The 49,721-nt window shown below is 71.0% G+C and carries 57 protein-coding genes (1 of these 57 cut by a window edge); 34 read left to right on the top strand and 23 right to left on the bottom strand.

Translation table 11 applies throughout. The features are described 5' to 3' along the window. Positions 1-362 precede the first annotated feature (362 nt). Entirely contained in the window at positions 363-1,610 is a 1,248-nt protein-coding gene (locus tag QQ657_RS43210; RefSeq protein WP_284748175.1) for a hypothetical protein, read from the bottom strand. A 683-nt stretch (positions 1,611-2,293) separates the two neighbouring features. Continuing rightward, positions 2,294-3,460: a pyridoxal phosphate-dependent aminotransferase gene (locus tag QQ657_RS43205; protein WP_284748174.1), complete on the bottom strand. Its 1,167-nt coding sequence runs from the start codon at positions 3,458-3,460 to the stop codon at positions 2,294-2,296. Between the two features lie 29 nt (positions 3,461-3,489). On the opposite strand from QQ657_RS43205, the gene QQ657_RS43200 reads away from it, so the two are divergent. Further along, complete coding sequence (locus QQ657_RS43200) at positions 3,490-4,788, top strand: DUF445 domain-containing protein (RefSeq protein WP_284748173.1); 1,299 nt, start codon at positions 3,490-3,492, stop codon at positions 4,786-4,788. Between the two features lie 215 nt (positions 4,789-5,003). On the opposite strand, the gene QQ657_RS43195 is transcribed toward QQ657_RS43200, so the two are convergent. After that, entirely contained in the window at positions 5,004-5,474 is a 471-nt protein-coding gene (locus QQ657_RS43195; protein ID WP_284748172.1) for a CGNR zinc finger domain-containing protein, read from the bottom strand. Between the two features lie 91 nt (positions 5,475-5,565). On the opposite strand from QQ657_RS43195, the gene QQ657_RS43190 reads away from it, so the two are divergent. The 3 genes from QQ657_RS43190 to QQ657_RS43180 are packed head-to-tail and all read left to right on the top strand — an operon-like array spanning position 5,566 to position 6,929. Then, positions 5,566-5,934 (top strand): VOC family protein, encoded by a 369-nt coding sequence (locus QQ657_RS43190; RefSeq protein ID WP_284748171.1) that lies wholly within the window; start codon positions 5,566-5,568, stop codon positions 5,932-5,934. A gap of 7 nt (positions 5,935-5,941) precedes the next feature. Further along, positions 5,942-6,316, top strand: coding sequence for a TFIIB-type zinc ribbon-containing protein (locus QQ657_RS43185; protein WP_434056836.1), 375 nt, complete (start codon positions 5,942-5,944; stop codon positions 6,314-6,316). Between the two features lies 1 nt (position 6,317). Further along, a complete protein-coding gene (locus QQ657_RS43180) occupies positions 6,318-6,929 on the top strand; it encodes an AAA family ATPase (RefSeq protein ID WP_284748170.1) in 612 nt (203 codons plus the stop codon). Here the strand turns inward: QQ657_RS43180 and QQ657_RS43175 are convergent. Beyond that, complete coding sequence (locus tag QQ657_RS43175) at positions 6,926-8,065, bottom strand: methyltransferase domain-containing protein (RefSeq protein WP_284748169.1); 1,140 nt, start codon at positions 8,063-8,065, stop codon at positions 6,926-6,928. The genes QQ657_RS43180 and QQ657_RS43175 overlap by 4 nt on opposite strands. A gap of 146 nt (positions 8,066-8,211) precedes the next feature. Between QQ657_RS43175 and QQ657_RS43170 the strand changes: the two genes are divergently transcribed. The 6 genes from QQ657_RS43170 to QQ657_RS43145 all read left to right on the top strand — a co-directional run bounded on the left by QQ657_RS43170 (position 8,212) and on the right by QQ657_RS43145 (position 12,685). Further along, positions 8,212-8,637, top strand: coding sequence for a helix-turn-helix domain-containing protein (locus QQ657_RS43170; RefSeq protein WP_284748168.1), 426 nt, complete (start codon positions 8,212-8,214; stop codon positions 8,635-8,637). Continuing rightward, positions 8,634-9,326, top strand: coding sequence for a hypothetical protein (locus tag QQ657_RS43165; RefSeq protein WP_284748167.1), 693 nt, complete (start codon positions 8,634-8,636; stop codon positions 9,324-9,326). The genes QQ657_RS43170 and QQ657_RS43165 overlap by 4 nt, the downstream gene beginning before the upstream one ends. Before the next feature lie 84 nt (positions 9,327-9,410). Continuing rightward, entirely contained in the window at positions 9,411-9,704 is a 294-nt protein-coding gene (locus QQ657_RS43160) for a DUF2516 family protein (RefSeq protein WP_284748166.1), read from the top strand. A gap of 13 nt (positions 9,705-9,717) precedes the next feature. Beyond that, entirely contained in the window at positions 9,718-10,260 is a 543-nt protein-coding gene (locus QQ657_RS43155) for a YbaK/EbsC family protein (RefSeq protein ID WP_284748165.1), read from the top strand. Next, positions 10,257-11,264, top strand: coding sequence for an ornithine cyclodeaminase family protein (locus tag QQ657_RS43150; protein ID WP_284748164.1), 1,008 nt, complete (start codon positions 10,257-10,259; stop codon positions 11,262-11,264). The genes QQ657_RS43155 and QQ657_RS43150 overlap by 4 nt, the downstream gene beginning before the upstream one ends. After that, positions 11,261-12,685: an aromatic amino acid lyase gene (locus QQ657_RS43145; protein ID WP_284748163.1), complete on the top strand. Its 1,425-nt coding sequence runs from the start codon at positions 11,261-11,263 to the stop codon at positions 12,683-12,685. The genes QQ657_RS43150 and QQ657_RS43145 overlap by 4 nt, the downstream gene beginning before the upstream one ends. Here the strand turns inward: QQ657_RS43145 and QQ657_RS43140 are convergent. From QQ657_RS43140 to QQ657_RS43130, 3 genes are all read right to left on the bottom strand, one after another. Next, a complete protein-coding gene (locus QQ657_RS43140; protein ID WP_284748162.1) occupies positions 12,675-12,908 on the bottom strand; it encodes a hypothetical protein in 234 nt (77 codons plus the stop codon). The two genes, QQ657_RS43145 and QQ657_RS43140, sit on opposite strands and share 11 nt — an antisense overlap. Before the next feature lie 334 nt (positions 12,909-13,242). After that, positions 13,243-13,956 carry an ABC transporter permease gene (locus QQ657_RS43135; protein WP_284748161.1) on the bottom strand — a complete coding sequence of 238 codons (714 nt, stop codon included), beginning with the start codon at positions 13,954-13,956 and terminating at the stop codon, positions 13,243-13,245. Next, positions 13,953-14,651, bottom strand: a complete 699-nt coding sequence (locus tag QQ657_RS43130) for an ABC transporter permease (RefSeq protein WP_284748160.1) — start codon at positions 14,649-14,651, stop codon at positions 13,953-13,955. Before QQ657_RS43130 ends, QQ657_RS43135 begins: the two co-directional genes overlap by 4 nt. 138 nt (positions 14,652-14,789) lie before the next feature. On the opposite strand from QQ657_RS43130, the gene QQ657_RS43125 reads away from it, so the two are divergent. Beyond that, positions 14,790-15,713 (top strand): ABC transporter substrate-binding protein, encoded by a 924-nt coding sequence (locus tag QQ657_RS43125; RefSeq protein ID WP_284748159.1) that lies wholly within the window; start codon positions 14,790-14,792, stop codon positions 15,711-15,713. A gap of 41 nt (positions 15,714-15,754) precedes the next feature. Here QQ657_RS43125 and QQ657_RS43120 read toward each other — a convergent pair whose 3' ends face one another. Together QQ657_RS43120 and QQ657_RS43115 are read right to left on the bottom strand one after the other, a co-directional pair. Further along, entirely contained in the window at positions 15,755-16,528 is a 774-nt protein-coding gene (locus QQ657_RS43120) for a class I SAM-dependent methyltransferase (RefSeq protein ID WP_284748158.1), read from the bottom strand. 30 nt (positions 16,529-16,558) lie between these two features. After that, on the bottom strand, positions 16,559-17,041 hold the full coding sequence (locus QQ657_RS43115) for a MarR family transcriptional regulator (RefSeq protein ID WP_284748157.1): 483 nt from the start codon (positions 17,039-17,041) through the stop codon (positions 16,559-16,561). Between the two features lie 85 nt (positions 17,042-17,126). Between QQ657_RS43115 and QQ657_RS43110 the strand changes: the two genes are divergently transcribed. Beyond that, the gene (locus tag QQ657_RS43110) at positions 17,127-17,561 is read left to right on the top strand and encodes an SRPBCC family protein (RefSeq protein WP_284748156.1); all 435 of its coding nucleotides are present in this window, start codon (positions 17,127-17,129) and stop codon (positions 17,559-17,561) included. Between the two features lie 97 nt (positions 17,562-17,658). Next, positions 17,659-18,669: an NADP-dependent oxidoreductase gene (locus QQ657_RS43105; RefSeq protein ID WP_284748155.1), complete on the top strand. Its 1,011-nt coding sequence runs from the start codon at positions 17,659-17,661 to the stop codon at positions 18,667-18,669. Here the strand turns inward: QQ657_RS43105 and QQ657_RS43100 are convergent. The 3 genes from QQ657_RS43100 to QQ657_RS43090 form a co-directional block, all read right to left on the bottom strand. Beyond that, a complete protein-coding gene (locus QQ657_RS43100) occupies positions 18,666-19,298 on the bottom strand; it encodes a haloacid dehalogenase type II (RefSeq protein WP_284748154.1) in 633 nt (210 codons plus the stop codon). The genes QQ657_RS43105 and QQ657_RS43100 overlap by 4 nt on opposite strands. Positions 19,299-19,526: 228 nt before the next feature. After that, positions 19,527-20,153: a pyridoxamine 5'-phosphate oxidase family protein gene (locus QQ657_RS43095; RefSeq protein WP_284748153.1), complete on the bottom strand. Its 627-nt coding sequence runs from the start codon at positions 20,151-20,153 to the stop codon at positions 19,527-19,529. Positions 20,154-20,162: 9 nt separating this feature from the next. Then, positions 20,163-20,774: a TetR/AcrR family transcriptional regulator gene (locus QQ657_RS43090; protein WP_284748152.1), complete on the bottom strand. Its 612-nt coding sequence runs from the start codon at positions 20,772-20,774 to the stop codon at positions 20,163-20,165. A gap of 91 nt (positions 20,775-20,865) precedes the next feature. On the opposite strand from QQ657_RS43090, the gene QQ657_RS43085 reads away from it, so the two are divergent. Beyond that, positions 20,866-21,915 carry an NAD(P)-dependent alcohol dehydrogenase gene (locus QQ657_RS43085; RefSeq protein ID WP_284748151.1) on the top strand — a complete coding sequence of 350 codons (1,050 nt, stop codon included), beginning with the start codon at positions 20,866-20,868 and terminating at the stop codon, positions 21,913-21,915. A 21-nt stretch (positions 21,916-21,936) separates the two neighbouring features. On the opposite strand, the gene purU is transcribed toward QQ657_RS43085, so the two are convergent. The 5 genes from purU to QQ657_RS43060 form a co-directional block, all read right to left on the bottom strand. Further along, positions 21,937-22,812 (bottom strand): formyltetrahydrofolate deformylase, encoded by an 876-nt coding sequence (purU, locus tag QQ657_RS43080; protein WP_284748150.1) that lies wholly within the window; start codon positions 22,810-22,812, stop codon positions 21,937-21,939. A 15-nt stretch (positions 22,813-22,827) separates the two neighbouring features. Next, positions 22,828-23,445 (bottom strand): maleylpyruvate isomerase family mycothiol-dependent enzyme, encoded by a 618-nt coding sequence (locus QQ657_RS43075; RefSeq protein WP_284748149.1) that lies wholly within the window; start codon positions 23,443-23,445, stop codon positions 22,828-22,830. Continuing rightward, on the bottom strand, positions 23,342-24,043 hold the full coding sequence (locus QQ657_RS43070; protein WP_284748148.1) for a DedA family protein: 702 nt from the start codon (positions 24,041-24,043) through the stop codon (positions 23,342-23,344). Before QQ657_RS43070 ends, QQ657_RS43075 begins: the two co-directional genes overlap by 104 nt. A 111-nt stretch (positions 24,044-24,154) precedes the next feature. Next, positions 24,155-24,952, bottom strand: a complete 798-nt coding sequence (locus tag QQ657_RS43065; RefSeq protein ID WP_284748147.1) for a class I SAM-dependent methyltransferase — start codon at positions 24,950-24,952, stop codon at positions 24,155-24,157. Beyond that, complete coding sequence (locus QQ657_RS43060; RefSeq protein WP_284748146.1) at positions 24,931-25,437, bottom strand: DUF2505 domain-containing protein; 507 nt, start codon at positions 25,435-25,437, stop codon at positions 24,931-24,933. The genes QQ657_RS43065 and QQ657_RS43060 overlap by 22 nt, the downstream gene beginning before the upstream one ends. A 24-nt stretch (positions 25,438-25,461) precedes the next feature. Between QQ657_RS43060 and QQ657_RS43055 the strand changes: the two genes are divergently transcribed. The 7 genes from QQ657_RS43055 (at position 25,462) to QQ657_RS43025 (ending at position 32,716) form a co-directional block, all read left to right on the top strand. After that, complete coding sequence (locus QQ657_RS43055; protein ID WP_284748145.1) at positions 25,462-26,517, top strand: UDP-N-acetylmuramate dehydrogenase; 1,056 nt, start codon at positions 25,462-25,464, stop codon at positions 26,515-26,517. 159 nt (positions 26,518-26,676) lie between these two features. Further along, positions 26,677-27,849, top strand: coding sequence for a L,D-transpeptidase (locus QQ657_RS43050; protein ID WP_284748144.1), 1,173 nt, complete (start codon positions 26,677-26,679; stop codon positions 27,847-27,849). Positions 27,850-27,852: 3 nt separating this feature from the next. Beyond that, positions 27,853-28,668, top strand: a complete 816-nt coding sequence (locus tag QQ657_RS43045) for an alpha/beta fold hydrolase (RefSeq protein ID WP_284748143.1) — start codon at positions 27,853-27,855, stop codon at positions 28,666-28,668. A 22-nt stretch (positions 28,669-28,690) separates the two neighbouring features. After that, on the top strand, positions 28,691-29,995 hold the full coding sequence (mshA, locus tag QQ657_RS43040; protein ID WP_284748142.1) for a D-inositol-3-phosphate glycosyltransferase: 1,305 nt from the start codon (positions 28,691-28,693) through the stop codon (positions 29,993-29,995). After that, the gene (locus tag QQ657_RS43035) at positions 29,992-30,504 is read left to right on the top strand and encodes a type III secretion system chaperone family protein (protein ID WP_284748141.1); all 513 of its coding nucleotides are present in this window, start codon (positions 29,992-29,994) and stop codon (positions 30,502-30,504) included. Before mshA ends, QQ657_RS43035 begins: the two co-directional genes overlap by 4 nt. Positions 30,505-30,573: 69 nt before the next feature. Then, positions 30,574-31,455: a DUF4349 domain-containing protein gene (locus tag QQ657_RS43030; protein ID WP_284748140.1), complete on the top strand. Its 882-nt coding sequence runs from the start codon at positions 30,574-30,576 to the stop codon at positions 31,453-31,455. A 511-nt stretch (positions 31,456-31,966) separates the two neighbouring features. Further along, positions 31,967-32,716, top strand: a complete 750-nt coding sequence (locus QQ657_RS43025) for a phosphoglyceromutase (protein WP_284748139.1) — start codon at positions 31,967-31,969, stop codon at positions 32,714-32,716. A gap of 62 nt (positions 32,717-32,778) precedes the next feature. Here QQ657_RS43025 and QQ657_RS43020 read toward each other — a convergent pair whose 3' ends face one another. Beyond that, on the bottom strand, positions 32,779-33,657 hold the full coding sequence (locus QQ657_RS43020; RefSeq protein ID WP_284748138.1) for a hypothetical protein: 879 nt from the start codon (positions 33,655-33,657) through the stop codon (positions 32,779-32,781). After that, positions 33,654-34,292 carry a helix-turn-helix domain-containing protein gene (locus QQ657_RS43015; protein WP_284748137.1) on the bottom strand — a complete coding sequence of 213 codons (639 nt, stop codon included), beginning with the start codon at positions 34,290-34,292 and terminating at the stop codon, positions 33,654-33,656. The genes QQ657_RS43020 and QQ657_RS43015 overlap by 4 nt, the downstream gene beginning before the upstream one ends. A gap of 66 nt (positions 34,293-34,358) precedes the next feature. On the opposite strand from QQ657_RS43015, the gene QQ657_RS43010 reads away from it, so the two are divergent. From QQ657_RS43010 to proC, 8 genes are all read left to right on the top strand, one after another. After that, on the top strand, positions 34,359-35,228 hold the full coding sequence (locus tag QQ657_RS43010) for an oxidoreductase (protein ID WP_284748136.1): 870 nt from the start codon (positions 34,359-34,361) through the stop codon (positions 35,226-35,228). 145 nt (positions 35,229-35,373) lie between these two features. After that, a complete protein-coding gene (locus QQ657_RS43005; RefSeq protein ID WP_284748135.1) occupies positions 35,374-36,615 on the top strand; it encodes a sensor histidine kinase in 1,242 nt (413 codons plus the stop codon). Further along, on the top strand, positions 36,612-37,301 hold the full coding sequence (locus QQ657_RS43000) for a response regulator transcription factor (RefSeq protein WP_003062718.1): 690 nt from the start codon (positions 36,612-36,614) through the stop codon (positions 37,299-37,301). The genes QQ657_RS43005 and QQ657_RS43000 overlap by 4 nt, the downstream gene beginning before the upstream one ends. Positions 37,302-37,472: 171 nt before the next feature. After that, the gene (locus tag QQ657_RS42995; RefSeq protein ID WP_284748134.1) at positions 37,473-38,456 is read left to right on the top strand and encodes a Ppx/GppA phosphatase family protein; all 984 of its coding nucleotides are present in this window, start codon (positions 37,473-37,475) and stop codon (positions 38,454-38,456) included. A 157-nt stretch (positions 38,457-38,613) separates the two neighbouring features. Beyond that, complete coding sequence (locus QQ657_RS42990) at positions 38,614-40,263, top strand: Rv0497 family membrane protein (protein ID WP_284748133.1); 1,650 nt, start codon at positions 38,614-38,616, stop codon at positions 40,261-40,263. Between the two features lie 81 nt (positions 40,264-40,344). Beyond that, positions 40,345-41,157 (top strand): sugar phosphate isomerase/epimerase family protein, encoded by an 813-nt coding sequence (locus tag QQ657_RS42985; RefSeq protein WP_284748132.1) that lies wholly within the window; start codon positions 40,345-40,347, stop codon positions 41,155-41,157. 134 nt (positions 41,158-41,291) lie between these two features. Then, positions 41,292-42,119, top strand: coding sequence for a thioesterase family protein (locus QQ657_RS42980; protein ID WP_284748131.1), 828 nt, complete (start codon positions 41,292-41,294; stop codon positions 42,117-42,119). Between the two features lie 245 nt (positions 42,120-42,364). Beyond that, entirely contained in the window at positions 42,365-43,174 is an 810-nt protein-coding gene (gene proC / locus QQ657_RS42975; RefSeq protein ID WP_284748130.1) for a pyrroline-5-carboxylate reductase, read from the top strand. Here the strand turns inward: proC and QQ657_RS42970 are convergent. After that, positions 43,162-43,494: a winged helix-turn-helix transcriptional regulator gene (locus QQ657_RS42970; RefSeq protein ID WP_284748129.1), complete on the bottom strand. Its 333-nt coding sequence runs from the start codon at positions 43,492-43,494 to the stop codon at positions 43,162-43,164. The genes proC and QQ657_RS42970 overlap by 13 nt on opposite strands. 41 nt (positions 43,495-43,535) lie before the next feature. Here QQ657_RS42970 and QQ657_RS42965 point away from each other — a divergent pair, with 41 nt between their 5' ends. The 5 genes from QQ657_RS42965 to QQ657_RS42945 all read left to right on the top strand — a co-directional run bounded on the left by QQ657_RS42965 (position 43,536) and on the right by QQ657_RS42945 (position 47,207). Continuing rightward, positions 43,536-44,096: a carboxymuconolactone decarboxylase family protein gene (locus QQ657_RS42965; RefSeq protein ID WP_284748128.1), complete on the top strand. Its 561-nt coding sequence runs from the start codon at positions 43,536-43,538 to the stop codon at positions 44,094-44,096. A gap of 182 nt (positions 44,097-44,278) precedes the next feature. Beyond that, positions 44,279-44,494, top strand: a complete 216-nt coding sequence (locus tag QQ657_RS42960; RefSeq protein WP_013222402.1) for a helix-turn-helix domain-containing protein — start codon at positions 44,279-44,281, stop codon at positions 44,492-44,494. 166 nt (positions 44,495-44,660) lie between these two features. Continuing rightward, positions 44,661-44,762: a 30S ribosomal protein bS22 gene (locus tag QQ657_RS42955; RefSeq protein WP_007030867.1), complete on the top strand. Its 102-nt coding sequence runs from the start codon at positions 44,661-44,663 to the stop codon at positions 44,760-44,762. A gap of 304 nt (positions 44,763-45,066) precedes the next feature. Beyond that, on the top strand, positions 45,067-46,113 hold the full coding sequence (locus tag QQ657_RS42950) for an NAD-dependent epimerase/dehydratase family protein (RefSeq protein ID WP_284748127.1): 1,047 nt from the start codon (positions 45,067-45,069) through the stop codon (positions 46,111-46,113). A gap of 77 nt (positions 46,114-46,190) precedes the next feature. Beyond that, positions 46,191-47,207, top strand: coding sequence for a lysophospholipid acyltransferase family protein (locus QQ657_RS42945; RefSeq protein ID WP_284748126.1), 1,017 nt, complete (start codon positions 46,191-46,193; stop codon positions 47,205-47,207). A gap of 3 nt (positions 47,208-47,210) precedes the next feature. Here QQ657_RS42945 and QQ657_RS42940 read toward each other — a convergent pair whose 3' ends face one another. The 3 genes from QQ657_RS42940 to QQ657_RS42930 all read right to left on the bottom strand — a co-directional run. After that, entirely contained in the window at positions 47,211-48,104 is an 894-nt protein-coding gene (locus QQ657_RS42940; RefSeq protein WP_284748125.1) for an HAD family hydrolase, read from the bottom strand. A gap of 101 nt (positions 48,105-48,205) precedes the next feature. Further along, positions 48,206-49,279: a DUF5667 domain-containing protein gene (locus tag QQ657_RS42935; protein ID WP_284748124.1), complete on the bottom strand. Its 1,074-nt coding sequence runs from the start codon at positions 49,277-49,279 to the stop codon at positions 48,206-48,208. Positions 49,280-49,492: 213 nt separating this feature from the next. Next, positions 49,493-49,721, bottom strand: the 3' portion of a protein-coding gene (locus tag QQ657_RS42930; protein WP_284748123.1) for a sigma-70 family RNA polymerase sigma factor. 464 nt of this gene lie beyond the right edge of the window; 229 of the gene's 693 nt are visible here — the last part of the coding sequence; the start codon falls outside the window, past its right edge — the gene reads right to left on this strand; the stop codon is at positions 49,493-49,495.

The following is a 49,721-nucleotide window of genomic DNA, read 5'->3' as shown; positions in this document are numbered from 1 at the left end:
CACTGTCGAAACGATTCGACGAATCCGGGAGGCCGTCCGTGCGCCAGTCCCCGCTCCGCCGTGCCCTCGTCCCGGTGGTCGCCGCCACCCTGCTGCTGGCGCCCACGCCGGGGGGGGGGGGGCCCCCCCCCCCCCCGGGACCGGGATCCGACCCGGCCGGGCGCGGTCGGCCGGTCGGAAAGACTGTGGTTTCGCATGGGTTTTCGCCCCTGGGGTACGTCGGACGCCGTCGAGCGTCACGAGACGTGAAAGAGTCACGGGTCGCGTACTGGAGCAGGGGAATCGTCACGCCGTTACAGCGTGCACGTGCGCCTAGTTGATCTTGTTTTGGACGCAGTTCTCCCCGGCTGCCCGGTTCGGGGTCAGTCGGGGGAGGTGGTGGGCAGGGCGGCTTCCCTGCCCGCGCCGTCGACCTCGTGGTCGAGGCTGGTGCCGATGAGCTTCAGCTGGGTGGTGGTGGCGTCGTCGGCGTGGACGGCGAACGGGTGGCGGACGCCACCGGGGCCGTCGTGACCGGGAGCCGCGGTCGGTGCCGGCGCGCTCGGGGCACTGGTGCCGCCGGGCAGGCCCGGAGTGCTGTCGCCGCCACCGCCGTTGCGAGCGTGGACACCGGAGTCGCGCGGCTGTTCCTGCTGGGCGGACAGCGTGTTCTGCACCTCGACCAGGTGCACGACCGCGAACCGGGAGGCCGGCGAGGTCGTCGCGTCCGCCGCGGCGGGGGCGGTCTCGGCGACGGCGGTGGTGGTGGTCACCGGGGTGAGGACGTCGCCGACGATGCCGGTCACGGTGGCCGTGACGCCGCCCGAGTTCGAGCTGCCGCCCAGGATCGGGTCGAGGATGTCGTCGAGGGGGAGCAGGACGGGCGCGTCCGGGTTGTCCGCGGACGGCTGGGTGAGCGGCGCGAGGACGGTGTGCGACAGCGTGTTCGTGAGGGTGCTGACGGTGTTCAGCGTTCCGTCGACGGTCGTGGTGACCGTGTTCAGCGTGCCGCCGACGACGTTGAGGACGCCGCCGACGAGCCCGCCGAGCAGGTCGCCGGAGGAGGTCGCCTTCGTCGTGGGCTGGGTCAGCGGTTTGGTCGCGGAGGTGACGGTGTCGACGAGCCCGCCGAGGAGGCCCTGCGAGGAGGTCGCCTTCGTGGCCGGTTCTTCGGTCTGAGTGTCCTTCGTGGACTGCTTCGCGGTGGTCTCGGTGTCCGAGGACGGAGTCTCGGTTTCGTCCGCCTGGCTCGTGCACGTGGGGGCTTCGCGGTGGCTCTTGTGGTGTCTGCCGTGTCCGAAGGAGGGCTTGGCGGAATGGTCCACAGTGGAGGCGGCGGGGGCCTCCGGGCAGCTCGCCGTTTCGGCGGCGGTCGCGGTGCTGCCGGAGAGTGCGCCGGTGAGCAGCCAGCCGGCGAGGGTCAGGCCGCCGGCGACGAGGATCTTGGCCGCGGGCCGCTGCAGCGCGGCCGCCCAGGGCCGCGGCGTGCGCGTGGGGGATTTCCCGGCGGGAAGCGTGCTGCCTGCGGAAAGGCCCTGGCTCGGACGTGCGCCGGTTCCCCGGTGCGTTTCACCCGCTGTGAGCGCAGGCCGCGCGGGAGCGCTGCGGCGCGCGTTCGCCGTGCTGCTCACCGCCACCACCACCGTCCGCGCCTGAAACCCTTGCGTTGTCCGCTCGAGTTCGTTCTTGCTGGGGTCTTTCTCCGGCCAGGTCGCAGTTCCCCCGGGGCTGCACTCTTTCTAGCACCGCTCGGGAGTCTTTCATCTCTCCCGCGTTCGATCCAGCCCGTAAGGCGGAACGGCCCTACCGGGCAAGGTATCTGCGGCCGACGAGTTGATCACTCTCAGTGCCGTTCGGGTGCTTCTCCGCGGCCATTCGGACGAGTACTGCAACTTGCACATTCGGACGTTGACCTGATGTTTCCGCCGCCCCGATCGCTTTCCGTGCCGGACCTGTGGCTTTCGGTGCGCGGGACCGCGTTTCGGCCGGGCGATCGGGAAGTCGCCCGGAGTGTGGGACGAGCGCTGGGCCGAACGGGTCCACAGTGGTCGGCCGGGTGCGGATCCGGTCGCTCCGGTCCGTGATCATCGACGGCCGGAGGCCCGCTGGTCCGGACCTCGCTCGCCAGGCGACGCCGCAGACGCGAAATCGCCTTCACGATCGCGGAGCGTGACTACCGACTACGGCAACCGGTCGACCCCGTCCGGCCGGTGCCGCGCCGCGGCCTGACGCGCCCGGCCGCGGCCGGGGTGGTGCGTCGGCTTTTCGCTCCCGAATTCACCGCCGGAAACTTTCCGCCTCGCCGGCGCGGTCGTCAGACCAGTTTGCGCAATCGGGTGACGCCCTCGTCGATGACGTCGTTGCGCTTGCAGAACGCGAAACGCAGGAGGTGTTTCCACTCGTCCGGGTGATCGGTGAACACCTTGACGGGCACCGCCGCGACACCGACCCGGCCGGGCAGCTCCCACGCGAGGTCGGCGGCGTCGGTGAAGCCCAGCGGCCGCACGTCGACGCAGACGAAGTACGTGCCTGCCGTCGGCCGCACGGTGAACCCGGCGTCGGCCAGCCCGGCCGAAAGCCGGTCACGCTTCTCCTGGAGGCTCGACCGCAGGCCCTCGACCCAGGGCAGCTCGTGGTCGAGCGCGTACGCGACGGCCGGCTGCAGCGGCCCGCCGGACACGAAGGTGATGAACTGCTTCGCCGCCTTCACCGCCGCGACCAGCTCCGGCGTCGAGCAGACCCAGCCGATCTTCCAGCCGGTGCAGTTGAACGTCTTCCCGGCGCTCGAGATGCTCACCGTCCGCGGGCGCATCCCGGGCAGCGTGACGAGCGGGATGTGCTCGTTGTCGTCGAACACGAGGTGCTCGTAGACCTCGTCGCAGATCGCGATCAGGTCGTGCTCGACGCACAGTGCGGCGAGTGCCTCCAGTTCGGCGCGGGTGAACACGGTGCCGGTCGGGTTGTGCGGCGAGTTGACCAGGATCGCCCTGGTCCGCGGCGTGACGGCGGCGCGCAGGCCCTCGACGTCGAGGCCGAAGCGCCCGTCTTCGCCCTCGACCAGCCCGACGACCTTGCGTTCGGCGCCCGCCATCGCGACGGCGGCGGCGTAGGAGTCGTAGTAGGGCTCGATGACGATGACCTCGTCGCCGGGCTCGGTCAGCGCCAACAACGCTGCCGCAATGGCTTCGGTCGCACCCGCGGTGACCAGGATCTCCGTGTCCGGGTCGTACTCGGTGCCGTAGCGCAGCCGGTGCCGCGCGATGGCCGCGCGCAGCTCGGGGCGGCCGGGTCCCGGCGGGTACTGGTTCGCACCGCCGAACAGGGCGTTCTTGGCCGCGTCGAGCATGCCGGCGGGTCCGTCGGTGTCCGGGAAGCCCTGGCCGAGGTTGACCGCGTCGTGCCGGACGGCCAGCGCCGTCATCTCGGCGAAGATGGTCGACGTGAAGGGCCGCAGACGGGGGACGAGAGCAGGTTCGCGCACGATCAGCGATCCTCGCGGACAATGGCGGTGTGGAGCAACTGACCCCCGCCAAGGTGACGCCCGCCGACCCGCCGGGCGGCGCCGCCGGTGAAGAGGAAAAGCGGCGCGCGCTGCGCAAGATGAAGCTGGTCGCGCTGTCTTTCCTGATCGGCGCCACCGTCGTGTTCCTGCTCACGAGCTGGGCGCAGTCGGCAGGCTGGCCGGGCTGGGTCGGCTACGTGCGGGCCGCGGCCGAGGCCGGCATGGTCGGCGCGCTGGCCGACTGGTTCGCCGTGACGGCGCTGTTCCGCCACCCGCTCGGGCTGAAGATCCCGCACACGGCGATCATCCCGAACAAGAAGGACGCGCTGGGCAACAGCCTCGGCGAATTCGTCGGGTCGAACTTCCTCTCCGAGGAGGTCATCCGCGACAAGCTGAAGCGCGTCGAGATCGCGCGGCGCCTGGGTTCGTGGCTGGCGCAGGAGGACAACGCCGAGCGCGTGACGTCCGAGCTGGCCACCATGGTCCGGGCGGCGGTCCGCGTCCTTCGCGACGAGGACGTCCAGGCGATCATGGAGCAGGCGGTCGCGCGGCGGATCATCGACAAGCCGTGGGGCCCGCCGCTGGGCAAGATCCTGCAGGGCGTGTTCGCCGACGGCGCGCACCACAAGCTCGTGGACCTGATGTGCGACCGCGCGTACGAGTGGACCCGGGACAACCACACGACGATGCTGCGCGTGGTGTCCGACCGCGCGCCGAGCTGGTCGCCGAAGTTCGTCGACGAGATGCTCGCGGACAAGGTGTACGGCGAGGTGCTGTCGTTCGCCTGGGCGGTGAAGACCGACGTCAACCACCCGATGCGGCTGGCGCTGGACAAGTTCCTCGGCGAGTTCGCCCAGGACCTGCAGACCGACCCGGACGTGATGGCCCGCGCCGAGCAGGTGAAGGGCCAGATCGTGCACCACGAGGAGGTCCAGCGCCTGATCGGCTCGGCGTGGAGCACGGCGAAGGAGATGCTGCTGACGGCGGCGGAGGACCCGTCGAGCGAGCTGCGCCGGCGCGTCCGCCTGGGGCTGATGTCGCTGGGGTCCCGGCTGGTCTCGGACGACCAGCTGCGCTCGAAGGCCGACGGCTGGGTCGAGGGCGCGGCGGCGTACCTCGTGAAGAACTACTCGGGCGAGATCACGACGATCATCACGGACACGGTCGAGCGCTGGGACGCCGAGGAGACGTCGCGCAAGATCGAGCTCCAGGTGGGCCGCGACCTGCAGTTCATCCGCATCAACGGCACTGTCGTCGGTGCGCTGGCCGGGCTCGTCATCTACGCGGTCGCGGAGCTGCTGTTCTGAGGAGCTTGGCGGTATACCACACCTGGGGGAGCTTCAAACGAGTTGTCCACAGGAAGCTGAGTTATCCCCGGGGTTATCCACAGGTTTTCACGGTGATGGCCTAATCGCTGTCCACAACGTGTGGGGGTGTGGACGGCCGGGGGCGTGGATATGTGGTGCTCGGCCGGCGGGTTGTCCACAGGCTTTCGAGGGTCCGCCGCTCGGATGAGAGCGGTTCAGCCCGCCGCGGTCTCCGCCGCCCGGGCCCGCCAGCCGCGCGCTTTCTCGCGGTTTCCGCACACCCGCATCGAGCACCACGTGCGCGAGCGGTTCCGGGACTCGTCGTAGAACGCCCACAAGCACGTGTCGGCCGGGCAGATCTTCAGCCGGATCCAGTCGCCGCGCACCACCAGCCGGGCGCAGGCCGCGAACACCGCTCCCACGACGTCGTCCGCCACGAGGGCCGGGCCGTCGTCGGTCAGGGAGATCCGGGTGCCGACGTCGAGGCTTCCGCCCGGCAGCCGCGGGTCGCCGATCGCCGCGCGCAACGCGTCACGCGCCGCACGGGCTTCGGGGGCGGGATTGGCCGTCAGCGCTCTCCCGGACGCCCACCTTCGCCACTGCCCGGGATCTTCGAGCAGGTCAGTGCCCTCTTCGATGTTGACCGTGTTGAGGAACTCCACGACGAGGGATGCGTCGGTGTGCACGAACCCAGTGTACGGCGGTCGGTGGTTGCTCCCGCGTGCACTAACCCACATACTTCTTTCGCTGGTTATCCGCGATCGAGAGGAGCGACGCATGAGTGCGGTACCGACGCTGGGTGTGGTGGCCCTGGACTGCCCCGACCCGGTGGCGCTGGCCAGGTTCTACCGGGCGGTGCTGGAGTGGGACGCACCTGACGTCTCCGACGACGGCCACTGGGTCACGCTGGCCAACCCCGCCGGCGGCGCGGGCATCGCCTTCCAGCGGGTGCCCGACTACCGGCCGCCGGCGTGGCCGTCCGCGGACAACCCCCAGCAGCTGCACCTGGACCTGAACGTCACGGACCTGGAAGCGGCGCACGAGCGCGTGCTCGGCCTGGGCGCGAAACTGCTGGACGACGGGCCGGAGACCTTCCGCGTCTACGCCGATCCGGTGGGCCACCCGTTCTGCCTCTGCGCCTGCTGACCGATTTGTGCGTAGGCTCGCATGTGTGATTTGTCCGAAGTGTCAGAACCAGATGCGGACCGTGGACAAGAACGGCGTCCACATCGACCAGTGCGAAGGCTGCCGCGGGATCTTCCTGGACCGCGGTGAGCTCGAAGCGATCTCCGGTGCGGAGAGTTCGTTCTACGGCAGCCAGCCACCGCCCTACCAGGGCGGCGGCCACGGCCGTCCCGACTCGCCGCGGCCCTACCGCGGCGGCTATGCGGATTCGCCGAAGGGCTACCGGGGAGGCGGGTACGCGGACTCGCCCAAGGGCTACCGCGGCGGCGGGTACTCGGATTCGCCGAGGCCGCACGGGCACGGCCACCGCAAGCGCGGCTTCCTCGAGAACCTCTTCGACTGAAGTGGGTCTCGACCTGCGGATCTGCCCGTCGTGCGGCGACCGGGCCGACCGCCCGGTCGTCGCCGGGGCGGAGCTGGAGTGCGCGCGGTGCGGACACCGGTGGCCGTTCCGGCGGCTGCCGCTGTTCGCGCTGACGGGCCCGAGCGGCGCGGGCAAGTCGACGCTCGGCCCCCTCCTGGAGGCCCGCTTCGGCGGCGAGGTCGTGGTGCTGGAGCAGGACGTCCTCTGGACGGGAGCCCTGCGCGACGACGTCTCGGCGTTCCGCGCGGTGTGGCTCCGGATGGCGGCGATGCTGCACCAGAACGGCCGCCCGGTCGTGCTGTGCGGCACGGTCGCGCCCCCGGAGTTCGAGCCGCTGCCGGAGCGCGCGTTCTTCAGCGACATCCACTACCTGGCGCTGGTCGGCACCCCGGAGTCGCTGCGCAAGCGTTTGCGGGCGCGCCCGGCCTGGCGCGAGTGGGACGAGCCGCGCATCGAGGAGATGCTGGAGTTCAACGACTGGCTCCAGAAGTCGGCGTCGGAACTGGGCGTCGACCTCTTCGACACGACGGAGGCCTCGGCCGAGACGACGGCCGACCACGTCGAGAAGTGGATCCGGGACCGGCTGCCTTAGCCGAGGGGCCAGGTGCGGCCGCCCGGTTCGTCGAGCCAGAACTCCTGGCGGTCTTCGGTGACTGTCACCCCGAACCGGTCGCGGTCCGGCTTGCCCAGCTCGCACCAGTCGACGTACGCCGATTCGACGAGCTCCCACAGCGCACGCGGGCCGCCCTGGGCCACCTCGTCCGCGCCGCCGCGCTTGCGGTGACGCACCCACGAGCCGTCCGGGTGGACCAGCGAGACGCTGTCGTCCGTGCCGTCGCGCACCGGCCGGGCGCCCGGCATCGCCAGCCCGGCGAAGAACTCGAACTGCTTGCGCGGCTGGATCACCGACGACATCGGCAGCCGCGTCTGCTCCCAGTCGTCCCGCGACGGCCTCGGCAGCGGGTCGGCCTGCGCCAGCCGGTGCGCGCGAAGCGGCATGAAGCGGCCGTCGCGCGCGAGGACGTGGCCCTGCCCGGTGCCGTCCTCGCCGGCGACCAGCCGGATCAGCCCGGCGCCGATCGGCCGGTTCAGCGTCGTCACGATCAGCCCGCCCGGCACGGTCTGCGCCAGCCACGCGAGCGGGATCGAGGAAACCGAGGCGGTGCACAGCACCCGGTCGAACAGCGTGCCGGCCGGGAAGCCGAGCGCGCCGTCGCCCACCTCGCACGCCGGCCGGTAGCCCGCCGCGGCCAGCCGTTCGCGCGCCAAGCCGGCGAGCAGCGGGTCGATGTCCACAGTGGACACCTGGCCGGCGCCGCAGCGGTGGCTCAGCAGCGCGGCGTTGTAGCCGGTGCCGGTGCCGATCTCCAGCACGCGGTGCCCGTCCCGCACCCGCAGCTCCTCGAGCATGATCGCCATGATCGAGGGCATGCTCGACGAGCTCGTCGGCGTGCCCGGCACCGGTCCGGTGCGCCGGGCGAGCTCCCAGCGGTCCGGGTCGTCGTCCAGCTGCGTGACCAGCACGTCGCGCGAGTAGACGGTCTCCAGCCAGCCGGGGTCCTCCCGGTCGACCGCCGCCCACAGTCCGCCCGCCGGCGTGAAGAACCGCGGCAGGAAGACGTGGCGAGGTACCGCGCGGAAGGCGGCGATCCATTCCGGGGCGTGCAGGACGTCCTCGTCGAGCAGCTGCTCGACGAGCCGCCGCCGCAGCCGGGCCGAGCGCGTCATACGCCCACGTTAGCGGTGAGCACCACCACACCAGCTATTGCAAGCAGGGTGCTTGCAATAGCTAGCACTCGCGCGTACCGTCGAAGGTGTCGCGAGGAGGTGACCGGATGGCAGAAACCGGTGGGACGCCAGGATCCGGCAGTCCCATGGAGAAGGTCGCGGACATCGCTTCCGACATTGGCGAGTACATCCGCCAGCAGCGCAACACCGCGAAGATTTCGTTGCGCCAGCTGTCGAAGCTCGCCGGAGTGTCCAACCCGTACCTGAGTCAGATCGAGCGCGGGGTCCGCAAGCCCAGCGCCGAGATCCTGCAGCAGATCGCCAAGGGACTGCGCATTTCCGCCGAAGCGCTGTATGTGCAGGCCGGGATCCTCGATCTGCCGACGGGTGGTCCGGTGGGCGACGCGATTCGCGCCGACGCCGAGCTGACCGAACGGCAGAAGCAGGTCCTGCTCGACGTTTACGAGTCCTTCCGCCGGGAGAACGCCGCGGCACGGCCGGCCGCCGAGTCGTCTCCCACCACAGACACCCCAGACACCACACCAGCCGCAGACACCAAGGAGTCACCATGACGACCCCCAAGACCACCGAAGACGTCAAGAAGGCCGTGACCAGCGCTCTCGACCAGGTCCGCACCCCGCTGCTGGCCGCGCTCGGCGCCGGCAACCTGGCCGGCCAGGCCGTCACCGACGCCGTGGCGAAGGCCAAGGAGAACGTGACCAAGAGCAGCGAGACGGCCCGCAAGAACCTGCAGGAGCTGCCGACCGACGTCGAGAGCCTCCGCGAGAAGCTGGACCCGGCCGAGCTGCGCAAGGTCATCGACGAGTACACCGAGGCCGCGCTCAAGCTGTACAACAAGCTGGCCGAGTCGGGCGAGCAGGCGTGGGACAAGTTCTCCGCCCAGCCGCAGGTCAAGAAGGCCATCGAGCAGCTCGAGGAGGCCCTGACCACCGCGCAGGGTCAGGTCGAGGGCGTCACCACCGAGGTCCGCGAGCGCGTCGACGGCGTGCTGGGCACCTTCACCAAGCGCACCCGCTCGGTCGGCGAGAAGACCGCCCGCAAGGTGACCGAGGTCGCCGGCGAAGCCGCCGAGGCCATCGAGGAGCTGGGTGACGACGTCGCCCACGAGACCCGTTCCGCGAGCCGCAAGGTCGCGAACAAGACGGCCCCGAAGACGGCCGCCCCGGCCCGTCGCACCACCACCGGCACGACCACCAGCGCCGCCGCGAAGAAGCCGGCCGCGCCGAAGGCCGACAAGTAAAAACGCCGTGAACACCCCGGCCCCGCCACCGCATCCCGGTGGCGGGGCCGGGGTCGTTCGGGCGGTTTGCCGTAAGCTGTCGCTGTGCTGGTTGCCATCTGGATCCTCGAAGTCATCCACTGGGGCAGCGCGCTGGTCGGGCTCTTCGCGTTCGTGCACGCGCTCCTTCAGCGCGCCGACGCCTATTCCGCGGCCGATCGCAAGACCAAGCCCGTCTGGATGCTCATCACCGGCGGCGCGACGCTCGCGATGGCGTTGTTCAGCGTGATGGGTCCGGGGATGATCTTCTGGGTGCCGGCCATGGCCGCGGCCCTGGTCTACATCGTGGACGTCCGCCCCAAGCTGATCGAGGTCCAGCGCGGCGGCTCCAACTGGTAGTTACCCTGGCGAGGTGACCTGGACGATTGCCGGGAGCCTCACCGTGGTTCCCGCCCCCACGCGTACCGACCTGCTCGCCGATCCCGTCGCCAAGGCGCTCGCCGCGCTCGCCGATCCGGACGCCGTCGGCGTCGCCGAGATCGACCCGGCGCTGGCCGACACCGCCGCCTTCTGCGAGACCTACGGTTCGCCGCTCGAAGCGTCCGCGAACTGCGTCGTCGTCGCCGGCAAGCGGGCGGGCGAAGTCCGGTTCGCGGCCGCGCTCGTGCTCGCGACGACCCGCGCCGACGTCAACGGCGTGATCAAGCGCCGGCTCGACGTCCGCAAGGCGTCGTTCGCGCCGATGGACGAAGCCGTCTCCCTGACCGGGATGGAGTACGGCGGCATCACGCCGGTCGGCCTGCCTGCCGAGTGGCCGATCCTCATCGACCAGCGGGTCGCCGACGCGCCCGAGCTCGTCATCGGCAGCGGGATCCGCGGCAGCAAGCTGCTGATCTCCGGCGCCGCGCTCGCCTCGCTGCCCGGCGCCGAGGTCATCGAGGACCTCGCCAAGTGACGTCCGTCTGGCTCCGGTACCTGACCGGTGCCGACATCGACTCGCTCGGCGTCACGGACGCGGACATCGTCGGCGCGGTCGAGGACGTGCTCGCCGACCACGGCCGCGGCCAGGTCGTCTTCGAGCCGCGTACGCACCTCGTGCCGGACAACGGCGGCAAGGGCCACTTCAACATCCTTCGCGGTCACCTCTCCGCGAAGCAGGTCAGTGGCGTGAAGGTCGTCGGTGACTTCGTGGGGAACTTCGAACGGGGCCTCCCTTCCGAAATGGCGTTGATCCTGCTGCTCGACCCGGACACGGGCATGCCGCGGGCCATCGTCGACGGCACGATGATCACCGAGGCCCGCACCGGCGCGATGACCGCCGTCGGCGCGAAGTACCTGGCACGCCCGGACTCCCGGGTGCTCGGGCACATCGGCGCCCGCGGCACCGCCTGGTGGAACGTCGTCCTCCTCGACTCGTTGTTCGACTTCGCCGAGATCCGCGTGACCAGCAAGCGCCCGGAGTCCCGTGAGGACTTCGGCCGCCGGCTTTCCGAACGGCTCGGCAAGGACGTCCGCGTCTGCGCCACGGCCGAGGAGACCCTGGACGGCGCGGACATCCAGGTCGAGGCCTCCCGGCTGGTCGAGCCCGAGCCGCTGGTGCGGCGCGAGTTCCTCCGGCCGGGCACCTTCCTGGTGCCCTACGGCACGATCAGCGCGCTCGAGCTCACGCTGCTCGACGACGTCGACAAGGTCGTCGTCGACGACTGGCGCGAATCGCAGTCCGGCAACCCGCGGTTCGGCGCCCTGCGCCCGCAGCTCAACGCCGGCCTCCTCACCGCGGACGGGGTCCACGCCGAGATCGGCGACATCGTGGCCGGGAAGAAGCCGGGCCGCGAGCACGACGCCGAGCGGATCCTGTTCTGGCACCGCGGACTGTCCACAACGGACATCGCGGTGGCGACCATGATCCTGGCCCGTGCCGAGGCTTCCGGCGTCGGCACCATGCTGCCGTACCGATGATCATCGACGGAAGCGAGTTCGCCGACGGTGAACGGTTGGAATTGGCCAAACCGCTGGTGGAGACGCTGCGGCAGCGCCGGAACGAGCTGTTGACGGCGCTTGAAAAGGGCGAAAAACCGGTCTACGGCGTCAACACCGGCATGGGCCGGCTCGCGGGTGTCGCCCTCGACGCGCGGCAGCAGGCGGAGCACCAGCGCAACCTGCTGATCGGCCGTGCGGTCGGCGGGCCGCCGTGGCTGCCGCCGGAGGACGTCCGCGCGCTGTTCGTCGCGAGGCTGCGTGATTTCCTGCAGCCGTGGTCGGGGGTGAGCGCGGAGCTGGTGCAGTTCCTCGTGGACCGCCTGAACGACGGCTTCACACCCGCCGTGCCGCGCTCTGGTCTCGGCAGTTCGGGCGAGATCATCCCACTGTCGCACGCTTTCCAGACGTTCCTCGGCATCGGCACGGTCCTCGAAGACGGCGTCGAGACCTCCGCTGCTGAGGCGCTCGCCAAGCGTGGCGTAGCGCCGTATGTGTTGGGGCCCAAGGAAGGTGCTTCGCTGCTTCAGGGTTCTCCGCTGACCGTGATGCACGCGCAGCGGGGCTGGGCCGAGGCGCGGCAGCTCATCCAGCTGCAGACGCTCACCGAGGCGATGGCGATCGACGTCCTCGGCGCGCCACGCGAGGTGTTCTCCCCGGTCATGGCAGGCGGCGACGACCACTTGCGGCGGTTGTTGCAGGCCCTGACCGGGATGGTGGGCGCGGGTCCGGTGCGAGCGGGGGTCGTGCAGGCGCCGCTGTCGGTGCGGGTCGCGCCCCGGGCGCTGGCCCACGCGTCCCGCGTCAACGACGAACTGGCCGAGACCCGGCGGCGCTGGGCGACGATGCCGGGTGATTCGCCGTCGTTCGTCGAGGGTTCGTTCATCCCGGGGACGGCGTACCACGCGGTGGACCTGGGCCTGCGGATGGACGCGGTGACGGCGGCGCTGGTCCACCTCGGCGAGATTTCGGTGCAGCGCATGCACCGCCTGCTGGACGAGCGTTTCAGCGGGTTGCCGGCGCAGTTGACGACCGATCCGGGACCGCGGGCGGGGCTGGTCCCGCTGCACAAGCGGGCGGTGGGGGAACTGCACGCGCTGCGACGGCTCGCGACGCCCGCGACGATCGGTTCTCTGGATACATCGGCTGGTCAGGAGGACGTGCAAGCGTTTGCGTGGGCGGCGGGGGAGCAGCTTCGGGCGGCCGCGACGCACTTGTTCGCGATCACGGCGTGCGAGCTGATCACCGGGTCGCAGGCGCGGTACCTGGCTTCGGAGGGAGTTCCGGGCTTGGGCGCGGCTTACGAATGGGTGCGGTCGGTGGTGCCGCCGGTGGACGAGGACCGGCCGTTGGGGCCGGAGATCACGCGACTGGTCGCTGCCTGCCGTTCGTTCAGCGGGTGATTTCCCCGATGTGACGCCAGGTGCGCTGGTCCGGTTGCCAGTGCCCGATCGGAGGATCGGGTTGGAGAAGGGGCGTGATGAAGTCGTCGGCGAGGAGCCGGGCGTGCTTCATGTGCCTCAGGTCCTCAGGCAACTCGACCACCTTCTCGGCGATTTTCGCGTAGCCGTCGGGCCAGGTCTTCTCGTCCGGGAGCCGGAAACGCCCGGGTAGTTCGAGGACCATGCCGCGTCGTCGGCGTCTGGCGACCTCGTCGTGTACTTCACTTGCGCAGCGTTTGTTGCACTCTGGGTGCGACAAACGCTGCTGTGGGGGCGTAACGGAAGGATCTAGCGAGTGATTTCGCCGATGTGCCACCAGCCCTTCTCCCACGCGCGGTCGTACGGGCGAACCAAACGCCGTAGTCCGACATGATCACGCCGTAGCGGTCGAGCAAGGCCAAGAAGCCGTTGTAGTCCGGCTAGTGATCCAGCTCGATGCGGCTCATCTTGTTCTTGTCGAACCGTATGGGTTCGACGGCCTCGACCTGCGTCGGCCCGGCGTCCGCAGGGTGAGATTCCTACGACTCGCGCCGGGCCTTCTGCAAAGCCAGACCTCGGGGCGTGGCCAAACGGGTGATCAGCGCGAACAGCCCATCGCACACCAACGCCAAGACCACCGCCGCCAAACCGCCCGCGAAGATCTCGCCGTAGCCCGACGCTCCCAACGCGAAGCCGTCGACGATGTAGCGGCCGAGGCCGCCCCCGTCGTTGACGATCGCGCCGATCGCTACCGTCGCGATCAGCTGGAGGAAAGCCACCCGGGCACCCGCCAAGAGCACCGGGGACGCCAGCGGTAGCTCGACGCGCAGCATGATCTGCCACTCGCGGTAGCCCGTTCCGCGAGCCGCGTCGACCGTCTCCTGCTCCAGGGACACCACGCCCGCGTACGTGTTCGTGAACAGCGGGGGCATCGCCAGCGCCACCAGCGCCAGCAGCAACGGCCAGAACGTCGTGTCGACCTCCCAGCGGCTGGCCAGGAACCAGAACAGGATGATCAGGCCGAAGCTGGGGATCGCGCGGCCGATGTTCACCGCGCTGCTCGCGAGGAACGCGCCCTTGCGGTAATGCGCCAGCCACAGCGCCGCCGGGATCGTCAGGACCGCCGCGATCACCAGTGCCAGCAAGGAAAACCTGAGGTGCTCCAGTGTCCGGTACGGGATGCCGGCCTTGTCCGTCCAGCTCCAGCGGTTCGGGTCCGAGAGCCACGCGTTCAGCTGGTCGAGGAAGCTCATCGCGCCCGCACCTTCCGCGACCACGGCGCCAGCAGGCGCTCGCTGAACCACAACAGCAGATCCACGACCACCGCCAGGACCACCGACAGCACCACGCCGACGATGATCTCCGTCGGGTTGGGCGTCGCCGTCTGGATGCCCGCGCGGATGAAGTAGCCCAGGCCGCCGAGGCCGAGCATCGACGTCACCGTGACCAGGCCGATCGTCGTCACCGCGGCGACGCGCAGGCCGGCGATCACCACCGGCAGCGCCAACGGCAGCTCGATCTGCCAGAGCAGCCGGCCACGCGTGTAACCCATGCCGACCGCGGCCTCGCGGACCTCGTTCGGCACCTGGTCGACGCCGGTGACGATGTTGCGGACCAGGATGAGCAGCGTGTACGTCGCGAGCGGGATCATCGCGGTCAGGAACGTCAGCCCGAAGAACGGCACCAGCACGGCGAACGCGCCGAGGCTCGGGATCACGTAGAGCGCGCCGGCGGTGCCCAGGATGACCGGGTACGACCAGCGGTACCGCAGCGCGAGCACCGCCAGCGCGATCGAGACGACCAGCCCGACGCCGAGTGCGGCGGCGGTCAGCGAGATGTGTTCGCCGAGGCGCTGGACGATGTCGTCCGCGTTGCGGTCCACCCACTTCCACTGGAAGATCGGGGGTCCGCTGTCGGCGGCCAGCGGGGTCACCGCGGTCACGTGCACCCGGCGACCCTACCCCGTTTGGTGGGGACTCATTCCGAAGTCTGGGAATTCCAGCGGTTTTCTCCCAACATGTGGATACTTGTCGGTCCCCGGGGCTCGGGTCCTTTCGTCTGTTCGAGTGACGAGGGAGTGGGATTCGTGCGCTGGTTCCGGAACGCGTCCGTGGTGGCGGTGGCCGTCGCGGCGACGCTCGGTTTGGCCGCCTGTGGGGGTGGCAGCGACAGCGGTGACAAGCCCGCCGCGCAGAGCAAGGGTGGGGCGCCGATCGTCGTCGCGTCCTTCAACTTCACCGACAGCCAGATCCTCGCCGAGATCTACGCGCAGGCGCTGGAGGCCAAGGGCTACCCGGTGACGCGCAAGCTGAACCTGGGGTCGCGGGAGCTGATCTACCCGTCGCTGAAGTCCGGTGAGCTGCAGTTCATCCCGGAGTACCAGGGTGCGGCGATCACGACCGGCTTCGGCAAGGAGGCAGGCAAGACCGCGCAGGAGGAGCACGACCAGCTGGCCAAGCTGTTCGAGCCCAGCGGCGTCGGCCTGCTGAACTTCGCCGCGGCGGAGGACAAGAACACCTACATCGTCAAGTCCGACCTGGCCAAGGAAAAGGGCATCGCGTCCATCAGCGACCTGAAGAAGCTGGACAAGGTCGTCATGGCGGGGCCGCCGGAGTGCGAAAAGCGCCTGCCGTGCTTCCAGGGCTTCAAGGACGTCTACAAGCTGACGAACGCGACGTTCCAGACCATCCAGGAAGCCGGGCCGCGGGTCGAGCAGCTGAAGTCGGGGGCCGTCACGGTGATCCCGGTCGACTCGGTCAGCCCGCTGACCGGCGACTCGAACTACACGGTGCTCAAGGACGACCTGAACATCGTGCCGACGGAGAACGTCGTGCCGGCGGTGAACAAGAAGGTGCTCGACGAACGCGGCGCCGACTTCGCGACCGCGGTGAACGCGGTGAGCGCGAAGCTGACCACGGACGTCATGCGCGACCTGAACAAGCGCGTCGACTCGGACGGCGAGAAGGCCGCCGACGTCGCGAAGGACTGGCTGTCGCAGGCCGGTCTCTGAGCTGATCGGAAACGTACGCCGCCCTCGGCAACGGGGGCGGCCTACGCCGTTCCCCGGACCACCCAGGCGCGGGCCGAGAGCGGGATCGAGCCGTCCGGGTTCGTCGGCAGGCGGCTGCGCAGCAGCTCACGCACCTGGTCGCGGCGGGCCTCCGGCAGCGTCGCGAGGTACGCCGGGGCCGGGCCCTGCGCGCCGAGGAACGGCTGCCAGTAGTCGTCGAAGCCGGTGAACACCGTCGGGATCTTGATCTCGCCGACCGACACCCCGGAGAAGCCCGCCTCCGTCCACAGCCGGCCCAACGGCTCGGGCCGGCACAGCGTGAACCGGCGGCCTTCGTCCAGCTCGGCCACCTTCGCCGGGTCCAGCTCGGCGGCGGCCTCCCAGAAGTGCCGGATCAGCTCCATGCCCTCCGCGAGGTCCCAGAGGTACGCCGCGGCCACGCCCCGCGTCACCCGGGCGATCTCCGCCGCCGCGCGCACCGGGTCGGGCACGAAGTTCAGCACCAGGCCGGACACCACCACGTCGAAGCTGTCGTCCGGGAACGGAAGCTCACGCGCGTCGGCGACCTCGAACGACGCCCGCGGGTCGGTGACGCTCGCGCGGGCCGTCGTCAGGAATCCCTCGGACGGGTCGACGCCGACGACTTCGGCGGGATCGCCCGCGTCCAGCGCGGCCGACGTCAGCGCGCCGGTGCCGCAGCCGACGTCGAGCCAGCGGCGGCTCGCCGGGGCGTCCAGCTGCCGCACGAAGATCGGCGCGATCCGGCGGCTCCACCGCCCGATGTAGGCCTCGTACGCGTCGCCCGTTTGCCACATGCCTGGGAGTACAGCACAAAGAACCGCTGGTCAGCCGTTAGCCAGATCACCCGTTGCGGTGGTGCCCGCTGACGTCGCCCGCTGGAGGAACCCGGCGATCAGCGCCAGCTCGTCCTCGCTGTAGCCGGCGCAGAGCTCGTCCATCGCCGTGTTCATCCCCGCATACAGCCGGAACAGCTCGGCGTTGCGGCCGCGGACCGCGCGCACCGCGACCGCGCGGCGGTCGGCCCCGTCGGGGTCGCGTTCGCGGACGATCCAGCCGCCCTTCTGGAGCCGGTCGAGGATGCCCGTCATCGTCGCGGGGTGCAGCCCGGCGCGGCGGGCCAGCGCGCTCGGGCTCAGCGGCCCGTGCCTGCCGATCAGCTCCAGGCAGTCCAGGTCTACGTCCTTGAGCGCCAGATGGGCGCTGACCTGGTGGTTCAGCAGCGAAAGCTGGTTGCGCAGGTCCCGCAGGGCGTCCTTGAGCGCCACGGTCGCGCGTCGGCGGCCGACGGCGTCCGTCGTGGCACTCATGGGCGTCAGCCTAACGCGGTGAACGGCCTCCCGGCCGGTGGTGGAATCGTGGGCCACAATCGACGCCAGAAGGAGAAGGAGCGAAATGGGAAAGGTCACGGCCACCGCGGAGCGCACCATCGACGCCCCGGCCGACAAGGTCCGCGCGCTCGTTGCCGACTACGCCGAAACGCGCCCGAAGCTGCTCACCGAGCACTACCGCGACTACGAGGTGACCGAGGGCGGCACCGGCGCCGGGACCCAGGCCGGCTGGAAGCTGCAGGCGACGTCCAAGCGCGTGCGCGACGTCAAGGCCACGGTCAGCGAGCCGAAGCCCGGCACCCTGGTCGAGACCGACGCGAACTCCAGCATGGTCACCACCTGGACGGTTTCCGAGGCCGGCGAGAAGAGCCTCGTCCGGATCGAGACGTCGTGGGACGGCGCCGGCGGCATCGGCGGCTTCTTCGAGAAGACGTTCGCGCCCGGTGGGCTCAAGAAGATCTACGACGGTGTTCTCGGCAAGCTCGCCGAGATCGTGTGACGCCTCACAATCGGAATGTGCGCCCCGGTTAGCCGGTTCTACCCGGTGGAATCCGGGGCGCCTGCCCCGCTTCGAGAGAGACTTGAGGAGTTCGACGGTGAACGCACAGGCGACGGAAATCCGGCTGGCTTCGCGCCCGGAAGGTGTCCCGACGCACGACAACTTCGACGTCGTCGACACCGAGATCCCCACTCCCGGTGAGGGGCAGATCCTGGTGCGCAACCTGGTCATGAGCGTCGACCCGGCCATGCGCGGCCGCATGCGCGACGTCAAGTCGTACGCGCCGCCCTTCGAGGTCGGCGAGGTCATGTCCGGCGGGGCGGTCGGCGAGGTCGTCGAGTCGAAAATTGATGGAGTCGGACCCGGTGACCACGTGCTGCACCAGGCCGGCTGGCGCACCCACGCCGTCCTCGACGCCAAGCGCTACGTGAAGGTCGACGCTTCCGCGGCCCCGCTGTCGACGTACCTCGGCGTGCTCGGCATGCCGGGCCTGACCGCGTACGCGGGCCTGCTGGAGTCGGCCGAGTTCAAGCCGGGCGACACGGTGTTCGTCTCGGGCGCGGCCGGTGCGGTCGGCTCGCTCGTCGGGCAGCTCGCGAAGCTGAAGGGCGCCAAGCGCGTCATCGGCTCGGCGGGGTCGGCGGAGAAGGTGCGTTACCTGGTCGAGGACCTCGGCTTCGACGCGGCGTTCAACTACAAGGACGGCCCGGTCGCCGCGCAGCTCCAGGAAGCCGCGCCGGAAGGCATCGACGTCTACTTCGACAACGTCGGCGGCGAGCACCTCGAAGCGGCCATCAACTCGATCAACCTGCACGGCCGGATCGCCGTCTGCGGCATGATTTCGCAGTACAACGCCACCGAGCCGACGCCGGCGCCGCGCAACCTCGCGCAGATCATCGCCAAGCGGATCACCATCCGCGGCCTGCTGGTGCTCGACCACTGGGGCCTGCAGCAGCAGTTCGTCAGCGAGATCGCGCCGCTGGTGAGCTCCGGGCAGATCAAGTACTCCGAGACGTTCGTCGACGGCATCCGCAACGCGCCGGAGGCCTTCCTGGGCCTGCTGTCCGGGGCCAACACCGGCAAGATGCTGGTCCGGATCGCGAACTAACGCAGCAGCTCGGCCAGTTCCGGCAGCGTCGACACCGTGTAGGTGGGCTCGGCGCTGCCGGGCAGCGGGCGGACGCCGGGACGGGCGAGCAACGCCGTCCGCAGCCCGGCCGCCTGCGCGCCCGCGATGTCCCAGTCGTGGGCGGCGATCATCACCGCGCTCCCGGGTTCGACCGAGTAAGCGGCCAGGACCTGGCGGTACGGCTCGGGCGCGGGCTTGAGCCGGCCCACCTGCTCGGCCGAGAAGATCCGGTCGAAGAGCTTGGCCAGGCCGGAGTTCTGCAGCTGCGCTTCAGCGGTGGCGAGCGGCGAGTTCGTCAGCGCGACGACGTCGTGGCCCGCTTCGCGCAGCTTCGAGAGGCCTTCCTCGACGTCCGGGTGGGCAGGGAGCGAACGGAGTCCTGCGCCGATCTTGGCGAGGTCTACTGCACGCCCGTGCCGCGCCGCGACTTCGGTGGCGGCTTCGCCTGCGATGCCGGCGAAGTCGCGGTAGCCGCCGGTGGCCGTGACGGTCAGGACCGTGTGGATGGCCAGCCCGAACCACTCGCGCCGCAGCTCGGGGCCGCCGACGAGGTCGTCCATGGCGGCGAGGTCGAGCAGGGTCTCGTTGACGTCGAAGACGCAGAGCATGGGTTCAGTATTGCTGGGTCAGCGACCGTTCGTTGAAATCGGCGTCCAGTTCGCCGGCCGGCGAAGACCTCGGCGCGATCGCCAAGTCGACCCGGACGCACCACTGGCGCGTGCTGCGCGAGGCCGGCCTGGTCCGCCGGCGCGACGCGGGCAACGGCACGTTCGTGCGGCTGCGCCGGGACGAGTTCGACGCGCGGTTCCCGGGGCTGCTGGACGTCGTCGCCGGGATCAGTATTGCTGGGTCAGCGACCGTTCGTCGAGGTCCGCGTCCAGTTCGTCGGCCGGCGTCGCCAGCGACAGCTGGTCGCGCAGGATCGTGCCCAGCGTCGGCAATGTCGAGCGCTCCGGCCACGTCGACGGGTCCCACAGCGAAGACCGCAGGAACGCCTTCGCGCAGTGCATGTAGAGCTCTTCGACCTCGATGACCACCGCGAGCTTCGGCCGCTTTCCCTGCACGACCAGCGAGTCGAAGAACGACGCGTCCGACAGGAGCTTCGCGCGGCCGTTGACCCGCAGCGTCTCGTTCATCCCCGGCACCAGGAACAGCAACCCCGCGTGCGGGTTGTCGACGATGTTGCGGAAGCTGTCGATCAGCTTGTTGCCCGGGCGATCGGCCAGCACCAGCGTGTGGTCGTCGAGCACCAGGACCGAGCCCGCCGGGTCGCCGCGGGGTGAGACGTCACACGTGCCGTCCGGCGCCGACGTCGCCAGCAGCACGAACGGCGAGTGCGCGATCAGGTCCCGCGCGTGCTCGTCGATGTGGCCGAGGACCTTCTGCTTCGTCCTCGGCTTCGGTTCGCCCAGCAGCTCGCGCAGGGCCTCGTGCGTGTCGATGTGCGTCCCGGTGATCCCCATGCCCCCAAGCTAGCGCGGACCACCGACAGTCCGGCCCGCGATCGCGATGCGCGCGGCCTCGGTCGACTTCTTCACCACGAGGTCCACCGGATAACCGTGCTTCACGAAGACGCCGTCGAGCTGGAACGTGCCGTAGCCGTGGGCCTGGGTGAACAGCTGCTCCATCAGCTCCAGCGCCGTCGCCGGGTCGGGGGCGACCGCCAGGCAGCGCATCAGGAACTCGTCGGTCAGGCGGCGAGTCTGCTCGTGCAGGTCGACGTACTCGGGGCCGTGGAGGCCCTCGGCGTAGATGACGTTCATCCCGGCCCGGCGCTCGATCAGGTAGCGCGTGTACGCACCCGCGGCCGCGGCCAGCGCGTCCGCCGGGTCTTCGTGCTCGGCCGCCGCGGCCGCGACGCGTTCCGCCAGCTGGCACGCGATGTGGCAGGCGACCTCGGCCAGCAGGCTCTCGCGGGTCGCGAAGTGCCGGTACGGCGCGCCGGGGCTGACGTTCGCCAGCTTCGCGACCTTCGCGACCGAGAAGCCCTCGAGCCCCTGCTCGGCGATCAGGTCGAGCGAGACGCGCACGAGCTCGGCCCGGAGGTCGCCGTGGTGGTACTTGCCGCCCATGACCTGGATCACATCTCCCGCTCGAAATATGTAAGACCCCTCTTACGTAGAGATGTAAGAGACCTCTTACGAGGACCAACGGTACTTGAACCTGGAGGGTTCCATGAGCACCACCACGCACGCCATCGCCGCACCGGCGCCGGGTGCGCCGCTCGCACCGACCACGATCGAGCGCCGCGACCTTCGCGCCGATGATGTCTTGATCGACATCGCCTACGCCGGCATCTGCCACAGCGACATCCACCAGGCCAAGGAAGACTGGGGCCAGGCGATCTTCCCGATGGTCCCGGGCCACGAGATCGCCGGCGTCGTCGCCGCGGTCGGCTCGGACGTCACGAAGTACCAGGTCGGCGACCGCGTCGGCGTCGGCTGCATGGTCGACTCCTGCGGCGAGTGCGAGTACTGCCAGGCCGGCACCGAGCAGTTCTGCGTCAAGGGCAACGTCCAGACGTACAACGGCGTCGGCTTCGACGGCGAGAACACCTACGGCGGCTACAGCAACCAGATCGTCGTGAAAGACGCCTTCGTCTGCCGCATCCCCGAGGGCATCAGCCTCGACATCGCCGCGCCGCTGCTGTGCGCGGGCATCACCACCTACTCGCCGCTGCACCACTGGGGCGCCGGCCCCGGCAAGAAGGTCGCCGTGATCGGCCTCGGCGGGCTCGGGCACATGGGCGTCAAGATCGCCGCCGCGATGGGCGCCGAGGTGACGGTGCTCAGCCAGAGCCTCAAGAAGCAGGAAGACGGCCTCAAGCTCGGCGCGACCGACTACTACGCGACCAGCGACGAGGCGACGTTCGACGTCCTCAAGGGCAAGTTCGACGTCATCCTCAACACCGTGTCGGCCAAGCTGCCGGTGGACGCCTACCTCGGCCTGCTGAAGGTCGGCGGCGCGATGGTCAACGTCGGCGCGCCCGGCGAACCGCTGTCGTACAACGCTTTCTCGCTGCTGGGCGGCAACAAGGTGCTGGCCGGGTCGATGATCGGCGGCATCGCCGAGACCCAGGAGATGCTGGACTTCTGCGCCGAGCACGGCATCGGCGCGGAGATCGAGACGATCTCGGCCGACAAGGTCAACGAGGCCTACGAGCGCGTCGAGAACTCCGACGTGCGCTACCGGTTCGTCATCGACGCCTCGACCATCGGCGCGTGACGCACCCGCACGGCAACCGCGTCAGAACACCACGGTGCGGTTGCCGTGCACCAGCACCCGGTTCTCCAGGTGCCAGCGCAGGCCGCGGGCCAGCGTCACCTTCTCGATGTCCCGGCCCTTGCGGACCATGTCCTCGACCGAATCGCCATGGTCGACGCGGATCACGTCCTGGTCGATGATCGGGCCGGCGTCGAGGTCCGCCGTCACGTAGTGGCACGTCGCGCCGACCAGCTTCACCCCGCGCGTGTGGGCCTGGTGGTACGGCTTCGCGCCGATGAACGACGGCAGGAAGCTGTGGTGGATGTTGATCGCGCGCCCGGCCCACTCGCGGCACAGGTCCGCGGGCAGGATCTGCATGAACCGGGCCAGCACCACCGCGTGCGGCTCGTGCTCGCCGACCAGCTTGCGCACCTCTTCGAACGCCTCGGCCTTGCCTCCGGCGGGGAACGGCACGTGGTGGAACGGGATCCCGTGCGCGCGGGTGATGTCGGCCAGCGACTCGTGGTTGCCGATCACCGCGGCGATGTCGACGTCCAGCTCGCCGGACGCGACGCGGCCGAGCAGGTCGTACAGGCAGTGCCCGGCCTTCGAGACGAGCACCACCGCGCGGCGCCGCTCACCGGTGTCGCTGACCTCCCAGCTCGAGTCCGCCGACAGGTCCGCGGCCACCTCACCGAAGCGAGCGCGCAGCTCGGCGGCGTCGAAGGGCAGTGAGTCGGCCCGGACGACCTGGCGCGTGAAGAACCAGCCCGTGTCCGGATCGGTGTGGTAGGCCGCTTCGACGATCCAGCCGCCGTGCTCGGCGAGGAACCCGGAGATCCGGGCGATGATGCCGGTGCGGTCGGGGCAGCCGAAGGTGATGACGTAGCGGCGTTCGGGAGCGGTCACGACGGGCATTGTCCCCCGCGCTGGTCAGGGCGCCGCGAGCGGTGCGAGGTCACCCGTGACGGACGCCTGGTGCGGACGGCCCCACAACGCCCGGTAGACGTCGTCGGCCGCGCCCTCGACTTCGGCGTTCGGGGCGCCGAGGGTCCACGTGCGCTCCGGCGTCGTGACGCGGATGTCGGCTTTCCGGCCGAAGCGCGGGGTGAGGTAGGTCAGGAACTCGTCGATGCCGTCGTTGGCGAAGCCGGGTTCGAACCGCGTCGGCGGGACGTCGTCGAGCGCGGATTCCGCGTCGAGGCGGTGGATCGCCGTCTCGTGGGCCATCCGGCGGGTCCAGTCGCCGACCGTCACTTCGAAGCCAGGGTACGGCGAGAACGCCGGAGCTTCGGGGTCTTTCGCGAGGGCTTCGCGCAGGGCGAGGCGCTGGCCGTCCCACCAGCCCAGGACGTCGTCCCAGTCCGCGGGCGGCTCCGGTTTCACCGGGCGGTTGACCGCCAGGCCGACGGCGAAGCCGTGCACGAAGGCGATGTGCGCCACCAGGTCATGAACAGTCCACTTCGGACAGTTTGGCACCCGGGCCGCCGGGCCGGCCGTCAGCGCCGCCCGCTTCAGCGCGTCCGCGTGGATGTCGATCGCTTCCAGCATGGGCCGACCGTAGCCGTCGCCCGGCCTCGATCGCGACCACCAGACCGAGTCCGAGGCTGAAGGACAGCAACAGGCCCTTCACCGGTTCGTCGGCGAAGGCGGCCCCGCCGGCGAGGCCGATCAGCACGCTGTAGACGGCCCAGATCGCCGCGCCGGCGAGGTCGAGCGGCACGAACCGGCGCAGCGGATAGCCGAGGCTGCCGTTGGCGAGCGCGCTGGCGACGCGTCCGCCGGGCAGGTAGCGGGCGGCGATGATGAGCAGGCCGCCGTTGCGCCGCACCTGGTCCTGCGCCCACGCGTAGCGCCGTTGCCCTTCGGGTCCGCGTTGCAGCCGCGCGATCGCCCGCGGCCCGGCTGCCCGGCCGACGGCGTACCCGAGGCAGTCGCCGGCCCACGCACCCCCGGCGGCGACGGCTGCGAGGAGCGTGAGGTTCGCCGGGTCGGGGCCGAGCAGGACGGCGACGGTCACGACGGTCGTCTCGCTGGGCATGAACGGCAGCAGCGCGTCCAACCCGGACACGGCGAAGACGAGCACCCACAGCCACGGCGAGCCCAGGGCGTCGCGCAGCAGCTCGGTGACGTGCGCCAGCAGTTCCACGGCTCAATGGTGATCACCGCAGGTCACTTCGGGGTGACGCAGCGGGGGTGCCCCGGTGAACAGGTGTCTTGAATGAGTCATTCAGGACCTCCGAAGACCTGAATGAGTCATTCAAGACGCTGGGGCGACCGCGGCCCAGGGGACTGTCAGCTCACCCAGGCGGATCCGCGGGTCAGCCACCGGCCAGCCCCGGGCCACCAGCAGCCGGACCGTCTCCAGCCACCTCGACCGGACCCCGAACGCCTGCTGCGGCGCGGCCGTCGCCCAGCAGGTGTCCAGCGTCGCCAGCAGCTCGTGCACCCGCTCACCCGGGACGTTCCGGTGGATCAGCGCCTTCGGCAGCCGTTCGGCGATCGTCGACGGCTTTTCGAGGCCCGCCAGCCGCATCGACAACGTCAGCGAAACCGGCCCGGCCGCCGAAACCAGCACCCACGTCGACAGCCGGCCGATCTCGTCGCACGTGCCCTCGACCAGCAGGCCGCCCGGGGCCATCGAGTCCAGCACCAGCCCCCACGCGCCCGCGACCTCGTCCTCCGCGTACTGCCGCAGGACGTTGAACGCGCGCACCAGCACCGGTCGCGTCCCGGCCAGCTCGAACCCGCCGCGGCGGAAGTCCAAAAGGGGCGGTGTCGCGGCGGACTGGGCCGCCGAAACCCGCGCGGGATCCAGCTCCAGCCCCAGCACCCGGACGTCCGGCCGGACGCGCCGCAGCCACCGGGCCAGCTCGACGGTCGTCACCGGGGAAGCGCCGTAACCGAGGTCGACGACCAACGGCGAGTCCGCCGCGCGCAGCAGCCGGGTCGTCGCGGGCGCGTACGTGATCCACCGGTCGACCCGGCGGAGGCGGTTCGGGTTGGTCGTGCCGCGGGTCGGTGCGCCGACCGGGCTCAGTTTGGTTCGGTGAGCCACTTCGCCGTGAATTCGGCTTCGCGCTCCAGCAGCTTCGTGACCTGCTCGGCGATCACGCTCTCCAGTTTCCCGCCGAACAGCGGGATCCGGACGGTGACCTCGCCGCTGATCCGCAGCACCGTCCGGTCGTCGTTCGCCAGCAACGCCGTCCGCGCGACGATCTCACCCGGGACGCCGCCGACCTCGACCGTCGCGTTGCCCTGCCGGCCGGTGCCGTCGTTGCTCACGCGCCAGGTCTGCGTGCGGGTCACCAGCAGGTCGCCCTTGTGCAGCGTCCGCACCGCCTGCGGCAGCTTGTCCGCGCTGATCCCCTGCCGCAGCTCGTACCGCAGATCGGTGCCGGAGACGTCGTACGACAGCAGTGCCGCGCTGTGCCCGCCGAGCTCCTCGAGCCGTGCCCGCAGCGCCTCTTCACCGGCGACCGCCGCGTACGTCGCGGCGACGTCGGCGGAGAACTCAGCACGGTGCTCGATCCGGGATCCCATGCGCCGGACAGTACCGTCAGACGCGTGAACACCGCCCGAACTCCCGCACTCCCGAAGCTCGCCGCGTACACCACGCTGCGCCTCGGCGGCCCCGCCCGCCGGTTCGTCAGCGCCGTGACCAGCGAAGACCTCGTCGCGGCGGTCCGCGAGGCCGACGCGGCGGGCGAGCCGGCGCTGCTGCTCGGCGGCGGCTCCAACCTGGTGGTCGGCGACGCGGGGTTCGAGGGCACGCTGATCGAGGTCGCGAACACCGGCTGGCGCCACGAGGACGACGTCGTCGAGGTGGAGGCCGGACAGAACTGGGACGCCTTCGTCGCCGGGCTCGTCGAAGCGGGCCTGGGCGGGCTCGAATGCCTCTCCGGCATCCCGGGCAGCGTCGGCGCGACCCCGATCCAGAACGTCGGCGCGTACGGCTGCGAAGTCGCCGAGTCGATCGTCTCGGTGGAGCTGTACGACCGGCGGACGCGCGAAGTGCGCACGCTCAAGGCCGACGAACTCGGCTTCGCCTACCGCACCAGCGTCCTCAAGGGCACCGACACCGGCGTCGTCCTGTCGGTCCGCTTCGAAATCCGCGAAGACGGCCTCTCCGCGCCCATCCGCTACGCCGAGCTGGCGCGCACCCTCGGCGTCGAGATCGGCGCCCGGGTCCCGGCGGCCGAAGCGCGCGAAGCGGTGCTCAAGCTGCGGCGCGGCAAGGGCATGGTGCTCGACCCGGACGACCACGACACGTGGAGCGCGGGCTCCTTCTTCACCAACCCGATCGTCCCTTCGGCCGAAGCGGAAGGCGTCCTCGCGCGCATCACGGACAGCGTCGGTTCCGAGGCCCCGCGGTACCCGGCCGACGGCGGCGTCAAGCTGTCCGCGGCCTGGCTGATCGAGCGCGCCGGCTTCGCGAAGGGTTACCCCGGGCCGGGGAACCGCGTCTCGCTGTCGACGAAGCACACCCTCGCGCTGACCAACCGCGGCGACGCGACGACCGAGGACCTGCTGGCGCTGGCCCGCGAGGTCCGCGACGGCGTTTTCGCGCGGTTCGGCGTCCGGTTGCACCCCGAACCACTCTTGATCAACTGCGTCATTTGAGCCGAACCGGGCAACCTGGACGTGTATGAGACGTCTTTGTCGACAAGGGCGGCGCCACCTGATCGGATGGTCTTTACCTTTCGGCGGGTAACGTCGAGCGCGCCACCAGCGCTAAGGGCGTGTGCCCCGCTGGTCAGTGGGGGAACTCGGGAGGTTTCGGTGATCGAACGGCGTACGGTCTTCAAGGCCGCTCTGGCGGCGGGGGCCGCCCTGGTCGCCGCGGCGTGTTCGAGCACGAACGACGGCACCGCGCTGCCCACCGGTGCCGCGGGTGCCGACGGTGAGGGTGCGCCCGTGGCGAAGATCACGGCCGAGCCCGCCGTCAACACCAAGGACGCCGCTGTCCTCAAGCCGGTCACCATCAAGGTCGCCGACGGCAAGCTCACCGAGTGCAAGGTGACCGCCGACGGCGGCAAGGGCCTCAAGGGCGACACCGCGCCGGACGGGCTCAGCTGGACCAGCTCCGAGCCGCTCGGCTACGGCAAGACCTACACCTACGCGGCCAAGGCCACCGGCACCGACGGCAAGCCGGTCGAGCTCACCGGCACCTTCAGCACGATCACGCCGGCCAAGCAGGTCCGCGCCACGCTCAACCCGGCCGACAACCAGCAGGTCGGCGTGGCCATGCCGATCAGTGTCAAGTTCGCTTCGCCGGTCAAGGACCGCAAGGCGGTCGAGAAAGCCCTGTCCGTGAAGACGGACAAGAACGTCGAAGGCGCGTGGGGCTGGCTGTCCGACAGCCAGGTCGACTACCGGCCGAAGGAGTACTGGCCGCAGAACATCACCGTGAGCGTCGAGGCGAAGCTGTACGGCGTCGAGCTGGGCGGCGGCGCGTACGGCAAGGCCGACGTCACGACGAAGTTCAAGATCGGCCGCAACCAGGTGGTCAAGGTCAACACCCCGGAACACCAGATGCACGTCTACCGCGGCGGCTCGCAGGTCAAGAGCTACCCGTGCGCGAACGGGCTGGACGCCGAGGTCGACCGCAACACCCCGAACGGCACCTACATCGTCATGAGCAAGGAGCCGACGGCGGTGTTCGACAACGCCCGCTACGGCTACACGAACGTCAACAAGAAGTGGGCCTGCCGGTTCTCCAACCACGGCGAGTACATCCACGAGAACCAGGACAACGCGGCCAACATCGGGAAGAACAACAACTCCCACGGCTGCGTGAACCTCCTCGAGGCCGACGCCAAGGACTACTTCGACTCCGCGCTGGTCGGCGACCCGGTCGAGATCACCGGCTCGCAGCTGGGCGCGCCGATGAACTCCGACGTCAAGGACTGGAACTTCTCCTGGTCGGCCTGGCAGGGGATGGGCGCGAAGTAGCCGATGCGCACCGAAGTCGTCGGGCACGGCGGGACCCGGCTCGGCCTGCGGGTCGAAGGCGCCGGGAACAGCCGGCCGATCGTGTTCGTGCACGGCTGGGCGCAGTCGGCGGGCTGCTGGGCCGCACAGTTGGCCGACCCGGCGCTGACCGAGCGGTTCCGGCTGGTCGCGATGGACCTGCGCGGCCACGGCGCGTCCGACGTCCCGGCCACGGGCTACGACGACCCGGTCGTCTGGGCCGACGACCTCGCCGCGGTGCTCGACTTCGCCGGCCCCGACGCGATCGTCGTCGCCTGGTCCTACGGCGGCCTGGTGCTCACCGACCACATCCGGGTGCACGGCACCGCACGGCTGCGCGGGATCGTGCTCGTCGGCGCGATCACCGAAATCGGCCGCGACCGCGCGGGCGGGCGCGTCGGGCCGTTGATGCGCGAGCACATGCGGGCGATGCTTTCGGACGATCCGGACATCGCGGTCCCGGCGCTCACCGAGTTCTGCCGCGACCTGGCCGGTGGCCCGGTGCCCGGAGCGCAGGTCCAGGCCCTGCTCGGGGCTTCTCTCAGCGTGCCACCTTCGGTCCGCGCGGCCCTGTTCCGCCGGGACATCGGCGGCGACGAAGTGCTGGCCACGGTCGACAAACCCACCCTCGTCGTGCACGGTTCCCAGGACCGCGTGATCGACCCTTCGACGGCCGAGCACACGATCGGGAAGATTCCGGGTGCCACCGGGCGTTGGTTCCTTGACGGGGGGCATGCGCCCTTCGCCGAGTCCGCGGAGGAGTTCGACGCGGTACTCCGGCAGTTCGCCGAGGAATGCTGACGTAACGCGGGAGACGACCAAGGTGACCAGCTCCGTCCGGGGGTTCCGTGCTGCGCCGCGCCGGGTCGCGGTGCTGTCCGTGCACACTTCGCCGCTCGAACAGCCGGGGACCGGCGACGCGGGCGGGATGAACGTCTACGTCAGCCAGACGGCGACCGAGATGGCCCGTCTCGGGGTCGAGGTCGAGGTGTTCACCCGCGCGACGGCGTCGGACCAGCCGCCGGTGGCCGAGCTCGCGCCGGGCGTGACCGTCCGGCACGTGCAGGCGGGCCCGTTCGAGCCGCTGAGCCGCGACGAGCTGCCCGCGCAGCTGTGCGCGTTCACCTCCGGCGTCCTGCGCACCGAGGCGTTCCACGAGCCCGGCTACTACGACCTCATCCACTCGCACTACTGGCTCTCGGGCCAGGTCGGCTGGCTGGCGCGCGACCGGTGGTCGGTCCCGCTGGTGCACACCGCGCACACGCTGGCGAAGGTGAAGAACGCCGCGCTCGCCGAGGGCGACCGGCCCGAGTCGCGCGTCCGCGTGATCGGCGAGGAGCAGGTGGTCGCCGAGGCCGACCGGCTGGTCGCCAACACCGCGGTCGAAGCGCGGCAGCTCATCGACCTCTACGACGCCGAGCCGCACGCGGTGCACGCCGTGCCGCCGGGCGTCGACCTCGAACGCTTCACGCCGGGCTCGCAGGCCGTCGCGCGGGCCGAGCTGGGGTTGGCCGACGACGACGTCGTGCTGGCCTTCGCCGGCCGCATCCAGCCCCTGAAGGCGCCGGACGTCCTGCTGCACGCCGCGGCCGCCATGCTGCGCCGCCGCCCCTCGCTGGCGCCGCGCCTGGTCGTGCTGATCGTCGGCGGGCCGTCCGGCACCGGGCTGGAGCAGCCGCAGGCCCTGCGCGAGCTCGCCGTCGCCCTCGGCATCGAGCGGCAGGTCCGGTTCCTGCCGCCGCAGCCGGGCGAAGCGCTCGCGCGGGTGTTCCGCGCCGCGGACGTCGTCGCGGTGCCCAGTTACAACGAGTCGTTCGGGCTGGTCGCCCTGGAGGCCCAGGCCTGCGGGACGCCGGTGGTCGCGGCCGAGGTCGGCGGGCTGCCGGTGGCGGTGCCGCACGGCGTGTCCGGCCTGCTGGTTCCCGGGCACGGCGCGGAGGAGTGGGCGGACGCGCTGGCCGCGGTCGCCCTGCGCCCGGACCGGCGTGCCGAGCTTGGCGCCAACGCCGTCGTGCACGCGGGCCGGTTCTCCTGGCGCCGCACGACGGACGCGCTGCTGGACATCTATGCTCAGGCCACCAGCGCTTTCCGGCACGCGCTGGACCTGCGCACGGAGGTGGCGGTGTGAGCCTGGACGAGCTGATCCAGTCTACTTTGGACTCTTCGGAGCTGAAGTACGACAAGCGCGGTCCAGGAAAGTACTTCGTCACGTTGCCCGGCACGAAGAAGCTGCAGACGAACGCGTGGCTCGTCGACGGCGACCACGCGTTTTCGGTGGAGGCCTTCGTCTGCCGTCGTCCCGATGAGTCCCATGAGGACGTTTACCGATTCTTGTTGCAGCGCAACGCGAAGCTCTACGGCGTGCACTACACAGTGGACAGTCTCGGCGACATCTACCTGGTCGGCCGGTTCGGCAAGGACACGATGTCCGCCGACGAGCTCGACAAGGTGCTCGGCCAGGTCCTCGAAGCCGCCGACGGCGACTTCAACACGCTGCTGGAGATCGGCTTCGCGACGTCGATCAAGCGCGAGTGGGACTGGCGCGTCTCCCGCGGCGAGTCGCTGGCCAACCTGGCGGCGTTCAAGCACCTCGTGGCGCCCGCGAAGCCGCACGAACCGGGCTTGACCGAGTCGTGACCCAGGCCGTGCAACGGTCCTGAACCGGACATCCGTCTCATCGCCAGTCGAAACTGGAGGGAGACCAGGATGCGGACTCGATGGAGAGCGGCGCTCGCGATCACCGCGGTGGCGTTCGCGCTGGCCGGCTGCTCGGCGGCGGAGAACGGGGCATCGTCCACGGCGGACAGTGCCGGTTCGGGGCGCGTGCCTGCCGCGCCACAGCAGGGCACCGGCGGTACTGGGAAGCAGGAACAGAATTCGAAGGTGACGCCGCCGCAGGCCGGCGCCACCGACCGCAAGCTCTCGCGCAGCGCCCGGCTGGAGCTGACGGCCACGAAGGTCGTCGACGTCGTCGCGCAGGCCCGCGGGGTCGCGCTGGGCGCGGGCGGTTACACCGGGCAGGAAGCCACCAGTGAGGACTCGGCGACGCTGTCGCTGGCGGTGCCCGCGGACAAGCTCGACCCGGTGCTCGACCAGCTTTCGCACCTGGGCTCTTCGCTGGTCAAGCGCGAGCTGAACACCCAGGACGTGACCGAGCAGGTCGTCGACGTCGAGGCGCGGCTGACGACGCAGCGCAAGTCGGTCGAGCGGATCCGCGCGCTGCTCTCGCAGGCGACTTCGGTGTCGGACATCACGTCGATCGAGAGCGAGCTGACGAGCCGCGAGTCGGCGCTCGAGTCGTTGGAGCAGCAGCGGAACTCGCTGGCGGGCAGTGTCGCGATGGCGACGGTGGCGATGAGCATCCGCAGCGTGGCCGCGCCGGCACCGGTGGCGGAGGACCACAGTGGATTCCTCGGCGGCCTGGCCGGCGGATGGGACGCGTTCCTGACCTTCGGCGGCGGGTTGCTGACGGTGCTGGGGGCCGTGGCGCCGTTCCTGCTGATCGTGGTCCCGCTGGGTTGGCTGGGCTGGCGGCTGAACCGCCGCCGCCGTCCGGTGAAGCCGGAGCCGGTGCACACCGAGGGCTGAGGGCCGTGTCTTGAATGAGTCATTCAGGTCTTCGGACGTCTTGAATGACTCATTCAAGACGTTTGGGGAGTCGCCACCGAGAGGTGAGCGGAACAGGCGGGACGGCTCGAGGGAGGGGGGGAGTCGCGATCTCGAGCCGCCCCGCTGAAGTTCCCGCCGATCAGGACCCGGTGACGAGGGGGATGCCAACGGGGCCGGCGGGCCGCGGCTCGGCAGGGGGGAGACGAGCCGCGGTCGAAGCCCGAAACCGGCCGGGGAGTGCGTGGAATCCGGCCGCTCGGGACGTAAGTCAACCTGTCAGATCTCGACCTGTAATCACAAGACTACTCACTAGTCCGTTCGAGTGAACTTCGCTCGCGACGATAACGGTGTGCAGTTTGATCCTCGAATTTTGCGCGTTGTTGGCACTCGGACTTGTCGAAGAGTGAGGTGTTACTCCGCGGTAACACACTCTGCGTAGGACGCGAGGTCACCGGTCGATCGAGTGGTCCGGTCTGGCAGGCTGTTCCCCATGGCCGAGATTGGGACGTTGGTGCTGCTCCGCCACGGGCAGAGCACGTGGAACGCGGAAAACCTGTTCACCGGCTGGGTGGACGTGCCGCTGTCGGAACAGGGCGAGGGCGAAGCCCGCCAGGGCGGGCAGCTGCTGTCCGGCGCCGGGCTGCTGCCGGACGTCGTGCACACCTCACTGCTGCGGCGGGCGATCTCCACCGCGAACATCGCGCTGGACGCCGCCGACCGGCACTGGATCCCGGTGAAGCGCGACTGGCGCCTCAACGAGCGCCACTACGGCGCGCTGCAGGGCAAGAACAAGAAGCAGACCCTCGACGAGTTCGGCGAGGAGCAGTTCATGCTCTGGCGCCGCTCGTACGACACCCCGCCGCCGGCGATCGACCCGAAGAACGAGTGGAGCCAGGCCGGCGACGCCCGGTACGCGAACCTCGGCGACGACGCGCCGCTGACCGAGTGCCTCAAGGACGTCGTCGAGCGGCTGCTGCCGTACTGGGAGTCCGAGATCGTGCCGGACCTGCGCGCGGGCAAGACCGTGCTGGTCGCCGCGCACGGCAACTCGCTGCGCGCGCTGGTGAAGCACCTCGACGGGATCTCCGACGCCGACATCGCCGGCCTCAACATCCCCACCGGCATCCCGCTGCGCTACGACCTCACGGCCGACCTGAAGCCGGTCAAGGCCGGCGGCGAGTACCTCGACCCCGAGGCCGCCAAGGAGGCCGCCGCCGCGGTCGCCAACCAGGGCCGCTGACGCGTTTGCCGTGAAGGGCACCCTCATGGACTGGAAAGCCATGAGGGTGCCCTTCACGGCTTTCAGGAGGCCGTGACCGGCCGGACGGCGGTCGCCTTCCAGCTCGCCCCTTCACGGACGACGTCGAACTCGGCCGTGAAGGGCCGGCTGGTCACCTGGCCGCCCGCCGCGGTCACCTGCAACGTCGCGAAGAACAGCACGACCGCCTTCCCGCCGGTGAGCGCGACGACGCCGGCCGCCGGGTTCGCCCCGAGCGTGACCTTCGTGCCGCTCTTGCGGATCGCGTCGAGGTAGTCCGCCTTCTTCGCGCGGTAGTCGCTGAGCAGCGGGTCGGCGATCACCGCTTCGGCCCGCGCGTACGAGCCCTCCGGGTCACCGCTGTCCGTCGTGAACAGCGCGCCCGCGACCGTCTGAGCGCCCGCCACCGCCGAGTCGCGCAGGCCCGCGAGGCTGCCGTCGTCCTGGTGCGGCGCGGGTGGCGGCAACGCCGGGTTGACCGCGATGTCGGCGAGCAGCCAGCGCCCGCCCGTCTTCTGCGCGGTGAACGCGGCTGTCGCCAGGCCCTTCGAGGTCCCGTTCACCTGTTCAAGCACCGCCAGCTCGCGGACCCGGTCGCCGGTCAGCTCGAGCGCCGCGTTCCGCACGACGCGCGTCGTCAGGCGCACCGGCTGCGGGCTCTTCCTGACCGCGTCGAACAACGTCGTGAGCTGGTCCTTCGCGGTTCCGGTGACGTTCGCCGCGACGGCCTGGTCGAACACGGCCGGGTTCGTGGAGTCGTAGCTGAAAACCGCCTCGGCCGCCGTCTTCACCGCGTCGAGCGCGGCCGCCGTCCCGGGTCCGTTGACGACCGCGAGGTTGCCCGTGAGCGGCGTGGCCGTGCCGGAGACCGCCGAAGAGCACGCCGACGTCGCCAGGACCAGCGCCGGCAGCGCTCGCTTCACAGCAGCCCGGCCTCGCGGGCCCGGGCCCCGGCCTGGAAGCGCGACGACGCGCCGAGGATGTCCATCAGCTCCGCCACCCGCCGCCGGTAGGTCCGCAGGCCGACACCGAGGGTGCGGGCCGCCGTCTCGTCCTTGCAGCCGGATGCCAGCTGCACGAGGATCTCGCGCGCGCCCAGCTCGGTGAACCGGGCCTGGTAGGACTCGAGGTCGGTGGCGCCGTGCCAGGCCGCCTCGAACAGCGACTGGATGCCCTGGACCAGCTCCGGGTTGCTGACGACCGTGTAGCTGCGGACGCCGCCGACGTTGTCGCCGGCCACGATCGCGATCCGGCGGTCCAGCAGGATCGTCTCGTTGACCTCGCGCTCGGTGATCCGGATGCGCGCGCCGTGCGTGGCCATGAACCGCAGGTGCTCGGCCAGCTTCGGGTCGAACAGCACGCCGGGCAGGTACATCTTGCGGACGTTCGTGTCACGCACCGCCTGCTCCCGCTCGGGCGCCGTCGGGTGCGCCACCGACCACGTGTGCAGGTCGCGGGCCGCGCACGAAACCTCCGTCGCGGCCGCGAACAGGTGGGCCGTCCGCTCGAACAGCTCTGCTTCGCCCCGCACCACGACGACGTCACTGACTCTCTCCACGCATTCCAGTGTGGCAGCAAATTGCCAAAACCGGTGGTGAAGAGCCCGCGCCGCAAAGCTGGAGCCATGACCACGAACACCCTCCCCGCCGCCGCGGCGGGCACCTGGAAGCTCGGCTCCTTCGAAGTCAACCGGCTCGGCTTCGGCGCGATGCGCCTGATGTCCACTTCGGACGGTGGCGTCCGCGACCGCGAGACGTCGATCGCTGTGCTCCGCCGCGCCGTCGAGCTCGGCGTGAACCACATCGACACCGCCGTCTTCTACTTCGCCGGCCCGCGCTCGGCGAACGAGCTGATCAACCGCGCCCTCGCGCCGTACGGCGACCTGACGATCACCACCAAGGTCGGCCCGGGCCGCGACTTCACCGGCGCGTTCTACACCGCCCGGCCGGACCAGCTGCGCGCCCAGGTCGAAGAGAACCTCCGCGAGCTGGGTCTCGAGCACCTCGACGTCGCCAACTACCGGATCGGCGAGGGCCTCGACCGCGGGGAAGGCTCGCTCGCCGACGGCTTCGGCGCGCTCGCCGAGCTGCGGCAGGAGGGCCTGATCCGCGAGCTGGGCATCTCCAACGTCGCGCCGCACCACCTGACGGAGGCGCTCGAGATCGCACCGGTCGTCTGCGTCCAGAACCAGTACGGCCTCACCGCGCGCCGCGAGGACGACGAGATCGTCCGGCTGTGCGCCGAGCGCGGGATCGCCTTCGTGCCGTTCTTCGCCGTCGCGAGCGGGACGGGCGAGGACGCCCGCGTCGCCGAGGTCGCGCGCCGGCACGACGCCACCCCGGCCCAGGTGCGGCTCGCGTGGACCCTCCACCAAGGACCGCACGTGCTCGCCATCCCGGGCACCGGCGACGTCGCGCACCTCGAGCAGAACGTCGCGGCGGCGGCGTTGCGGCTCACGGACGAGGACCTGAAGACCCTCGACGGCGATGCGTGATTCACCCGGAATGTCTCGCCGGGGAATCGATCGGGTGAACGCCGGCTGAAGCGGCGGCGAACATGTCCTCCCCAGGTGTCGCGGTGCTCACGACAAGGCGGACAACGCTAGGCCGAAGGGCCACTTCTCAGCTTACGATCGGCCTGTGACCACGCCTGTTTCACTCGCACTGGCCATCGGAACCCTGGTGGCCGGTGCGGTGGTCGGTTACCTCGTCGCGCGGGCGCGAACCCGTCGCGAAGAGGCCCGGCCGCCGGGCCCGACCGTCGCGGAGCTCCTCGAACGGCTGGTCCGGTCGTCCCACAACGGCGTCGTCGTGCTCAACAAGTTCGGCGACATGGTGCTGCACAACCCGCGCGCCTACGAGCTGGGCCTGGTGAAGGTCAACCAGGCCGACGCGCGGGCCCGCAAGGCCGCCGAGCAGGTCGTCGAGACCGACGAACCGATGGAGATCGACCTCTCGCCCCTCGAAGCGCGCGGCCGCCAGCCGGAGGCCGTGCTCGGCCAGGTCCGGCCGCTCGGCGACGGCTTCACCGTCGTCGAGGCCGTCGACCACTCCGAGGCCATCCGGCTGGAGGCCGTGCGCCGCGACTTCGTCGCCAACGTCAGCCACGAGCTCAAGACCCCGGTCGGCGCGATCGCGCTGCTCACCGAGGCCGTGCTCGACGCCGCCGAGGACGTCGAGGAGGTCCGCCGCTTCGGCGGCAAGATCCTGCGCGAGTCCACCCGGCTGGGCCAGCTCGTCACCGAGCTGATCGCCCTTTCGCGGCTGCAGGGCGCCGAGCGGCTGCCGGACCTCAACGTCGTCGAGGTCGACGCGGTCGTCCGCGAGGCGCTCGGCCGGACGACGCTCTCGGCCGAGTCGGCCGACATCCGGATCACCACCGACACCGCCAGCGGCCTGCTCATCGAGGGCGACCGGACGCTGCTGGTCACCGCGCTGTCGAACCTGCTGGAGAACGCCGTCGCGTACTCGCCGGCCGGCAGCCCGGTCTCGATCTCCCGCCGGCTGGCCGACGGGATGGTCGAGGTCGCCGTCACCGACCGCGGCATCGGCATCCCCGAGGACGAGCAGACGCGGGTGTTCGAGCGCTTCTACCGCGCCGACAAGGCCCGCTCGCGCGCCACCGGCGGCACCGGGCTGGGCCTGGCGATCGTCAAGCACGTCGCGGCCAACCACGGCGGCTCGGTCGGGCTGTGGAGCCGTCCCGGTACCGGCTCGACGTTCACCCTGCGCATCCCCGCGCACGTCAGCCCCGAACCGGCCCCCGAGCCGGCGCGGGCCGCCAAGACCTCGCCGGCACCACGGCAGGAGAAGACCCCCGAGCGCACCCCGAGGCTCGTGGTTACCGGGCAGGACAGCCCAGATCATGGAGGAAACCTGTGACCAGGGTTCTCATCGTCGAGGACGAGGAGTCGTTCGCCGACCCCCTCGCCTTCCTGCTGCGCAAGGAAGGGTTCACCGCGGCCGTCGCCGGCACGGGCCAGGCCGCGCTCGAAGAGTTCGACCGCAACGGCGCCGACATCGTGCTGCTCGACCTGATGCTGCCGGGGATGAGCGGCACCGACGTCTGCAAGCAGCTGCGCCAGCGCTCGGCCGTGCCGGTGATCATGGTGACGGCGCGCGACAGCGAAATCGACAAGGTCGTCGGCCTGGAGCTGGGCGCGGACGACTACGTGACGAAGCCGTACTCGGCCCGCGAGCTGATCGCGCGGGTGCGGGCGGTGCTGCGGCGCGGCGGCGAGCCGGGCTCGGAGGGCGAGCTGGCCCCGCTGGTGCTGTCGGCGGGTCCGGTCCGGATGGACGTCGAGCGGCACGTGGTGACGGTGGACGGCGCCGAGGTGTCGCTGCCGCTCAAGGAGTTCGACCTGCTGGAGTACCTGCTCCGCAACGTCGGCCGGGTGCTCACCCGCGGGCAGCTGATCGACCGGGTGTGGGGCGCGGACTACGTCGGCGACACGAAGACGCTCGACGTCCACGTGAAGCGGCTGCGCTCGAAGATCGAGCCGGACCCGGGCTCGCCCCGGCACCTGGTCACGGTCCGCGGCCTGGGCTACAAGTTCGAGACGTAAGTCCCGCTGATCCTGTTGTGCCGTTAAGGCCACCTTACGGGCGTCAGACGCCCGTAAGGTGGCCTTAACGGCACTTTCCCCCGGCGTGGAGGCGCGCCGGGGCGGTACCGCACCGAGTGTTTTCGGTTACATGTTCGAGACCTGGCGCCGGGCCCGGTACCCTGGACCCCCGTGCGCCTAGGGGTACTCGACGTCGGTTCCAACACCGTCCACCTGCTCGTGGTCGACGCCCACCGTGGCGCCCACCCGACGCCGATGCATTCCGAGAAGTCCGTGCTCCGCCTGGCCGAGCAGCTGACCCCGGGTGGCGAGCTCAGCAAGGCCGGCGCCGACGACCTCGTGACCGCCGTCGAATCCGCCAAGGACGCCGCCGCGCGGCTCGGCTGCGAAGAGGTCATGGCCTTCGCCACCTCCGCGGTCCGCGAAGCGAAGAACTCCGCGAAAGTGCTGGCCCGCGTGGCCGACCGGACCGGCGTCGACCTGCAGGTCCTCTCCGGCACCGACGAAGCCCGCCTCACCTTCCTCGCCGTCCGCCGGTGGTACGGCTGGTCGGCAGGCCAGCTGCTCGTGCTCGACATCGGCGGCGGCTCGCTGGAGATCGCGATGGGCCGCGACGAAGAGCCCGTCCTGGCCGAGTCGCTGCCCCTGGGCGCGGGCCGCACCACGCGCACCCGCTTCAAGCACGACCCGCCGACGCGCTCCGAGCTCGTCGCGACGTCGGCGTGGCTCGACGACCAGCTCACCGAGCTCGCGCGGAAGGTCACCAAATGGGGTGAACCCGACCGCGTCGTGGCGACGTCGAAGACGTTCCGGTCACTCGCCCGGCTGACCGGCGCCGCCCCCTCGGCGGCGGGCCCGCGCGTGCGACGTACGCTCACGGACACCGCATTGCGCCAGCTCCTGGCCTTCATTTCGCGGATGCCGTCGGCCGACCTCGCCCAGCTCGAGGGCGTCAGCTCGAGCCGGTCGCACCAGCTGGTGGCGGGCGCGCTCGTCGCGCAGGCCACGATGCGGGCACTCGGATTGCCGGAACTCGAGATCTGCCCGTGGGCTCTGCGAGAAGGTGTCATCCTGCGGCGGCTGGACCATTCCAACGGCGCGGATGAAACTGGAGCGGCCCTCGTGGCGCGCTTCGGCGCACAGGAGGACCGGTGAAAGCACCCGGCTGGACTTCCCGGACGGACAACGGGCACGGTGGAGAGGTGACGGACATGCAGAGGTCGGCGTACAGCGCGCGCTGCGCGGCCAGGATGCCGTCGGGTACCTCCTCGCGAGGTGCCGAGGAACCGGAGCGCGCAAGGGACTACCAGGTATGACGGACCAGACCGGAGGCGACCAGCCGCAGAAGACCGTGGCTGAGCTGCTCGCCCAGCACGGTGCCCAGGTCGAGGGCGGCAGCCGCCGTCGACGGCGGCGCGCGGCCGAGGACGACGACGAGCCCGCCACCCCGGAGACCCCGCCCGGCGCGACCGGCTCCCACCGGCGCCCCGGCGTGACCGACACCGGCCCGCAGGCGATCATCGACCGGGTCGCGGGCGAAGGCACGCCCCCGCCGCCGAACCGGCCCGCCGGACGGCGCCGCGCCGAGCCGCCGCCTCCGCCGCCACCCGCGCCCCGCGCGGTCCCGCAGGACTCCCAGCCGCTGCCGCGGCCGGTTCCGCCACCCCCGGCCCGGCCCGCCCCCGGTGGCGCCGAGTCCAGCCAGTACCAGCGGCCCCCGGCGCCGCCGCAGCAGTCGGGCCAGTACGCCCGGCCACCCCAGGAGTCGGGGCAGTTCGCGAGCCCGCCGCCGCGGCCGCCGCAGGACTCCGGGCAGTACGCGAGCCCGCAGGAGTCCGCGCAGCTGCCCGTGCCGCCGCGCGCGCCCCGGCGTCAGCCGCCGCCTCCCCAGCCGTCCCAGCAGCTGCCCACCCCGCCGCCGCCCGCGGCGGAGGAGACCCGCGGGGCGGTCCCGCCGGTCCGGCGCCGGCCGCCGCCCCCTTCGCAGCAGCTGCCGACCCCGCCGCCGCAGCCGTCCCAGCAGCTGCCGACGCCGCCGCCGGGCGGACCGCTGTCGGCCCGGCTCGACGGCCTCAACGGCACCCCGGACGCCGACGTCGACGGCCCGATGGCCAGCGGCACGTTCTCGACGCCGCCGGCGGCGCCCGGGCGGCCGCGCCGGGGCCCGGCGCGCCGTCCGCAGCCGCAGCAGGAGGCGTACACCGAGCAGTTCGACGCGGTGGCCGGCGAGCCGCTGCTCCCGCCCGCGCCGGGCAAGAAGAAGCCCGACTCGCCCCCGCCGTCGTCGCCGGGCGGGCTCGCGAACTGGCGCAAGCGCCGGCAGAAGGAGCAGCTGGAGGACACCGAGATCGGCGTCATGCCGGTGGTGCCCACCGACGCCCCGGCCGACGGCTACCCCGAAGACGACTTCGAGCCCGAGGGCTTCGCGCCGGAGAGCAGCGGCTACCAGGCCGCCTACGACGCGGGGCCGCCGACCGGCACGTACCCGCCGCCGATGCCGTTCGCACCCGGCGACCGTGCCTCGCGCGCGCCGATCCCGGACGACCTCGAGCCCTACGAGCGCGAGTTCGCCGACGGCTACCCGGCCGACGGCCCGGACTTCGAGCAGGACGAATACGGCTACGAGCAGGGCGAAGGCTACGAGGACGACGAGTACGACGACGCGCCCGAGCCGGTCGCGGAGCCGGAGCCCGCGACCTCGCCCGGCAAGGCGTGGCTGGCGCTGGCCGGCCAGCTGGCGATGGGTGTCGTCGGCGGCGCGGCCGTGTGGCTGGGCTTCAACTGGCTGTGGGTGAACATCCCGGCGGCCGCCCTGGTGGCGGCGCTACTGGTGGTGGTCGCGCTGGTCTGGATCGTGCGGAAGATCCGCCGGGCCGAGGACCTGCAGACCACGGTGCTGGCGGTGCTGGTCGGCCTGGTCGTGACGGTGTCCCCGGCGGCGTTGCTGCTCGTCGGCCGCTGACGGCGGCGGGGGCGGGGGGCACTGAGATCCGCGTCCCCTTCGGCGCACGCCCTTGCTCCGCACCCTCGGTGACGAGGCAGGATGGCGCGCGTGACAGACGAGAAGCCGGTCCCCGTCGGGCTCAGCACGGCGTCCGTGTGGCCCCTCAAGGCCGGGACCGCCTTCGAGCTTGCCGCCGAGCTCGGGTACGACGGCGTCGAGGTCATGGTCTGGGCCGACCCGGTCAGCCAGGACGTCAGCGCCCTGCGCCGGTGGTCGCGCCGGACCGGGGTGCCGGTGCTGTCGATCCACTCGCCGTCGCTGCTGATCACCCAGCGGATCTGGTCGCCCGATCCGGTGGTGCGGTTGCGGATGTCCGTCGAAGCCGCGGCCGAGCTCGGCGCGCGGACCGTCGTCGTCCATCCGCCGTTCCGGTGGCAACGGCGCTACGGCGATGCCTTCGGTGATCTCGTCGACGAGCTGGAGGAGTCCAGCGGGATCGAAATCGCCGTCGAGAACATGTTCAAGGTGCGCCCACCGGGTGGTTCGAAGAATTCCCGCGTCTCCGCGTTCCGGCCCTCGATCGACCCGACGGACGTCGGTTTCCGGCACTACACGCTCGACCTGTCCCACACAGCGGCAGCCGGGATGGACGCCCTCGTGCTGGCGCAGCGGATGGGCGAGGGCCTCTCGCACGTCCATCTGGCGGACGGCACCGGCCTCCCGAAGGACGAACACCTGGTGCCCGGGCGGGGTGATCAGCCCTGCGCCGAACTCCTGGAGAAGCTGGTCAGCAGCGGTTTCGCCGGGCAGATCGTGCTGGAGATCAACACCCGGCACGCCGGCACCGGCGCCCAGCGGGTCCGGGATCTGGCGGAGGCATTGCTGTTCGCGCGATTCCACCTCGGGCAGTAATTGCGCACTTGCGGTGCGGACACGACTACTCCCGGGTCCATTTACCGGGAACGAACACGTAAAGTTCCGACTGTGAAACCGTCGCGCGCGTTGATCGCCACCTCTCCGGATTCCCCCATTGGCTCGGCGCGTTCGTGAGCGGAACGGACGGCACCGCCGTGTCCTTCGACACGGCGAGTGCGGCGCGGTCGCTGGGGGACGGCACCTTCACCGCGGTGCTGCGTGCGGAGTGGGCCATCGGCTCGCACCCGCACGGGGGTTTCCTGCTGGCCCTGCTGGCCAAAGCGGCGATCGCCGCGCTGCACGAACGGGGTGAGCCGCACGCGGAGCCGCTCGTCGTGAGCGCGGAGTTCCTGCACGCGCCGGCGCTCGGCCCGGTGCTGCTGCGCACGGACGTCCGCAAGGTCGGCCGCCGCGCGACGGTCGTCGAGGTCCGGCTGGAGCAGCGCGGCCGCAGCTGCGTCGAGGCACGCGTGACGACCGGGCGGCTGCCGATGCGGCGCCCGGAGTGGACGGACGTGCCGTCGATGCCCGCCGAGCCGGCACCGGGCGCGCTCGCGATGGCCGAGAGCACGGAGGGGCCGTTCAACCTGGCCAAGGGCTGCGAGGTCCGCCTCGACCCGGCAACGGCGGGTTACCTCTCCGGCCGCACCGGCGAGCCACCCCGGATTCGGCTGTGGGTCCGCCCGCGCCACGGCGTGGTCGACCCGTACTTCACGCTGCTGGCGTCCGACGTGAACCCGCCGGTGGTGATGAACCTGGGCCGCATCGGCTGGGCCCCGACGGTCCAGTTGACGGCACTGTTGCGGACACGTCCGGCCCCGGGGTGGCTGCGGGTGGTGGTGGAGTCTCGTTCGGTGCACGAGTCGTGGTTCGACTCGGACGCAACGGTGGTCGACTCCCAGGGGCGGCTGGTGTGCCAGGCCCGGCAGCTCGGCCTCGCCCCGGCACCAGGCGGCTGACGGTAGGTCTCGGTCGGCTGGGGCACCGGGTCGCGGGTTGGCGTGGGCCTCGGCCGTGCCGCCGGCCCGGCTCGGCCAGGGCTGCAGCCGGTTCGTCGGCGCGGCCATGCGCCAAGCGAGGCCGGGCCTCGCCCCCGCGCCGCGCGGCTGAGCGGCGGAGCCGTGCTGGGACCGCGGCCAGTCGAGAGCAGCTCGGCCTCGCCCCGGCACCAGGCGGCTGACACGCGTTTGGCACGCTTTACCGCATGACGGTCATCGCGGTGCTGGGTGCGGGCAAGATCGGCGAGGCGTTGCTCTCGGGGCTGCTGCACGGCGGCCACGAGCCGGGCGATCTCCTCTTCACCGAGCGGTACCCGGCGCGGGTCGAAGAACTCACCGCGCGCTACGGCGTCCGGGGTGTCGAGGTCGAGGAAGCCGCCAAGCAGGCCGATGTCCTGGTGGTCGCCGTCAAGCCGCAGGACATCGAGCCGGTGCTCGATGAGCTTGCTCCGCTGCTGAACCCGTCGTCGCTCGTCGTGTCGCTCTGCGCGGGCCTGCCGACGTCGCTGTACGAGCGGCGGCTGGCCGAAGGCGTTCCCGTCGTGCGGGTCATGCCGAACACGCCGATGCTGGTCAACGAGGCCATGAGCGCCATCTCGGCCGGGCGGCACGCCACCGCGGAGCACCTCGCCGTCGTGCGGGACCTGCTCTCGCACGTCGGCAAGGTCGTCGAGGTGCCCGAAGGCCAGCAAGACGCCGTCACGGCCTTGTCCGGCTCCGGCCCCGCTTACTTCTTCTACCTGGTCGAAGCCATGATCGACGCCGGCATCCTGCTGGGGCTGCCGCGGGCGCTGGCCGGGCAGCTGATCATCCAGTCGGCCGTCGGGGCGGCGAAGATGCTGGCCGAGTCCGACGAGCACCCCGTGCTGCTGCGCGAGGCCGTGACGTCGCCCGCCGGCACGACCATCAACGCCATCCGCGAGCTCGAGAAGCACGGCGTCCGGGCGGCGCTGCTCGATGCGATCGAGGCGGCGAAGGACCGGTCCGAGGCGCTGGGCAAGGCTCACGAAGACTGACGGGGCCGCCAGTCCGCGGCCCAGGCGTCGAGCCGCACGAGCGTCTCGAACAGGGACTTCCCCTGCTCGGTGAGTGCGTAGCCGTCGCCGGCGTGGTCGGCCAGGTCCGCTTCGCCGAGTTCACGCAGCCGCGTGGCCAGCACACTCGACGAGACGCCGTCGCACCGCTGCTGCAGCTCGCGGAACGTCGGCTTCGCGCCGTCGCGCAGCTCCCACAGGATCCGCAGCGTCCAGCGCCGGCCCAGCAGGTCGAGCAGCGCCATGATCGGGCGCCCGGTTGTCGAACCGCGGACCGGGCGGCCGGGCAGGGGAGTCGTCAATTGCTTTCCTTTCCGAAGCGCCCGATGCTAGCGTGCCGAGTATGCCTCTGAAATCGAAGCAGCCGCGGATCGCGCCCCTCGAGCCGCCGTTCGACGACGGGACCGCCGCGGTGCTCGGCGAACTCGGGCCGCCGCTGCAGCTGTTCCGCGTCTGGGCCCGTCGCCCCGACCTCGCCCGTGGCGTCGCGAGCTGGGGCCGCTACTACTTCTCGCGGCGGTCCGCGCTGAGCGTGCGGCAGCGTGAGCTGGTCATCGACCGGACGACGGCGCTGTGCGGCGCCGGCTACGAGTGGGGCGTGCACGTCGCCGCCTTCGCCGACAAGGCCGGCCTCGACGCCGAACAGGTCCGTTCGCTGGCCGGCGGGCGCCCGGCCGACGACTGCTGGTCCCCGGCGGACCGCGCGGTGCTGAACGCCGTCGACGAGCTGCACGCGACGGCGGACCTGTCGGACGAGGCGTGGGCGGACCTGGTGGCCGCAGTGGGTGACGACGGCGCACTCGACCTGCTGCTCGTCTGCGGCTGGTACCACGCCATTTCGTTCACCGTCCGGGCGCTGCGGCTGCCCCTCGAGCCGGGTACCGCGCGCCCGGATTCGCCGTAATGGGCGATTCCGGCGGTATTGCACGCGCGAGTGCTCGTGCGTTAGCGCTGGTAGGAGCCCATCTCGGTGACAGGCGTCGCATTAGTCCCACCAGTCCCGCTACTCTCGATAGAGCACGTGCGTGTCGGTACCACAGGTGGGGAAGCCTCGTGGCGCGACGCGTGTCGAAGGACGCGGTAAACATGTCGCCGAACAAGAAGGAGGATCTGCCGGCTGTCGGGCAGGTCCAGTTCCTGACGGTCGCCGAGGTGGCCACGCTGATGCGGGTCTCCAAGATGACCGTCTACCGTCTCGTGCACTCGGGTGAGCTGCCCGCCGTAAGGGTCGGCAAGTCGTTCCGGGTGCCGGAGAAAGCAGTGCACGAGTACCTCCAGGGTGCGTATTACGACGTGGGATGAACCGGTCGCCGGGCACGCCGTGGCCAGCGGCGCGCAGCGCTACAACGTGCCCGCCGACCGGCCCGCCCAGGGTGACGAGTAACCTGAGAGACCGCTCGTGCCTGTGCGCTCCACCCGTTGGACGCTGCGCCGGGCAGCGTTACCGACGACGACCTAAGGAGCGCCCATGGGCTCTGTGATCAAGAAGCGCCGCAAGCGCATGTCGAAGAAGAAGCACCGCAAGCTGCTGCGCCGCACGCGAGTGCAGCGTCGTAAGGCCGGCAAGTAAATCCCAGCCGTGCGTAGCCGTGGGCCGGCCCCCCGGAGGGCGGGGCCCCCGCCAGGGGGGGGGGGGGGGCCCCCCCCCGCGCGGGGCGGCCCCACGTCCATGTGGTGGGCCGGTGCCCCCCGTTCGAGTGAGGCGTTCGTCGCTTTCCGGGGCGTAGCGGTTAATAGCACGTAAGACAACCCGGAGCTACCACTGAAGAGCGGTAACATCTCAAGGGTGTCCGCGCGATGCTTCCAGTGAGTGCAGGCCCGCGCACTTCGGGTGATCGTCCACCCCCACCACGCCCTACGCCGCAGGGAGTCGCATGCCGTCGAACATCGTGCTCGTCACCGGGGTAGCCGGCGAACTGGGCGGGAAACTCCTCGCCCGGCTGGGCAACAACCCCGATTTCGAACGGGTCATCGGTGTCGACACGGTCGCTCCGGACAAGACGGTCCTGCAGCGCATGGGACACGCGGAGTTCGTCCGCGCGGACATCCGGAATCCCTTGATCGCCAAGGTGATCAGCACCGCCAAAGTGGACACCGTGGTGCACGCGTCGTGCACCGCGCACCCGGCCGGGCCCGGGCGGCGCACCGCCATCAAGGAAGTCAACGTCATCGGCACCATGCGGCTGCTGGCCGCGTGCCAGCGCTCGCCGCTGGTGCGCAAGCTGGTCGTCAAGTCGACGGCGGCCGTGTACGGCGCGGGCGCGCGCTCGCAGGCGGTGTTCACCGAGGACTCCGAGCTGATCCCGACGTCGTCCAGCGGGTACGCGAAGGACGCCGTCGAGATGGAGGGGTACGTGCGCGGCCTGATGCGGCGCCGTCCCGACATCACCACGACGCTGTTCCGCTTCGCCAACATCATCGGGCCGGCGACGGACACCGTCCTTTCGCGCTACTTCGCGCTGCCCGTCGTGCCGACCGTTTTCGGCTACGACGCCCGGATCCAGCTGCTGCACTCTTCGGACGCGCTGGCCGTGCTGGAGCGCGCGACCCTGAACGACCACCCCGGCGTCTTTAACGTCGGCTCGGAAGGGGTACTCACCCTTTCGCAGGCGATCCGGCGAGCGGGCCGGGTCGAGCTGCCCATGCCGCGGAGCGTGGTTCCGTCGGTCGGCAAGGTCCTGCGAGGCGCTCGCGTCGTGGACTTCTCCGCCGACCAGGTCCGGCTGCTGAACTTCGGCCGGGTCGTCGACATCGCCAAGCTGAAGGGCGAGTTCGGCTACACCCCGCGGTGGACGACGCGTGAGGCGTTCGACGACTACATCGTCGGACGCGGGCTCCGGCCGGTGCTCGACGGCGGCAAGCTGGCGGGTCTGGCCGGCAAGGTGCTCGTCGCTGCCGCGACGGGGCAGTCGAGCCGATGAGCAGGCCCTTCGGGGGTCCGGGTGGCGGAGCCCCCGGCCCGGAGCGAAGCTCCGGTTGTTACAGCAGGCCGCACGACTTGGACGACTCCGGAAGCGAGGCAGAGACGGTGGGCGGTGCCGAAGCGCAGGTCATCCCCCTGCACGGACCGGGCCGGGAGAAGCCGGAAGCCGGCCGCGACCTCCGTGGGGAGGAAGCCGCGCGGGTGGACGCGCCGGTGGTCGCCTTCCCGGGCGCGGGCCAGGCGGCCCCCGAGGAACCCCTTTCGGACGCCGCGCGCTCGGCGCTCGGCTTCATCCGCGACCGCCTGACCGGCGACTACACGGTCGACGAGTTCGGCTTCGACGCCGAGTTGACCGACGCCGTGTTCCTGCCGCCGCTGCGCGCGCTGTACCGGAAGTGGTTCCGCGTCGACACGTTCGGCGTCGAGAACCTGCCGCTGGAAGGCGGCGCGCTGCTGGTGTCGAACCACTCGGGCACGGTGCCGCTCGACTCGCTGATGACGGCGGTGGCGGTCCACGACGAGACGGGCGGCCGGCACCTGCGCGGCCTCGGCGCGGACCTGGTGTTCCAGGTGCCGCTGGTGGGCTCGTTCGCCCGCAAGTCCGGCCAGACGCTGGCCTGCAACGCGGACGCGGAACGCCTGCTGGGCAAGGGTGAGCTGGTCGGCGTGTGGCCGGAGGGCTTCAAGGGCGTCGGCAAGCCGTTCTCGTCGCGATACAAGCTCCAGCGTTTCGGCCGCGGCGGGTTCGTGTCGGCGGCACTGCGCGCGGGGGTCCCGATCATCCCGGTGTCGGTGATCGGCGCCGAGGAGATCTACCCGAAGCTGGGCGACATCAAGATCCTGGCGCGCATGTTCGGGCTGCCGTACTTCCCGGTGACGCCGCTCTTCCCGCTGTTCGGGGCGCTGGGCGCGATCCCGCTGCCGACGAAGTGGAGCATCGAGTTCGGCGAGCCGATCGCGACGGATTCGTACGGCCCGGAGGCCGTGGACGACCCGATGCTGGTGTTCCAGCTGACGGACCAGGTGCGGGAGTCGATCCAGCAGACGCTGTACCAGCGGCTTTCGCAGCGGAAGTCGGTCTTCCGCGGCTGAGCGTCAGCGGCGGCGGTAGGCCATGCCCGCCGCCACGGCGCCGGCCAAAGCTCCGGCGCCCAGCACCGACGGTACGCCGATCTTCGCGGCCTTCCGGCCGGTCCGGAAGTCGCGGATTTCCCAGCCGCGCGCCCGGGCGACGTCCCGAAGGCCACCGTCGGGGTTCACCGCGACCGCGGTGCCCACCGCCGACAGCATCGGGATGTCGTTCGCCGAGTCCGAATAAGCCGTGCAGCGCTTGAGGTTCAGGCCCTCGCGGGACGCCAGCGCGCGCACCGCGTGCGCCTTCGCGCGGCCGTGCAGGAGGTCGCCCACCAGACGCCCGGTGTAGACGCCGTCGCGTGTTTCCGCCACCGTGCCCAGCGCGCCGGTCAGCCCCAGGCGGCGGGAAATGATCGCCGCCAGCTCGATCGGGGTCGCCGTCACCAGCCAGACCCGCTGGCCCGCGTCCAGGTGCATCTGGGCCAGCGCGCGCGTGCCGGACCAGATCTTGTCCGCCATCAGCTCGTCGTAGATCTCTTCGCTGATCGACGTCAGCTCCGCCACCGTGCGGCCGGCCACAAAGGACAGTGCGCGCTCGCGGTGGGTCTTGATGTCCTCTTTGTTCTCGCGGCCGCCGAGGCGGAACTTGATCTGGCCCCAGACGAAACCGGCGAGGTCCGACGACGTGAAGAACTTCCGCGCCGCGAGCCCGCGGGCGAAGTAGAAGATCGACGCGCCCATCATCATCGTGTTGTCGACGTCGAAGAACGCGGCCGCGGTGAGGTCCGGCGGGGCGGGCGGTGCGGGGGGCTCGGCGACGACGCGGGCGTGGGCGGCCTCGGCCGACGCTTCGCCTGCGATCGTGGCGAGCCGTTCGAGCTCCTGACTCTTATCCCTGCCACGCCACGCTGACACGCAACACCGCCTCCACGTCTGTCCACGTCCCTGCGAACGTCCGGGTCCTTCGCACAGCGTAGCGAGCCGCCCACCGCGGTGTCGCAGGTGTGGCCCGGACCTCAGCCGATCACGATCGGCGGCAGACCCGGGAGCAGCGGCGGGATCGAAACCAGCGGTGGCGGCTGCGTGGTCGACGTCACCGGGGGCCGCTGCGTGGTCGTCGGGTCCTGGCCGTACACCGGCGGCGGCGTGATCCCGCCGGTCGGCACGGGGATGCCGGGCGTCGACGCGGCGTCCGAGGGCGGCAGCTGCGTGCCCGTCGCATTCGCCGACGTGCTTTCGCCCGTCGACGGCTCGGGAACCGCCGCCGACGGTTCGCCGCCGGACGACGGAGCCGGCCGCTGCGTGCACTCGCCGGTCGCCGGGAGCGGGCCCAGCTCGTCGGACGTGCCGGTGGTGATCTGGTAGCAGTTCATCCGCTCGACCAGCCCGCTCGTGCGCTCCTGGACCTTGCCGAGCAGGTCGCGCACATCACCGAACACCGTCGCCGCGTCCGCCGGGAGCTTCGGCTGGTCGGCCGCGAGCCGGGCCGCCTGGTTCCGCGCCCACAGCCGGACGTCGGACAGCGCCTGCGTGCCGCTGCCGTCACTGGTCGCCACCGTGGCCATCTGGGCGACGCCGGCGCGAAGGTCGGCCGCGAAGTCGTCGTACGCGGTGCGGTAGTCCGCTTCGCTCGCGCCTTGCGCGGCCAGTTCGCCGAGCTCGGTGACGCGGTTGGTGGCGAACTCGAGGTGCTTGCGCGCCTTCGCCTGGTCGCCGAAAGTCAGGCCCAGTGCCGTCGACTCGCCGGCCCGCTTGACGCCGTACAGCGGGTCACCGGGCAACGCGTTGCGCGAGAGCACCAGGGTGAGGCCGGAGAGCACGAGCACGAGGAAGAGCGCGGCGGCCACCAGGTCGGCGGTCCGCGGCCGCCACCTCCGACGCGGGGTGACCGCCGCCGTCTCCAGGCGGCCCGCGATCTCCGCGCGGATCCGCTGCCGGGTCTCCAGGTCCGGGGCCCCGGCCGCACCGAGTTCGCGCAGCGCGCCGACGAGGGCCAGTTCGTCGGCGAACTCGCCGTCCCGCTGCTTCGGGGACGGCTCCAGGGCACGCGCGAACCGGTCGATCTCGGCTCGCTCACGCGCGATCCTCACTGCGCAGCTCCATCTCGGGCCGTGGCCGGTCCTGCTGTGTCGATCGTTGTCGATCCGACCGGCAGCCACGGCGGAAACACTGCGGTGAGCAGGTCCGCCGCGGCCGTGTCCGCCTGCTTTCGGCCGGATCGCCAACACCGGTCTGGCAGGAGTAACGATTAAGAAGGCGCCAGGGTTACCGGTTTCGGTCGACGGGTCGAAAAGTTCGCGGGATCAGCGCAATCCGGTGGGGAGAAGTTGTGCCAAACGGCGTACCGCGCGGTGCTGCAGCGCCTTGATCGCGCCCTCGTTGCGGTTCATGATCTCGGCCGTCTCCGCCACCGACAGGCCCTGCAGGAACCGCAGGATGATGCATTCCCGCTGGTCATCGCCCAGTTCGGCGACGCAGCGCAGCAGCTCGGTGCGGGTGGCGCGGCTGATCGCCTCCTGCTCGGGGCCCGCC

The organism is Amycolatopsis ponsaeliensis (genome assembly GCF_030182635.1).
GTDB lineage: Bacteria > Actinomycetota > Actinomycetes > Mycobacteriales > Pseudonocardiaceae > Amycolatopsis > Amycolatopsis ponsaeliensis.
This window is presented reverse-complemented; position numbering and strand designations above follow the sequence as displayed.

Bases quoted from the DNA above. Each gene is read 5' to 3' on its own strand.
- QQ657_RS43165 (WP_284748167.1), top strand. From the start codon at position 8,634: ATGACGACCCCCAAGACCACCGAAGACGTCAAGAAGGCCGTGACCAGC.
- QQ657_RS43075 (WP_284748149.1), bottom strand. From the start codon at position 23,445: ATGCTGGAAGCGATCGACATCCACGCGGACGCGCTGAAGCGGGCGGCG.
- QQ657_RS43110 (WP_284748156.1), top strand. From the start codon at position 17,127: ATGGGAAAGGTCACGGCCACCGCGGAGCGCACCATCGACGCCCCGGCC.
- QQ657_RS43045 (WP_284748143.1), top strand. From the start codon at position 27,853: ATGCGCACCGAAGTCGTCGGGCACGGCGGGACCCGGCTCGGCCTGCGG.
- QQ657_RS43095 (WP_284748153.1), bottom strand. From the start codon at position 20,153: ATGGGGATCACCGGGACGCACATCGACACGCACGAGGCCCTGCGCGAG.
- QQ657_RS43115 (WP_284748157.1), bottom strand. From the start codon at position 17,041: ATGAGTGCCACGACGGACGCCGTCGGCCGCCGACGCGCGACCGTGGCG.
- QQ657_RS43025 (WP_284748139.1), top strand. From the start codon at position 31,967: ATGGCCGAGATTGGGACGTTGGTGCTGCTCCGCCACGGGCAGAGCACG.
- QQ657_RS43175 (WP_284748169.1), bottom strand. From the start codon at position 8,065: ATGACGCGCTCGGCCCGGCTGCGGCGGCGGCTCGTCGAGCAGCTGCTC.
- QQ657_RS43135 (WP_284748161.1), bottom strand. From the start codon at position 13,956: ATGAGCTTCCTCGACCAGCTGAACGCGTGGCTCTCGGACCCGAACCGC.
- QQ657_RS43120 (WP_284748158.1), bottom strand. From the start codon at position 16,528: ATGTGGCAAACGGGCGACGCGTACGAGGCCTACATCGGGCGGTGGAGC.
- QQ657_RS42950 (WP_284748127.1), top strand. From the start codon at position 45,067: ATGCCGTCGAACATCGTGCTCGTCACCGGGGTAGCCGGCGAACTGGGC.
- QQ657_RS43010 (WP_284748136.1), top strand. From the start codon at position 34,359: ATGACCACGAACACCCTCCCCGCCGCCGCGGCGGGCACCTGGAAGCTC.
- QQ657_RS43140 (WP_284748162.1), bottom strand. From the start codon at position 12,908: ATGGTCCTCGAACTACCCGGGCGTTTCCGGCTCCCGGACGAGAAGACC.
- QQ657_RS43030 (WP_284748140.1), top strand. From the start codon at position 30,574: ATGCGGACTCGATGGAGAGCGGCGCTCGCGATCACCGCGGTGGCGTTC.
- QQ657_RS42960 (WP_013222402.1), top strand. From the start codon at position 44,279: ATGTCGCCGAACAAGAAGGAGGATCTGCCGGCTGTCGGGCAGGTCCAG.
- QQ657_RS43190 (WP_284748171.1), top strand. From the start codon at position 5,566: ATGAGTGCGGTACCGACGCTGGGTGTGGTGGCCCTGGACTGCCCCGAC.
- purU (WP_284748150.1), bottom strand. From the start codon at position 22,812: ATGCCCGTCGTGACCGCTCCCGAACGCCGCTACGTCATCACCTTCGGC.
- QQ657_RS43085 (WP_284748151.1), top strand. From the start codon at position 20,866: ATGAGCACCACCACGCACGCCATCGCCGCACCGGCGCCGGGTGCGCCG.
- proC (WP_284748130.1), top strand. From the start codon at position 42,365: ATGACGGTCATCGCGGTGCTGGGTGCGGGCAAGATCGGCGAGGCGTTG.
- QQ657_RS43060 (WP_284748146.1), bottom strand. From the start codon at position 25,437: ATGGGATCCCGGATCGAGCACCGTGCTGAGTTCTCCGCCGACGTCGCC.
- QQ657_RS43145 (WP_284748163.1), top strand. From the start codon at position 11,261: ATGATCATCGACGGAAGCGAGTTCGCCGACGGTGAACGGTTGGAATTG.
- QQ657_RS42985 (WP_284748132.1), top strand. From the start codon at position 40,345: ATGGCGCGCGTGACAGACGAGAAGCCGGTCCCCGTCGGGCTCAGCACG.
- QQ657_RS42955 (WP_007030867.1), top strand. From the start codon at position 44,661: ATGGGCTCTGTGATCAAGAAGCGCCGCAAGCGCATGTCGAAGAAGAAG.
- QQ657_RS43170 (WP_284748168.1), top strand. From the start codon at position 8,212: ATGGAGAAGGTCGCGGACATCGCTTCCGACATTGGCGAGTACATCCGC.
- QQ657_RS42990 (WP_284748133.1), top strand. From the start codon at position 38,614: ATGACGGACCAGACCGGAGGCGACCAGCCGCAGAAGACCGTGGCTGAG.
- QQ657_RS43100 (WP_284748154.1), bottom strand. From the start codon at position 19,298: ATGCTCTGCGTCTTCGACGTCAACGAGACCCTGCTCGACCTCGCCGCC.
- QQ657_RS42965 (WP_284748128.1), top strand. From the start codon at position 43,536: ATGCCTCTGAAATCGAAGCAGCCGCGGATCGCGCCCCTCGAGCCGCCG.